The sequence below is a fragment of the Binatus sp. (SeqCode) genome (assembly GCF_035272065.1).
Classification (GTDB): Bacteria; Desulfobacterota; Binatia; order Binatales; family Binataceae; genus Binatus.
In genome coordinates this window covers 1-43057 of record NZ_DATEQZ010000078.1, presented here as the reverse complement: position 1 = coordinate 43057, position 43057 = coordinate 1, and the positions used below count along the sequence as shown (strand labels likewise).

Annotated in this window: 45 protein-coding genes; 18 read left to right on the top strand and 27 right to left on the bottom strand. The window is 61.9% G+C overall.

The window, feature by feature from the left end:
- Positions 1–139 precede the first annotated feature (139 nt).
- Positions 140–1552 (top strand): FAD-dependent oxidoreductase, encoded by a 1413-nt coding sequence (locus VJX68_RS14735; RefSeq protein WP_324096472.1) that lies wholly within the window; start codon positions 140–142, stop codon positions 1550–1552.
- A 4-nt stretch (positions 1553–1556) separates the two neighbouring features.
- Here VJX68_RS14735 and VJX68_RS14730 read toward each other — a convergent pair whose 3' ends face one another.
- From VJX68_RS14730 to VJX68_RS14705, 6 genes are all read right to left on the bottom strand, one after another.
- The gene (locus tag VJX68_RS14730) at positions 1557–2471 is read right to left on the bottom strand and encodes a transglutaminase family protein (protein WP_324096471.1); all 915 of its coding nucleotides are present in this window, start codon (positions 2469–2471) and stop codon (positions 1557–1559) included.
- Between the two features lie 9 nt (positions 2472–2480).
- The gene (locus VJX68_RS14725; RefSeq protein ID WP_324096470.1) at positions 2481–3422 is read right to left on the bottom strand and encodes an alpha-E domain-containing protein; all 942 of its coding nucleotides are present in this window, start codon (positions 3420–3422) and stop codon (positions 2481–2483) included.
- The gene (locus tag VJX68_RS14720; RefSeq protein WP_324096469.1) at positions 3422–4912 is read right to left on the bottom strand and encodes a circularly permuted type 2 ATP-grasp protein; all 1491 of its coding nucleotides are present in this window, start codon (positions 4910–4912) and stop codon (positions 3422–3424) included. The genes VJX68_RS14725 and VJX68_RS14720 overlap by 1 nt, the downstream gene beginning before the upstream one ends.
- 87 nt (positions 4913–4999) lie before the next feature.
- Positions 5000–6982, bottom strand: a complete 1983-nt coding sequence (locus VJX68_RS14715) for an ABC transporter ATP-binding protein (protein ID WP_324096468.1) — start codon at positions 6980–6982, stop codon at positions 5000–5002.
- A complete protein-coding gene (locus VJX68_RS14710; RefSeq protein ID WP_324096467.1) occupies positions 6975–8849 on the bottom strand; it encodes an ABC transporter ATP-binding protein in 1875 nt (624 codons plus the stop codon). The genes VJX68_RS14715 and VJX68_RS14710 overlap by 8 nt, the downstream gene beginning before the upstream one ends.
- Before the next feature lie 15 nt (positions 8850–8864).
- The gene (locus tag VJX68_RS14705; protein WP_324096466.1) at positions 8865–9350 is read right to left on the bottom strand and encodes a hypothetical protein; all 486 of its coding nucleotides are present in this window, start codon (positions 9348–9350) and stop codon (positions 8865–8867) included.
- Between the two features lie 130 nt (positions 9351–9480).
- Here VJX68_RS14705 and VJX68_RS14700 point away from each other — a divergent pair, with 130 nt between their 5' ends.
- Positions 9481–10287, top strand: coding sequence for an enoyl-CoA hydratase-related protein (locus VJX68_RS14700; RefSeq protein ID WP_324096465.1), 807 nt, complete (start codon positions 9481–9483; stop codon positions 10285–10287).
- Here the strand turns inward: VJX68_RS14700 and VJX68_RS14695 are convergent.
- Positions 10272–11300: an LLM class flavin-dependent oxidoreductase gene (locus VJX68_RS14695; protein WP_324096464.1), complete on the bottom strand. Its 1029-nt coding sequence runs from the start codon at positions 11298–11300 to the stop codon at positions 10272–10274. The genes VJX68_RS14700 and VJX68_RS14695 overlap by 16 nt on opposite strands.
- 96 nt (positions 11301–11396) lie before the next feature.
- Between VJX68_RS14695 and VJX68_RS14690 the strand changes: the two genes are divergently transcribed.
- Together VJX68_RS14690 and VJX68_RS14685 are read left to right on the top strand one after the other, a co-directional pair.
- Positions 11397–12155, top strand: a complete 759-nt coding sequence (locus VJX68_RS14690) for an alpha/beta fold hydrolase (protein ID WP_324096463.1) — start codon at positions 11397–11399, stop codon at positions 12153–12155.
- A 47-nt stretch (positions 12156–12202) separates the two neighbouring features.
- Positions 12203–12454, top strand: coding sequence for a hypothetical protein (locus VJX68_RS14685; protein ID WP_324096462.1), 252 nt, complete (start codon positions 12203–12205; stop codon positions 12452–12454).
- Positions 12455–12485: 31 nt separating this feature from the next.
- Here VJX68_RS14685 and gspN read toward each other — a convergent pair whose 3' ends face one another.
- The 11 genes from gspN to VJX68_RS14630 form a co-directional block, all read right to left on the bottom strand.
- Complete coding sequence (gspN, locus tag VJX68_RS14680) at positions 12486–13325, bottom strand: type II secretion system protein GspN (protein WP_324096461.1); 840 nt, start codon at positions 13323–13325, stop codon at positions 12486–12488.
- Positions 13326–13338: 13 nt separating this feature from the next.
- Positions 13339–13983, bottom strand: coding sequence for a type II secretion system protein GspM (gene gspM, locus VJX68_RS14675; protein ID WP_324096460.1), 645 nt, complete (start codon positions 13981–13983; stop codon positions 13339–13341).
- 5 nt (positions 13984–13988) lie between these two features.
- On the bottom strand, positions 13989–15488 hold the full coding sequence (gspL, locus tag VJX68_RS14670; protein ID WP_324096459.1) for a type II secretion system protein GspL: 1500 nt from the start codon (positions 15486–15488) through the stop codon (positions 13989–13991).
- Between the two features lie 15 nt (positions 15489–15503).
- Positions 15504–16448, bottom strand: coding sequence for a type II secretion system minor pseudopilin GspK (gene gspK, locus VJX68_RS14665; RefSeq protein WP_324096458.1), 945 nt, complete (start codon positions 16446–16448; stop codon positions 15504–15506).
- A complete protein-coding gene (locus VJX68_RS14660) occupies positions 16442–17110 on the bottom strand; it encodes a prepilin-type N-terminal cleavage/methylation domain-containing protein (RefSeq protein WP_324096457.1) in 669 nt (222 codons plus the stop codon). Before VJX68_RS14660 ends, gspK begins: the two co-directional genes overlap by 7 nt.
- Complete coding sequence (locus tag VJX68_RS14655) at positions 17107–17535, bottom strand: type IV pilus modification PilV family protein (RefSeq protein WP_324096456.1); 429 nt, start codon at positions 17533–17535, stop codon at positions 17107–17109. Before VJX68_RS14655 ends, VJX68_RS14660 begins: the two co-directional genes overlap by 4 nt.
- Positions 17532–18113, bottom strand: a complete 582-nt coding sequence (locus VJX68_RS14650) for a type II secretion system protein (protein WP_324096455.1) — start codon at positions 18111–18113, stop codon at positions 17532–17534. The genes VJX68_RS14655 and VJX68_RS14650 overlap by 4 nt, the downstream gene beginning before the upstream one ends.
- 7 nt (positions 18114–18120) lie before the next feature.
- Entirely contained in the window at positions 18121–18540 is a 420-nt protein-coding gene (gene gspG, locus VJX68_RS14645; RefSeq protein ID WP_324096454.1) for a type II secretion system major pseudopilin GspG, read from the bottom strand.
- Between the two features lie 23 nt (positions 18541–18563).
- On the bottom strand, positions 18564–19793 hold the full coding sequence (gspF, locus tag VJX68_RS14640) for a type II secretion system inner membrane protein GspF (protein ID WP_324096453.1): 1230 nt from the start codon (positions 19791–19793) through the stop codon (positions 18564–18566).
- Positions 19794–19820: 27 nt separating this feature from the next.
- Positions 19821–21536, bottom strand: a complete 1716-nt coding sequence (gene gspE / locus VJX68_RS14635) for a type II secretion system ATPase GspE (RefSeq protein ID WP_324096452.1) — start codon at positions 21534–21536, stop codon at positions 19821–19823.
- 189 nt (positions 21537–21725) lie between these two features.
- Entirely contained in the window at positions 21726–22136 is a 411-nt protein-coding gene (locus VJX68_RS14630; protein WP_324096451.1) for a hypothetical protein, read from the bottom strand.
- A gap of 220 nt (positions 22137–22356) precedes the next feature.
- Here VJX68_RS14630 and VJX68_RS14625 point away from each other — a divergent pair, with 220 nt between their 5' ends.
- From VJX68_RS14625 to VJX68_RS14605, 5 genes are all read left to right on the top strand, one after another.
- On the top strand, positions 22357–24129 hold the full coding sequence (locus VJX68_RS14625; protein WP_324096450.1) for a hypothetical protein: 1773 nt from the start codon (positions 22357–22359) through the stop codon (positions 24127–24129).
- Between the two features lie 102 nt (positions 24130–24231).
- A complete protein-coding gene (locus VJX68_RS14620) occupies positions 24232–24465 on the top strand; it encodes a hypothetical protein (protein ID WP_324096449.1) in 234 nt (77 codons plus the stop codon).
- Between the two features lie 28 nt (positions 24466–24493).
- Positions 24494–25279, top strand: a complete 786-nt coding sequence (locus tag VJX68_RS14615) for an enoyl-CoA hydratase-related protein (protein WP_324096448.1) — start codon at positions 24494–24496, stop codon at positions 25277–25279.
- A 48-nt stretch (positions 25280–25327) separates the two neighbouring features.
- On the top strand, positions 25328–25543 hold the full coding sequence (locus VJX68_RS14610) for a hypothetical protein (protein ID WP_324096447.1): 216 nt from the start codon (positions 25328–25330) through the stop codon (positions 25541–25543).
- A gap of 132 nt (positions 25544–25675) precedes the next feature.
- A complete protein-coding gene (locus tag VJX68_RS14605) occupies positions 25676–25924 on the top strand; it encodes a hypothetical protein (RefSeq protein ID WP_324096446.1) in 249 nt (82 codons plus the stop codon).
- 114 nt (positions 25925–26038) lie between these two features.
- On the opposite strand, the gene VJX68_RS14600 is transcribed toward VJX68_RS14605, so the two are convergent.
- From VJX68_RS14600 to hisI, 8 genes are all read right to left on the bottom strand, one after another.
- Positions 26039–26407 carry a hypothetical protein gene (locus VJX68_RS14600; RefSeq protein WP_324096445.1) on the bottom strand — a complete coding sequence of 123 codons (369 nt, stop codon included), beginning with the start codon at positions 26405–26407 and terminating at the stop codon, positions 26039–26041.
- A 104-nt stretch (positions 26408–26511) separates the two neighbouring features.
- The gene (locus VJX68_RS14595; RefSeq protein ID WP_324096444.1) at positions 26512–27690 is read right to left on the bottom strand and encodes a B12-binding domain-containing radical SAM protein; all 1179 of its coding nucleotides are present in this window, start codon (positions 27688–27690) and stop codon (positions 26512–26514) included.
- A gap of 114 nt (positions 27691–27804) precedes the next feature.
- On the bottom strand, positions 27805–28032 hold the full coding sequence (locus VJX68_RS14590) for a hypothetical protein (protein ID WP_324096443.1): 228 nt from the start codon (positions 28030–28032) through the stop codon (positions 27805–27807).
- Between the two features lie 277 nt (positions 28033–28309).
- Entirely contained in the window at positions 28310–29239 is a 930-nt protein-coding gene (locus VJX68_RS14585; RefSeq protein WP_324096442.1) for a crotonase/enoyl-CoA hydratase family protein, read from the bottom strand.
- 230 nt (positions 29240–29469) lie between these two features.
- Positions 29470–30165 (bottom strand): VOC family protein, encoded by a 696-nt coding sequence (locus tag VJX68_RS14580; RefSeq protein ID WP_324096441.1) that lies wholly within the window; start codon positions 30163–30165, stop codon positions 29470–29472.
- 120 nt (positions 30166–30285) lie between these two features.
- Positions 30286–31740, bottom strand: a complete 1455-nt coding sequence (locus tag VJX68_RS14575) for an adenylate/guanylate cyclase domain-containing protein (RefSeq protein WP_324096440.1) — start codon at positions 31738–31740, stop codon at positions 30286–30288.
- A 239-nt stretch (positions 31741–31979) separates the two neighbouring features.
- Positions 31980–32879, bottom strand: coding sequence for an ATP phosphoribosyltransferase (gene hisG, locus VJX68_RS14570; protein WP_324096439.1), 900 nt, complete (start codon positions 32877–32879; stop codon positions 31980–31982).
- A gap of 6 nt (positions 32880–32885) precedes the next feature.
- A complete protein-coding gene (gene hisI / locus VJX68_RS14565; RefSeq protein ID WP_324096438.1) occupies positions 32886–33329 on the bottom strand; it encodes a phosphoribosyl-AMP cyclohydrolase in 444 nt (147 codons plus the stop codon).
- A 232-nt stretch (positions 33330–33561) separates the two neighbouring features.
- Between hisI and VJX68_RS14560 the strand changes: the two genes are divergently transcribed.
- Positions 33562–34383: an alpha/beta hydrolase family protein gene (locus tag VJX68_RS14560; protein WP_324096437.1), complete on the top strand. Its 822-nt coding sequence runs from the start codon at positions 33562–33564 to the stop codon at positions 34381–34383.
- Positions 34384–34520: 137 nt separating this feature from the next.
- Here the strand turns inward: VJX68_RS14560 and bcp are convergent, their stop codons facing one another.
- Positions 34521–35060, bottom strand: a complete 540-nt coding sequence (gene bcp / locus VJX68_RS14555) for a thioredoxin-dependent thiol peroxidase (RefSeq protein WP_324096436.1) — start codon at positions 35058–35060, stop codon at positions 34521–34523.
- 175 nt (positions 35061–35235) lie between these two features.
- Between bcp and VJX68_RS14550 the strand changes: the two genes are divergently transcribed.
- The 8 genes from VJX68_RS14550 to VJX68_RS14515 all read left to right on the top strand — a co-directional run.
- Positions 35236–36270 (top strand): homoserine kinase, encoded by a 1035-nt coding sequence (locus tag VJX68_RS14550; protein WP_324096435.1) that lies wholly within the window; start codon positions 35236–35238, stop codon positions 36268–36270.
- 38 nt (positions 36271–36308) lie between these two features.
- Positions 36309–37211 (top strand): methylenetetrahydrofolate reductase, encoded by a 903-nt coding sequence (locus tag VJX68_RS14545; protein WP_324096434.1) that lies wholly within the window; start codon positions 36309–36311, stop codon positions 37209–37211.
- Positions 37212–37282: 71 nt separating this feature from the next.
- Entirely contained in the window at positions 37283–37837 is a 555-nt protein-coding gene (gene folE / locus VJX68_RS14540; protein ID WP_414643490.1) for a GTP cyclohydrolase I FolE, read from the top strand.
- 128 nt (positions 37838–37965) lie between these two features.
- On the top strand, positions 37966–38640 hold the full coding sequence (gene rpiA / locus VJX68_RS14535) for a ribose-5-phosphate isomerase RpiA (RefSeq protein WP_324096432.1): 675 nt from the start codon (positions 37966–37968) through the stop codon (positions 38638–38640).
- Between the two features lie 4 nt (positions 38641–38644).
- Positions 38645–40000 carry a glycerate kinase type-2 family protein gene (locus tag VJX68_RS14530; protein ID WP_324096431.1) on the top strand — a complete coding sequence of 452 codons (1356 nt, stop codon included), beginning with the start codon at positions 38645–38647 and terminating at the stop codon, positions 39998–40000.
- Positions 40001–40337: 337 nt separating this feature from the next.
- Positions 40338–41327, top strand: a complete 990-nt coding sequence (locus tag VJX68_RS14525) for an isocitrate/isopropylmalate dehydrogenase family protein (RefSeq protein WP_324096430.1) — start codon at positions 40338–40340, stop codon at positions 41325–41327.
- Between the two features lie 285 nt (positions 41328–41612).
- Positions 41613–42218, top strand: a complete 606-nt coding sequence (locus VJX68_RS14520; RefSeq protein ID WP_324096429.1) for a sulfite oxidase-like oxidoreductase — start codon at positions 41613–41615, stop codon at positions 42216–42218.
- Between the two features lie 12 nt (positions 42219–42230).
- On the top strand, positions 42231–43057 hold an 827-nt coding region (locus tag VJX68_RS14515; RefSeq protein WP_324096428.1), incomplete at its 3' end, for an FAD-dependent oxidoreductase.

Sequence of the window (43057 nt, the reverse complement as noted above, 5' to 3'; positions counted from 1 at the left end):
CTCGGTCAAGGACTTGGCCCGCAAGCTCATGCGCTACATCCGTCACTACAATCGCGCACCCAAGCCTATCAAGTGGACTTACCGCGACCCCTCACAGCGCATCAGCCTTGATACCATTTCATCTGTTACAGGCCACTAGATGGCAAACACTCATGCGATTGTGATTGGCGGGAGCATGGCGGGGCTTTGCGCTGCGCGCGTCCTCAGCAAATTCTATGACAAGGTGACCGCGATCGACCGCGACGCTTATCCTGCCGGGGCGCATGAACGGCCCGGGGTTCCGCAAAGCCGGCATGTCCATGCGCTGCTGATGCGCGGTCGGCTCGAACTCGATCGGCTGTTTCCGGGTTTCGAGAAAACGATGCTCGAGCGCGGCGCGCTCGAGATAAACTTCGGCCGCGATTTCGCCGCGCTGCGACCGGACGGATGGGCAGAGCGGCGTCCGAACTCGATTACGACGCTCTTCGCGAGCCGCGTGCTGATCGAGGCGACCGTGCGCGAGCTTATCCGAAGAATACCGAACGTCGAGCTGATCGAACGGGCCGAAGCGGTCGGCTTCGAGACGGTGCGCGGCGCTTCGATTCGGGTCAGCGGAGTAAAGGTTAATCCGCGCGACGGCGGCGCGTCGTTCACGCTCAATGGCGACCTTATAATCGATGCGAGCGGGCGCACGACCAAAATTCCGTCATGGATCGAGGCGATGGGCCTGCCTGCCCCGCCGGAGACGGTCGTCGACTCGCATACCGGGTACGCGTCGCGATGGTACAAAGTCAATCCCGAGCGTCGCCCGAAGGACTGGTGGTGGAAGGGAGTCTGGATCGATCCGGTGGCGGAAGATGTCTCCACTGCCGGCGTGTTGTTTCCGGTCGAGAACAATCGAATGATCGTCACGATGGCGGGAATTGGCGGCCATTACCCGCCGAGCGACGAGGACGGCTTTACCGCCCAACTCGCGCATCTGCGTTCGCCGATAATCGCGGAGGAAGTCGCGCTGGCGGAGCCTATGTCACAGGTCTATTCGTACCGGCAGATGGCGAATCGCTGGCGGCATTACGAGAAATGGGGCGCGCAGCTCGACGGCTTCGTCGCTCTCGGCGACTCATCGTGCGCGTTCAATCCGGTCTATGGCCAGGGCATGACTTCGGGCGCGTTGTCGGCGCTGATGCTCGGCGAGTGCCTCAAAAAGAACGGCATTAGTGACATCGAGCTTCCGCGAAAATTCTTCGCGGCGCAGGCGCGCTTTCAGGCCGAACCGTGGGGACTCGCGACCGCCTCCGATTTCAGAATCCCCGGCACCGAGGGCAAGCGTCCTATGATCAATCGGGTGATCGATCCGCTGCTGGGAAAAATGTTCCAGGTCGCGAACGACGATCCCGCGATCGGTGAGCGTATCGGCGAAGTCATCAACATGATGAAGCCGCCGTCGGCGCTATTCGAGCCGTCGTTGCTGAAGCTCATCGCGAAGGCATGGTCGCGCAGGCTCATCAGGGGTAAGACCCCGCCGAAGGAAACGGCGGCGATGCCGCCGTTGGCGCTGGGGGCAGAGGGCTAGATAGTTACTGCTGGTTTTGTTGGTTGGAGCTGCTACTAGGATCGATAGGGCGAAGGAGCTCGGGTTGGGGGTCTATCTTTAGTTCTACTGACATCAGTTGTCTCCCGCCGTGACTCCTATACACGCCTCGCATAGGAGGTACGTCGGAATAGTCGCGGCCGATAGCTACTCTTATGTGGCGCTCATCCACCATGCATCCGTTGGTTGGATCGAAACCGGTCCATCCCCAGCCTGGGAGCTGCGCTTCGAGCCACGCGTGGCTCGCTTGTGCTCCTACGGTTTCTGCCTTGGATTTGGCGGCGTGGGCGAGATAGCCGGAGACGTAGCGGGCCGGGATACCGGCGAGGCGCAGCACTCCTATAGTTAGATGCGCAAAGTCCTGGCAAACACCGCCGCCGACCGAGAGAATTTCGTCGGCGGTCGATTGCACCTTGGTCATGCCGGGCTCGTACACGAACTGGTCGCGGACGAAGGCTACTGTCCGGTTCGCGTAGGCGGCTACGTCCTCTGAGGGATCGGGCCTCGCCAGCCAGAAGAATCTGCGCATCGGCTCGCTGAACGGAACGTGGCGGCTCGCGTTAAGGAAGTCGTACTCAGTGCGATTGCGCGCGTGATCTTCGAGCAGGTATTCGCCGAACGGCATCGGAATCGCTGGCGACGGCGGGCCGGGTGTGCACTCGACAAGAGATTTCGCCGCGACGATTAGTTCAGGGTGCGGCGCGTGGATCGAAAACCCGTAAACGCGATTGCCGTAGTAGTCGTCGTACTCAACGGTGGACGCGTCGGGCGTCAGGTCCAAATCAAATTCGAGGCATCGCAGATTCGCGCCTTCCAGCGGCCGCATCCGCACCTCGTTGTGCGAATCGTAGGCCGGCATCTGGTATTCGAAGCGGGTAGTGTGACAGATCCGCAGCAGCATCGCATCAATTCAATCGACCTTGAGGTAGCGTTGGAAGACCTCGTCGCCCAGCGCCGCGCATCCATCCTGAATCTGAATCAGAAACTGATGCAAGCCGGATTTGATCACCTCGAGCGACCGCTTTGAGTTCATCAAGACCAGCAGTTCTTCGAGCTGCGTGGACGGCGGCGAGGGTTCGGGCGCCTGGCCCTTGATCCGGTTGAGCGAGGTCGCGAGCATCGCGAGCGCGAACCGCGCCGAGCGCGGGAATGTTGGATCGAAGAGCAGGATCTCGACAACGTTGTCGATTCTGATCGAGTTGCCAAAACGCTTGCGATAAGCCTCGAGCCCGGACGCGCTGCGCAAAACGGCGGCCCATTGCAGAATGTCGAGCGAACCGCCGACGTCTTCAAGCCGCGGCAGCAGGAAGTGGTACTTGACGTCGAGCATCCGCGATACATCCTCGGTCCGCTCGAGCATTATGCCGAGTTGCATGAAGTCGTAGGCGATGTCGCGCGGGATGGTGCTCTGGCGGATCCCGGACAGGCGATAGAAGCTGTCCTTTAGATCGGCGAAAAACGCGAACACGCCCGGCGAAATGAAAAGTTCGGGCGTCCATTCCTGCGCGTTGAGGTAGAGCGTGTTCAGATCGAGCCATAGCTCGGACGAGATGTAGTGGCGCAGCGAGATCGCGTTGTTGCGCGCGGTGTTGATGCAACTGCGAATCGAGTTGGGATTGTCGGTGTCGAGCGCGAAGAAGTTGAGAATGGAGGCGTCGTCGGCGGTCGTGTAGGACTCGGCGAAAAGGTCGCGCTCGCCGAAAATCGCGAGCAGCGGCGCCCACGGCTGCGCGTCGCGCGGCGGACTCTCGATCAGCAGATGGTAGTTGACGTCGAGCAGACGCGCGCGCCATTCGGCACGTTCCAGGTTGCGGGCGGTCCAGAAAAGATGACTCGCGATTCGCCGGAGCATCAGGCCTCGAGCACCCAGGTGTCCTTGCTGCCGCCGCCTTGCGAAGAGTTCACGATCAACGAGCCCTCGCGCAGCGCGACGCGCGTCAGGCCGCCGACGAGCACGCGCGGCTTGGCGCCGAGCAGCACGAAGGGGCGAAAGTCGATGTGCCGCGGCGATAGCTTCATCCCGCTCTCGGAGCCATTGTGAATGATCGTGGGATGGACCGAGAGCGCGATGACCGGCTGCGCGATGAAGGCCGACGGATCGTTGATGATCCGTTCGCGCGTCTCCGCGAGTTCCTTTTCGCCGGCCTTTGGTCCGATGACGACGCCGTAGCCGCCGGACGCGCCGGTGGGTTTGACGACGTAGCGCTCGAGATTTTTGAGCACCTGCTCGCGCACTTCGGGATCGCGCAGCAGATAGGTCTCGACGATCGGAAGAATCGGCTCCTCGGCCAGATAGTAACGAATCATCGCGGGCGTGTAGGCGTAGACGGCCTTGTCGTCGGCAACTCCCGTGCCGACGCCGTTGGCGATAGCCGCGTTACCGGCGCGCAGCACCGCGGTCAGACCGGCCACGCCGAGCAGGGAATCGGGGCGGAAGACGAGCGGGTCGAGGAAGTCGTCGTCGATGCGGCGGTAGAGGACGTCGATTTGGCGAAGCCCGTGAACGTCCTTCATGTAGAGCTTGCGATCGACGCAGACCAGGTCCACGCCTTCGACCAGCTCGATGCCCATCTGCTGCGAGAGGAAGACGTGCTCGAAGAACGCGGAGTTGAAGGGCCCGGGCGTGAGCAGCGCGATGGTGGGATTGGATTTGCCGGAGGGCGACATCTCCTTCAGGCATTGCAGCAGGTCGGCGGGATAGCGCTCGACGCTGCGCACGCGCGATGCGCGCATCAGAGTTGGGACGAGACGCATCATCACGACGCGATTTTCGATCACATAGGAAACGCCGCTGGGCGTGCGGACATTGTCTTCGAGGACATAGAAGCGGCCGTCGGCGCCGCGCACGAGATCGATGCCGGCGACGGTGACGAAGTTGCCCAGCGGAGGCTTGATGCCCACGGCGGCGCGGCGGAACTGTGGACATCCGAGAAGGAGATCGCGCGGGACGACGCCGTCGGACAGGATGCAGCCGTCGCCGTAAACGTCGGCGACGAAGGCGTTGAGCGCGCGCACACGCTGAATCAGGCCGGCCTCGAGCGTGCCCCAGGTTGCGGCATCGATCACGCGCGGAATTGGATCGAACGGGAAGATCCGCTCGGAGCCGTCGGCGGCGCCGTAGACGTTGAAGGTCACGCCCATGCGGCGGAACATGCGGTCGGCGCTCGCACAAATTTCGGCGAACTGAGCCGGCGGCATCGAGAACAAAGTGTCGATGACGGCCTCGCAGCCGGTTCGCGGCTGGCTCGATAGATCGAGCATCTCGTCGAAAACGCCGGCGTCGGTTTTATACGCCGCCCAAACGGGCACCGCCCTGCCTGTTTCGGAAACAGTCGAATCCATCGCACATCACCCCATCGCCCTAACTGGCGCGGAATTCAGCATCGCCGGCACACCGGCGTCATTGGAAGAGCAATCGACGGGCCAGACTCAGGCGGGAATTTCAGCGCCGCTTTGCGCGAGGTAGGCTTGGTAGTCGCGGTTGGTCGCGAGCAGGTGCCCATGCGTACCGGAGGCGGCAATCGTTCCGTCGTGGATGAAAAAGACGCGATCGCATGCGGCCAATGTGCCGGCTCGATGCGCGACGATGATGACGATTCGATCGCACGCTAGCGCGGTCAGCGTTTCTATGAGCGCGGATTCCGAGGCGGGATCGAGCGGTGCGGCGGGCTCGTCGAGGACAATGATCTCGGGCCGTCGAAGCAGGGCGCGCGCGATGGCGATTCGCTGTTTCTGCCCGACCGACAGGCGCGCGCCGCGCCGCCCGAGCATAGTCGAGTAGCCGTCGGGCAGGCGCTCGATAAATTCCGCCGCACCCGCCATCGCGGCCGCTTCGCGAACGTCGGCCTTCGACGCGCCCGCGCTGCCGTAGCGGATGTTGTCCTCGATCGAAGTCGAAAACAGCGCCTCATTCTGAAATACGAAACCGACGCGCGCGCGAATCGAGTCGGGTGCGACGGCGCGCGAATCGACGCCGTCGAAGGCTATCGTTCCCGCTGACGGTTCGACGAAACGCGGAATCGAGTTGATGAGCGTGGTCTTGCCGCATCCGCTCGCTCCCGCCAGCGCGACCATTTCGCCGGCGCGCATCGACATCGTGACGCCGCTCAGCACGGCGGTGGCGCCGTAGCCGATCGCGACGCCGCTGAACTCAAGGTTCCGGATGCGAGCACCAAGTCCGTTGCTGCGTCCGTCGGCGACCGGCTCAGCCAGGTTGTCGAGCACGCTGTGCACGCGGCGCAGCCCCGCGACCGACGCCTGCACCGACGCCCACGTGCCGCCGATGATTGCCATCGGATTCGCCAGCATCGATCCGTAACTCGCGAGCAGGACGATGTCGCCGAGCGTGATGCGTCCCACAATCACCTGCATCATCAGATAGTAGAGCGCGTATCCGATCAGCGCGCAGCATACGGGCGCGAGCACGATTACCAGCACGAAGATGATCGCGAGCATGCGGAACGTCGAGCGGTAGGAGGCCCAGCTCGCGGCGTCAACGGCGGCGGTCTCGCGCGACTCCTGTCCGTATGCCTTGATCAGCTGTACTTGCGCGACGCGCTCCTCGAATGCGGCCATCACGTTGCTGCCGCTTTCGCGCATCGACTGGCTTTGAGCGCGCAGGGCGCGTCCGAACAGGCTGCTGCCGATAGCGATCAAGGGCAGAAAGAGAATCGCGCCGACGACGATCACCGGCTCGTTGCTGAATTGCGCGGAGAGCACGATCATCGCCATCACGAACATGAACACCGACATGATTGGGGCGAGCACGCCGCGATAAAATACCGGGCCGATCGACGCACTGTCGTACATTACGCGGAAGACGGCGTCGCCGATTTTCTGGTCGGCGTAAAGCGCCAGCGGCGAGCGCAAAAATCGCTCGTAGATCGCGGTGCGCAGCGACTGGTTCATACGCTGCGTGAGATTGATCGTGACGCGCGATTCGAGATAGCCGAAGAGACCGTTCCACAGGCTGCTGCCGTCGTTGGCGTCATTGGCAGTGATGCCGGCTTGATCCAGTCCGTCGCTGTTCACGTTGGTGCCGAGCGCTTGCGCCTCGCCATGCACCATCCCGATCAGAATAACGGTCAGCACGAGAAACAACGTGACGGCGAGGAGCAGGCCGCTCCGGCTCGTACCGGCGAGCGGAGTCAAGATAGCGGCCGGCACCCCTGTGAGCGGGTGACCGTCGATGACGTTGTCGATGACGATTTTCAGCGGCCACGGCGTCATCAGAAAAAAAGTCAGCGAGATGAAAACCAGCGCGCACTTGATCGCGACGAGCCGCCGATAGCGGCTTACGAACGGCCAGCTCTTGACGAGTAGGCGCCAGGCCTCGCGCCACGTGAGGGGCGCCTGCTCATCGGCGTAGAGAAGATTCGCGCGCGAGTCGCGCTGCGCGATGGCGTCAGGCATTGCTCACCTCGCGAATCGGGACGTCGTCGAGGACGGATCCGTCGGCGGCAACGAGCCGGCCGGCGGCAAGCTGGTACATTCGGTCGGCGCGCGATGCGGTGGTGCGGCGATGCGTCGCGAGAATCACCATCCGGCGCGTGGGTTCTTCGTTCACCCACTCGCGCAGGCCGAGCATGACGGCGTCTTCGCTCGCCACATCGAGCGACGAGGTCGGTTCGTCGAGCAGAAGAATCGGCGCGTCGCGCAAAATCGCGCGCGCGAGGCCGAGCCGCTGCGCTTGCCCGGCGGAAAGCTTCGAGCCTTTTTCGCCGAGCATCGTGTCCAGGCCAGCCGGCAGAGAACGAACGAAGTCGCCCAAGCCTGCGCGATGAATCGCAGAGAGAACTTCCGCCGCCGACGCGTTCGGGCGGCCGTACGCGACGTTGTCGCGAAGCGTCGCGGTGAAAAGCGGATTTTCCTGCAGCGCGACGGAAAGCATGCCGCGCCACGCCGGAAGATCGAATCCTTCGATCGGTTCGGCGTTGAGCATGATGCGGCCTGCCGTCGGATCGAAGAATCTCACGATGAGCGAAATGATCGTGCTCTTTCCAGAGCCGCTGGGTCCGGCAATCGCGGTGATTTCACCGACGCGGGCCTCGAGATTCACGTCGGAGAGGACGGGCCTGCGCGGGTCGTAGCCGAAGGTCACGTTGTCGAAGGCGAGAGTGGTCGCGGTTTTTGGCGGGATTCCACGGCCAATCCTGACGCTTTGCTCGGGCGTTTGACCGAGCATCTCGAGCACGCGCGAGATCGCGACGGCCACGTCCTGCATGCTCCCCCAGAGGTCGGTGATACTTCGCGTGCGCGCGCTGACTCTGGCCACCAGCGCGAGCGAACCCTGGAACAGTCCCAGCGATACGGCAACGTGCGCGAGGCCCGCGGTTCCGCCCGCCATCAGTTCCGTCGCCCCGACGTACAGTGCCGCAACGTACGCCAGCCCGCGAACCGTGTTGGTCATGACGCGGTAGCGCGCGAGCATCAGGCGGGCGCGACGGCCGGCGAGGAATGCGTCCCAGTTGTCGCGCGCGTAATTTTCAGCTTCGAAAGCTTCCGTGCCGAACGCTTTGACGGTTTTGATCGACGCCAGCGTTTCTTCGATGCGCGTGGTCGCCAGCGCCGTGGCTTCGCGTTCACCGATGAAAGCGGCGCGCAACGAATCCGCGCAGATCCAAGCCAGGATGAAGTTCGCGGGCATCAGCAGCGCAGCGATCAGCGCCATCCGGGTGTCGTACCAGAGCAGGTAAAGCAGCGAGCCGATGGCGGCTGGAACGAAAATCAGCGGCTGAACGATCAGACCGTTGATCACGCCGGGAATCGCTGCGGAGTCTTGGAACATCCGGTAGATCGCGTCGCCGATCTTTTCCTCGGAATGAAAGCGCACGCTCAGTTCCTGCATCCGGGTGTAGAGATTGACGCGGAACAGATTGCTGATGCGCTGTAAAATCCAGATCGCGTAGCCGAAGAGAAATCCGAAAATGATCAAGCCGGCCACCGCCGCGCCGCCGCTAACGACGCCTGCGTGAATCAGAACGGTCCGCCGATCGGCATGCTGCGGCAGGTGAAGCATCCACGCCTGCGCGGGCGTCAGCGCGTCGCCATGACCGACGACGTCGAAGAAAACGCGCGTGAGGTTGAGCGCAAGGAGTCCGCTTAGGAGAGCCGGCGTCGTGAGCAGGAGCAGGTACACGAGATGGTGGCGGTAGGGGCGGATGAATGGCCACGCGCGCACGACGAGGCGGAACACGTCGCGCGAACGCAAGCGGCGAGCGTCGGGGAACGCCAGCTCGCTCGCGGCAGGAGGCGAAACGATTGTCGGTTCAGCGTTCAATCGAATCGCGCCGACTCACTTGCCGGGAGCGGTGCCAGCCGCGGCCAGTATGCTGTCTTCGAGCACGAACTTCGAGGTGCAAGCTACCTGGTTTTGATTGCCGCCCAGCACGTAACGTCCCTGGAAATCCGCCGACACCGAGGCAAGCGTCGAGTGTGCGGTCGTTTTCTCGAGCTTGACGGTCACGGTGACGGTGCCGTCCTGAAACTTGTAGATCATCTGAACCGGGCCCGTCTCGCAGAATGCCCAGTTGCGCCATGACAGGTCGTCGACGGCGGTCTGCTTGGCGACGAGCGTATGAGTTCGCTTATCGGAGCTGACGAGCTGGAAATTGCTGAGTGACGAGTCGGTGAAATATTTTTTGACCGTGGCGAAGACTTCATCAACCGGCTTTTGTATTTCCTGCATCCGAGGAACGATGCGCGGCGTTTCGATTGCGAAGGCTGGCGTGAAGATGAAAAACAATAGAGGCGTTATGATCGATGCGATGCGTAGTTTCATGACTCCTCCTTGATGGGTGTGGGGTTGCGAGTCCTACAAGATCATAACGGCGCGCGGAGCGGCGGGTAAAGGTACCAGCGCATGACTGTTTGATGATAACTTCGCGGCAGGAACGGAAAAGGAGCACATCATGCCCGCGTTGATTTTCGAAAAACGGAACCACGTCGCCTATCTCACAATGAACCGGCCCGAGGTTCACAATTCGCTGAATCCGGAAATGCTCGTCAGCCTCGCGGCGGCGTGGAAGGAGATCGACCGCGACGACGCGGTTCGCGCGACGATTGTGACGGGAGCGGGAAAGGTCGCGTTCTCGGCCGGTGCAGACTTGGGGCGCTTGATTCCGTTGTTCACCGGCGCGCGAAAGCCGGAGGACGAATGGGATAGCAAGCTGCTCGCGGACCGCAAGCTCGGCGACATCGCGCTGCTGCGCGGCTACGACATGGACAAGCCCGTGATTTCCGCGGTCAACGGATTCTGCATCGCGGGCGGAATGGAATTCATCCAGGGCACGGATCTTCGAGTCGCGTCGGAGAACGCGAGCTTCGGCCTGCAGGAAGTGAAGTGGGCGATTATACCGGCGGCCGGCTCGCTGGCGCGATTGCAACGGCAGATTCCGTACTGCAAGGCGATGGAGATTCTGCTCACTGGCAACAGGATCGATGCGCAGGAGGCGTGGCGCCTGGGACTCGTGAACTACGTCGTGCCGCAGGACGAACTGATCGCGAAGGCGGAGGAACTGGCGGCGACGATCGCGCAGAACGGGCCGCTGGCGGTGCGGAAGATCAAAGAGGCGGTGCGGCGAACGTCGGGGCGTCCCTACGAAGAGGCGTTCAAGATCGAAAACGAAATTGCGCGCGAAGTGATGAAGTCCGAGGACGCGAAGGAAGGGCCGCGCTCTTTCATGGAGAAGAGAAAGCCCAATTACAAGGGCAGGTAGCGCTCAAGCTCCGGCCAGCGCGCGCATTGTGTTGGGATAATCGCGCGACGCGGTGGCAGCCGGTCCGATCGGAAAGACCACTGGATGCGTAACACCGGCGGCGCGGAATCGCGCGACGAAATCGCGGCCGGATTTGGCGTTCCCGAATACCGCGATCTTGCGGCATGACGTTTCCGAGATGGCTCTGGGAGCCTCGTCGCGCTTGCCTTCCTTCCACAGCCGGCGTACCTCGTCGAACTCGGCCGCGAGTCCGTAGCGCGCGAACATCTTGTTGTAGTGTCCACGAATGCGTAACCGGCCAGCTCGCGCCGGAACGAATCGACCGCCTTGTCTTCTTCTTCCGTGATGCACATGCGGATGTAGATGCCCACATCGATGGCGGACGGATCGCGCCCCGCGGCTTTGGCGCCTTCACCAATATGCTGCACCATCGGTGCGATTGCCCCGGGCGGCGAGTAGTTCATCAGGACACCGTCGGCAACTTCGCCCGCGAGCCGGAGCATCGGTGCGTTGAGGCCAGCTAGGTAAATCTTCGGCGGACGTGGCGCGGTGATACGCATGCTCAGCTTGAAGTCGGACTTGTACACTTCGCCCTGGAACTTCGAGCGGCCCTCGGTCAACAACTGGCGCATGATCGTGACGCATTCGCGCATTGCGGTGACCGGCTTGCGATACGACGCGCCGTGCCATCGCTCGACGATGATCGGACTCGACACGCCGAGGCCGGCGATCGCGCGGCCGCCAGACAGTTCGTTGATCGTGAGGAAGCCCATCGCCATCGCACCCGGCGTGCGAATTTGAATCGGTATGACGCCCGTGGCCAGTTCGGCTTTGCGGGTGTTGACTGCGAGCGCGGCGAGACTGACGAACGCGTCGGGTCCGCTGACCTCCGCAATCCACAATGATGTGTAGCCGAGGTCCTCGGCCTCGCGGATGAGTGCGAGGCGTGCGGGGAGCGCGTCGGCGCCGACGCCGACGTTGGTCTGAAGTCCGAGCTTTTGATTCGATGGCATCGATAAGTCCGTGCGAGTTTGAGTTGCGCAGATTGTGCGGCTATTCGATTATGGCTGCAAGATATAATGATAGACTCTACGCAGGAGCGTTGAACCATGGCTTACTTCGATTCCGATGGCGTGCAGATTTATTTCGAGGAACATGGCAAGGGCGAGCCGGTCGTGCTGGTGCACGGCTTCGCGTCGCGCGCGGATCATAACTGGGGCGCGGATTGGTTCAACGCGCTTGGGGCGCATTACCGCGTGATCGCGCTGGATTGCCGCGGGCACGGCAAGAGCGGCAAGCCGCACGATCCGGCGGCGTACGGCGGCGAGACGATGGGCGATGACGTGATCCGGCTGATGGATCATTTGGGAATCAAGCGCACGTTGATCATGGGCTATTCGATGGGCGGGCGAATCGTGACGGGGCTTCTGATGTTGCATCCGGAGCGTTTGCGCGCGGCGGTGCTTGGCGGAATCGGCGCTGCGACCGCGGCCGCGCCAAGCTTCGACCGCAAACCGATCGTCGATGCGCTGCTCGCCAAAAATATTTCAGGAGTGAAGGAGCAGCGCGCGCGGGAGTTTCGCCAATTCGCGGAAGCTACCGGCAACGACTTGAAGGCGTTGGCGGCATGCATGGCCTCGAATCGCGAAGATTTCACTGCCGAGCGCATCGCGGCGCAGAAAATTCGCGTGCCGGTCATGATCGTAATCGGAACGAAGGACCTGCTCGTCGGCAATCCAAAGCTGCTGCAGGATGCAATTCCGGCCAGCAAACTCGTGATGCTCGAAGGACGCGATCATTTGAGCGCCCCGAGTGACAAGCACTACAAGGAAGCGGTGCTGGAGTTTTTCAAGACTGCGCCGGCGTAAGCGCCTGAGTCTATGCATCAGCTGATTCGCTAATACAGCTCGGCTATATGCGCGACGATCAACGTGAGCAATGGGAGAGCGACCCAGATCGTACGATAGTTCAATCGGATGCCTGGAATCGCGCAGCCCTCATTTGGTCAATAGCCTCGCCTCTTATCCTCGCGCTGTTAGTGCTCGGATTTGTGCCAGACTGGAACTGGAAGGAACTCACAGGGGCGATGATGTTTGCCTTTGCATCTGGCAGCGTAGTGCTGATTTTGGGCTGGGTATACGAACGCATCAAGTATCGTGAACGCTGAGTTTTAAGCTGACCTAGTGCCTCGCTCGGCGTCAGCTGATTCGCGGGGCGTTGAGGGTGCCCGTCAGGTGATAGGGCAGAGGGCCCGAGGGATGCGGCAATATCGCGAGCAAGACCGCCAGATTCGAAGCTGCGGCGGGAGCGGTCGACAGAGTGAATTGGATCGCGAGTTGGCTTTGGCCGGGGTCGGGTGCGAGCTGGATCGTTCCCTCGGCGGTCAGAGTCAGATCGCCGCCGCTGGTGGTGAATTCCTCGATCGTCACCGTGCCTTGATCCAAATTGAATTTTGAGTGCCCGTCGCCGAGATGGATCGGCGACGTCGCCAGCGCCGAGATGACGGTCAATCCGGCGGCGCTCAGTTCGCCGTCGCCGCTCTCCGCGATGTCACCGGAAGAGAGCAGCAGTTTGCCGCTTCCGGAGAGCCTGCCTGAAGTGTCAGCTCCTGGAATCGCGAACAAGTGCTGACGCGCGATATCCACCGAGTCGAGGTCGTAGCTGATTGCGGTGCCGCCGCCGCTGGGGCGGATTGTGAAGTTCACGACGCCGTCGTAGAGCGCGGCTTTCACGCGGACGCCGGGATGCAACGTGAGCATCGAGAGAAACGCGGGCGCAATCGTGAGGGCCGGGCTCTCGAGGAGCAGGCCGGCCGACGCGGGACGGGTCGAGCGCAGACGGACGTTCGACAACCGCGCGCCGAAGGGGAAGCTCGCTTTCTGACTCTCGCTTGAAACCTCGAGGCCCATCGGCGCGAGCATTTTCGAGAGAGTGGTGGAGTAGGGGAAGGTGGAAATCAGGTACGCGGCGAAGAGCGTCAGTCCGACAACCACGTAGCCGATGCGAACGAGAGCCGGCCGCCGAATTGGCGCGGACACATCGCGGGGCGCATCAGGTGTTCTTGGCGAGCGCGACACAGGTGAGGTCAACGTCGTACGAATGCGTGTCCTGGGTGCGGCGCTGGATGCGAATGTTCGACACGCCGATCGGCATCGCGAGCGAATTGATGCCGTAGAGCGCGTCGACCAACTGAGCGAGATTCACGTTGTCGAGCTTCAACTGCACGCTGTATTCGGTGAAACCGTCGCTGAGCTTGCGATCGGAGCCGGGCGTGATCGAGCCAATCTTCTGGCGGCCGACGCTCTTGGTCATCGACGCTTCGACGACCGAGAACAGCGAGAAATCCTTGCCCAGCGGGACCGTGTGCTTCTCGGCGTTGGCAAGGTCGGCCTTGAGCTGAGCGTAAGTGCCGGCGAGACGGCGAACCTCGGCGAGATCATGTTGCCGCTGCGCAATCTTGTGCTCGAGCCCCGAGCCAAGATCGACGATCGGCATGTAGACAAGATTGTAGATGAGAAAAACTCCGAGCAGGCCGCCGGCGATTTGCACCAGGATGCGTTCGCGCGGTTCGAGTTTCTGGTAACGGCCGCGAGCCTGAGCGATGTACGGATCGACGCGGGTGGCGGCCTGCTTGAGCAACGGGCGGAGCAAGTCCATCACTCGCGCGCGCAAATTGTCGATCCACTCTCTAAGCATGGCAGCTATTCGTCGCGCTCATTCCCGGGTTCGTCGCGCTCAGTCGCCGGCGTCGCGTCCTTGAAGTTCGCGTCCATGCGAAAATCCACTTTGCTCGGATCCGAGCCGGCCTTGGCATGCGCGACTTCGATCGAACCGAAGAAGCCGCTCTGGTCGAGCGCTCGTTTGGCCTGATCGACAGTCGCGAACGAATCCGCCTGGCCGGTCACGCGCAGGCCCTGCGAATCGATCTGCACGTCGGCCATCTGCACCGGAAACCGCGGCGGCAACGCTCGCGACACCGCGACCAGCGTGTCGAGCGGCGAATGAGTCAGGTTGCCGCCGATCAGATTGAGCCGCTTGTTCATCTTCGCAATCCCGAGCTGCAACTGCGCCCTGGCGTTGGCGGGATCGGTTTCGCCCAGCACCGGTCCGGCGACGGCGGCGATTTCCGCGTTGACCTGGTTGAGGCGATGAAGATTGGCGGACACGCCCAGCGCGAAATGGAAAATGATCACGGCCAGCAGCGCGGCGGCGAGGATCCCCGAAGTGTAGAAGGGGCTGAGGTCGCCACGGACGCGCCCGCGGAACATGAATTCGCCCTGGCGGAAATTGATCAGATCGAGTGGCTTACTGGGCAACTCGCCGAGCAGCATCGCGACGCACGATGAATACTTGCCGGTGTTCGGCACCGAGCCTTCGAAGATCCCAGTATAGTCGAATGCGCCGCCGTCGCGCACCGACATGGCGAGCGAATCAGACAGCAGTCCGCGGACTTTCGGATACGCAGCAGCCGCGCCCGCGACGATCACCTCGGTCTGATCGGACTCCTCGCCATTCGCAAGCAGGGTCTGACGCACCGAGTTGAGAATCGGCGCGGCTGCGTCCTGCGAGACCGCCGACCCGTCCGACATCATCAGGCCGCCCTGCATCGAACGGATCGCGCGGGGCGTTCCGCCGAGATCGACTAGCACGACCGAAGTGGAGTCCTCGTCGCCTTCGACGACCAGGTGCGCCATCGGCTTGGCGCCGTTTCCGTTTTTCGCGCGCGTGAGCATCGCGGCCAGCGCGAGCGGTGCGAGCGTGACAGTTTTGGGATCGAGTCCGGCCTTCAGCAGCAAATCGAGATGATGCTGGAGATCGCTCTTGCGCACCATCGCGGCCATCACCAGCGTGTGCTCGCCTTCGCGCCCGACGCGGGTGAACGCGACCGCGCCATCGTCGACCGGGAAGGGCAGATGCTCTTCCAATGCGAACGGAACCACCTGATGCAGCCGGCGCGCGTCCTTGAACGGCAGTTCGAGCAGGCGCTTGACGACGAGATCGGCGGGCAGCGCTGAGATCACAATGTCAGGTTGCCCGGCCTCTACCACCAGGCGGGAGAGCGCGCCCGCGAGGTCGCCCTCGTCGTCGGCGCGAATCTTGTCATACACGCCGGCGAGGGTGAACGAATTCCACGAGCGCTCCGCGACCGCCGCGCGCACGCGGTCGCCGGCGAACTCCAGCGCAAGTATTCGTTGAGCCATTAGGCGTCCTGCACCCTAATCCTCATGCCACGCGGCGAGCGTGCCGATGCCGTTGGTCTCGCGATGGAACGTCGCGGTGATGATTTTGCGCGCGCCCGCGTACGTACCCATCCCGTTAATCGTAAAAAACTGGCTGCGCATGTCGACGTCCTTCGAAAGAAGCTGCGCGACGTCGCCAAGATCGGGAAGGTTCATAATGTCGGTGGGTTGGGAGAACGGCCGAATCGCGCGGGCCTCGATAATCTCCTGCACGATTTTCTGATCCTCTATCAATTGCGGCTCCAGCGCGGCGATCACTTGCGGCGACGCGGTGTTGGCATTCACCGCCGGCTCGGGCATCACGGTCAGGAATGGGCTCACGCGATTGAAAACCGCCTCGTTGAAACCCTGGACCATCTGCAGGTCGCCGATCGTCGGCATCGCGCCGTAGCGCGGCTGATACGGCGGTTTCAAAGCCAGGTAGTAGTCACCGATGTTGCTATTTTGCGCATTGCCGTTCGGCGTGATCCAGTCGACGATACCTTGCACCAGGTCAACCTTCACGTTGAGGATCGTGAACAGGCGCTGGATCTTCAGAATCGCAGGCTGGTTGGGAATGCCGTTCTGGACCATCGCGTTGATAGGCAGCTTACGGGCTTCGTCCACGATCGACAACGAGACGTTGCCGCCCTCCAGCGGCATCGGCGGAAACGGCACCGCCCACACCTCGCTCAAGCTGTCGGTCGGGGTTTGCGATGTTGCGTCTGCGCGCGCATCCGCCGCCAGCAATCCGAGACCGATACTGACCGCCGACCGCGCCAGGTAGCTGGCGCGCAGCTCGTTGGCCTGGTTCGCCGCCGACACGCATCCGAGTCCGGACGTCATCGCGAAATCCACGACGATCAGCGTCATCAGCGCGATTCCCAGCAGGACCGCGAGCAGCGCCACGCCGCGCTCGCTCTTGCGCAGCCGCGTTACCATTCCTGTATCGCCATCGGCACGGTGACTTGCGTCGCAAAGTCCATCACGTGTCCGCCCGGCGCCGCCATCTGAATCTGGAGCGCCGCCGCCACCGGCAACTGGCGTCCCGTCGGCAGACTCGACGAATCCCAGCTCTCGCCCCACTTCTGGCCGTCGAAATAACGGATATGCAGCGACAGCACGTTGTCTGCGAGCACCGTCGTTTGCAGCGCGGCCGAACTCGTCAGCAATCCACTTTGCTGCGAGCGCTGCAGCAAGTACCAGCCCGGCTGGTCGGGATTCGGCGTCAAATTGTAAGTGACTATCGTCTCGGGCGTCATCCCGGTGAACGCGCGGCGATGCCCTCCGCTGAAGGTGGACAGCGTGATTGTATCGATCGGCGCGCCATTGCCCATGCGTCCGTTGCCGAACAGCGCGACCTTGCTGGCCGCATACGGAGTCTGGACGGCATTGCGTAATTCCTTGGTCATCTGCCACAGCAACGAGCGGCCTTCGCGATCGACCATCAGCCGTCCTTCGGCGTGCACCTTGCTGTGCGCAATTGTGCTGAACGAGCTGGCCAGCATCGTCAAGATCAGCGCCAGCACTCCAATCGCGAGCATCATCTCGATGAGCGTGAAGCCGTGTGGCGCACGATACGTCGGGATACGACGGTTCGTCATGGCGTCGCCCCCTGCCGCAGCCCATTTGTATCGGGCGGGATCGGCGAATGAACGAACTCGACTAGGGAGAAGCTCTGCGAGAGGGTGGGACCGTAACGAATCAGAACCTTGACCTTGCGCACGTCGGGAAACATGCCCGACGCCTCGACCGCCCGTTCCCAGCGGAAGTCCTTGAACTCGCCGGGGAATGACGCTTCGAAATTGCCGCTGGTGCGGCCGAGCTCGGGAAATCGCTCGAGCTCCGCCTCCGTCATGACGGCCTGCGCGAGCATCGAGGCGCGCGTCGTCTGCTGGGCGCGGATTACCGATTGAATGCTCTGATGATGGAGACCGAGCAGGCCGAGCAGCGCGATACCGAGGATCGCCATTGCGACCATCACCTCGAGCAGCGTAAACGCGCGCGCGCGCCGGCGAAGAATATTCACCGCGTCATCCCCTGCGGCATTACGTCGCCGCTGATGATCGCGACCTGTCCGGTCAGTGGAGAAAATTCAAGCGTCATCACGTCGCCCGATGCGTCTTCGAGGTGCACCACGGTCGCATCGACGTAGCCCTCTGGATAAAAGTTGGTCGCGACCACTCCGCGATTGACGGTGCCAATGCCTTCGATGGTCACGTCGCGAATCCGAATCGCCGCCGGCAGCATCACCGGCTTGCCCGACATGCTGTTATCCGGCGCGAACACCGGCTGTACGGCATAAGGATCGAGCTGCGCGGCCGCGTAGCCGTTGTTGTCCAAATCGAAGATGAGCCGCAGGACCAGCTTGTGGCCGGTGGCTTCATCGAACATAAAAGTCGCGCGGCCCGCCAGCCGGCGCGCCTGGCTTTTCAGCGCGGCCTCGCGAAAGCCGCCGAGATACGGCAACGCGAGGGTCAGCATCAATCCCATGATGAAGATCACGACCGCCAGTTCGAGCAGCGTGAAGCCCGGCGAGGCGGACGACACGCTGAGCCGCACAAGCGTTCTGGCGCGGCGAGCAGATGGTCCGGGCCCCGATTTCATGGCGCCGTCACGACGATTGGCTGGCGTCTATATCGTCCGAGCTTTCGACGCCGTCGGGGCCGAACGACTTCAGCACGTACGAGTTCCCATCGCTCTGGTAGAAGTAGGGCGTCCCCCAGGGATCTTGCGGCAGGCGCTCGATATAGCCGCCGCTTTCGTAATTCGCGGGCACGCGGCCGTTGGTCGGCGGCGACACCAGCGCGTTCAGACCCTGGTCGGTGGTCGGGTAGTAGCCGTTGTCGAGGTAGTAGCGATCGAGCGCGGTCTTGATCTCGGCGAGATCAGCCTGCGCCTTGGTCTTCTTGGCCTTGTCGGCGGCGCCGCGCAGACTCTGGACGACGATCGTCGCGAGCAGGCCGAGGATCAGAATAACCACCATGATTTCAATCAGGGTGAAACCGTCCTGATTGTATCGGCGTGACTTCATCGCGGTTACCTCCGGCGCGTTCTTCACTGCATCAGCTGGTTGAGCTGGAAGATCGGCATCAGCACCGCCAGCATCATGAACACGATAACAGCCGCCATCGCCAGCGTCATCACCGGCTCCAGCACGGTGGTCATCTGGCTCAGCGAGTGCGAGACCTCGCGCTCGTAGTTGTCGGCCACGCGCTCGAGCATCCGCTCCAGTTCGCCGGAGCGTTCGCCGACGCGGATCATCTCGATCAGCAACGGCGGAAAGAGCCCGCTGCGCGCCAGCGTCTGCCCCATGCCGTGGCCCTCGCGAATACTTTCGCGGCTCTGCTCGATGGCGTCCTTGAGCAGACCGTTGGTCACCACGCCTTTGACCGCGTCGAGCGCCGGCAGCAACTGCACGCCGCTGGCGAGCAGGGTGGCCAGGGTCCGCGCAAAGCGCGCGCAAATGATTCGAATCATCGTCGGCCCGATGTAGTACGCCTTCAGGATAGCGGTGTCGTACATGCGCCGCCCGCGCGGCGTGGCCATCGCAGCGGTAAATCCAGCCACGGCGCCGACCACCAACAGCGCCAGCGGGATCCAGTAGCCGGTGACGATCCCCGAAATCGTAATCAAGACTCGCGTCGCCAGCGGCAGCGCCGCATGCTGCTGCTCGAAAATCGTCGCGACTTGCGGCACCACGTATGCCACCAGGAACGCCATGATTCCCGTGCCGACGCACATCATGATGATCGGATAGGTCAGCGCGCCGCGCACCTTGGTGACGAATTCGTTTTGGCGCTCGCTGTACTCGGCCAGCCGGTCCAGCACGGCCTCGAGCGCCGCAGCCTGCTCACCCGCGCGCACCATCCCGATATAGAGGTCGGAGAATGTATCGCGATGATTGCTCAGCGCGTCGGCCAGCGACGAGCCCTCGCGCACGCGCTCGCGCACCTGCGAGAGCATCCGCTTGGTCGCGGCGCGGGTCGATTGATCGCTGAGCGCGCTGAGCGCATCGACCAACTGCACGCCGGCGCCGAGCAGTGCGCTCAACTGGCGCGTCAGCAGGGCCAGGTCCGCGGCCGGCATCTTACGCCGCCACAGCGACGGCAGCCACTCGCGCCTGGCTTCCTGGCGTTCAGCGGCGTTGGACTCCTCGTTGAGGTCGGTCGGGAAAATTCCCGACGCGCGCAGCTTGCCGCGCGCGGTCCGGGCGCTGTCGGCGTCAACCACGCCGTTGACCGAGCGGCCGTCGGCGCCAAGACCTCGATAAGCAAATACTGGCATCGGTGAAAAAAAACTTATGCGGGCGCGCTAGTCGATGTCTTCCTGCGTGACCCTCAGCAGCTCCTCGATCGAGGTCTCGCCGCGCAGCACGCGCGCCGCGCCGTCCTGGCGCAGCAGAGTCATCCCCTGCTCGGTACATTTGCGGCGCAGCATGGCGGCATCGGCTTTCTGCATGACCAGCGAGCGGATTTCGTCGTCCATGATCATCAGTTCCTGTATCGCCATTCGGCCGCGATAGCCGGTGCTGCGGCAATGGCGGCATCCCTTGGGACGGCAGATCTTGGCCGTCATGTCCCCGGGCTTGAGTCCGATTCGCGAAAGCTCGGACTCGCTGGGACGGTATGGCTCGCGGCAATCGGGGCAGAGCTTGCGGATGAGGCGTTGGGCCAGCACGGCGAGAATCGACGACGAGACCAGGAACGGCTCGATCCCCATTTCCACCAGCCGCGTCACCGCGCCGAACGAATCGTTGGTGTGCAGCGTCGAGAACACGAGATGGCCGGTCAAGGCGGACTGGATCGCGATTTCGGCGGTCTCGGCGTCGCGGATTTCGCCTACCATGATCACGTCAGGGTCTTGGCGCAGAATCGAGCGCAGGCCGCTGGCAAACGTCAGCTCGATTTTCGGGTTCACCTGCATCTGGCCGACGCCGCGGAGCTGGTACTCGATCGGATCCTCGATCGTAATGATGTTTTTTTCAGGAGAGTTAATTCTGGACAGGCACGCGTACAGCGTCGTCGATTTGCCCGAGCCGGTCGGCCCGGTCGCCAGGATGATCCCGTGGCTCTGCCGAATCAGCCGGTCAAGCCGCTGCAGGTTCTCGCCGGAAAACCCGAGATGGTCGAGATTTACGTCGACCGCCGCCTGCGCGCGATCGAGCAATCGCAGCACGATCCGCTCGCCGAACGCGGTCGGTATCGACGAGACCCGCAAATCGATGTCGCGGCCCGCGATGCGCAGCCGGATGCGGCCGTCCTGCGGCAGGCGCTTTTCCGCGATATTGAGGCCCGCCATGACCTTGACGCGCGACGTGATCGCCGGCTGAAAGCGCTTGGGCGGCGACAGCACGTCGTAGAGCATCCCGTCCACGCGAAAGCGAATGACCAGTTCCTTTTCGAAGACTTCAATATGAATGTCGCTCGCGCGGTCCTTGACCGCCTGCGACAGCACGCCGTTGACGAGCTTGATGATCGGCGCCGAATCGTCGGACTCGAGCAAGTCCAGCGGCTCAGCCGCGAGTTCATTGGCAACCACGTCAAGCCGCTCTTCCTGGAGATCGATCATCAGATCTTCGGCCGAAGTGGCCGAAGCCTGGTCGTACGCGCGGTTGATTGCTTCGACGATTACCTCGGCCGGCGCGACCAGCGGATGTATCCGCGCGCCGTACAGGATTCGCAAGTCGTCGAGCGGCTCGAAGTTGGCCGGGTCGGCGATCGCTACGGTCACCGTCCCGTCCACGCTCGACAGCGGGATCAGGCGGTTCTTCTTCGCGTAGTTTATCGGAATCTTCGAGACAAGGGCCGGGTCCAGCGAATTCTCGTCGATATGCGCCTGGAACGGCAGCCGGTACTCCTGCGCGAGCGCGCGCGCGAGGCGCTGCGGCTCCAGCGCACCCATCTCGACCAGCACGTCGGCCAGCTCCTGCCCGGGCTTCTTGCGCTGGCGCGCCTTGTCCAAGTCCTGCGCCGAGACCCACGAGCGGTCAAGCAGGATTGCCTCGAAACTTTTGCGTGCGGTCGCCATCAGGCGAGCCCGACCGCCGGCGCCACGGCGCGTCGATTCAAGTCATATCGAGTCATCTTCAACGACAGTGCCACCACACCGAACTTACCACCATTCCCCCCGTTCGGGCTCAATTAGACACGATGGTTCTGGCTAGTTGCAAGTATGCGTTCCCCATAGCACCGACCAGTTTACCGCCGCTGGCTGCGACTAGTAATGCACTGCGCCGGGCGTCGTTTGGGTCCCGTTCCCAATCGGCCCCTGGTTGATCCCCAGGCCGATGCCCGTATGTCCCTTGAGCGGCAGCGTATGCTCCGCTTCCTGCCATGAGACGAGTTTACCCCCCACAAACTTCAAATCTAGGAAGGTCCCCTTGTCGCCGTCCTTGGACGAGGTGTACAGCAGCGCCGCCGTAATGTCGTTGCTGTTGGGCTTGTATGGGTAGCTCCAGACCTCGGTATCGCCCGGCAGATAGGTCCGGATATCCGGCTCGCCCCATGAATGATGCACCTCGGGCGAGGTCTGGCCGACTTGCAGCGAATCCGACATCCGCGTCGCCTTGATTCGAGTGCCGGCCTGGTAGGCCAGCCCGCATCCACCTGAAATGAGCGCCGCCGACATTATCGCGAGGAGGGCGAAGCGGGGAAATCGGGTTTTTTTCGAGGACCGGGTTCTTATCGACATTCCATCCATCGGCGCGATTCTGTGGGGGCCATCCCTGATTGTCAACGTAGCACCGATCCGCGTTGCGGCAAGGATGGCAAGTTCATAGGCTGGCGCGCGGGAGGAGACTTCGATTTGCGCGCTTCGTCAGAGGACCTGCGGCAGCGTTTTCGCGCTCGTGTGCATCGCGCTTTTGTCGAGCGCGGCGCGCGGCTTCGCGTCGGATCGCAAACAGAGCGTGCCGCCGGCCCTAAGCGAACTCTCCCGGCTGGCCGCCGCCAAATTTCCCAGCCTCACGCACGCAGAGTTGGCGTTGCTCGAATTCGCGGAAATCGGCAACCTGAATCACGGCGAGCTTGCCGTCGCTGGTCTGAGCAAGGACCCACTGGACCCGAGCAACGATCCGAAAGACGCTGCCGCCTGGACGAGGGATCGCGACATTCGCGCCACGCTCATCGAGTGGCTTGCCGTCGATCACGCGGCAATCGCGCGCATCCATCCAAGCGGCATCCGCGTGCTTGGTGCGCGGGTGGTTGGCCCGCTCGATCTCTCCTACGTGCACGTGCCATTCGCGATCATGATGATCCAATGCTCGATCCCGAAGCAGATTCGGCTCGCGGCGACCGAGATTCCTCGGCTCGATCTCGACGGGAGCTACACCGGCGAAATTTTCGCTCCTGACATGCGGGTCGCTGGCAGCTTGTTCTTCGGGGACGATGGCCACGACTACGGCTCCTTTCAAGCCGACGGCGAGATCGATATTTCGGGAGGCAAGGTGGACGGAGATCTGGTCTTTGACCACGGACATTTCCGGCATTCCAAGGCAGCGTTTAATCCTTTTTTGACCCCACTGAAGGTTGCTATCGATGCTGACGGCATCGAGGTGAAGCATTCGATAGGAATGTGCTGCGGCGCCGAATCAGATGGAGCCGTGGTCCTCAACCAATCGGCGATAGGAGGCGATTTGACCTTCCCCGGCGGACGGTTTGTAAATCCGAACAACACCTCAATCGCGGCCTCGCTTGTCCGGATCGGAGGGAGCGTTATTCTGGGGGTCGAGCCGTTCGGAGACTTTCAATCGGACGGGGCCGTGGAATTCCTGGGGACTCACATCGCGGGAGTGTTTCTTATTTCAAGTGGCAAGTTCGCTGGAAAAACCACCGAGCGCCATGGCCTGTTCGCCGGCGGCCTTGAGGTCAATGGCTCCTTCGGGACGCAAAACACGGACCTGCAAAATGGGGCAACTCTCGACTTAAGTGGGGCAAGCGTCCTTGGGATGAATGACGACGAACGGAGTTGGCCGCAGGCGGGCAAGCTCCTGATCGACGGCCTCACTTATACGGGATTCGGAGTGGTCAAGAACGCGCGAAGCCGCTTGCGATGGGTGTCTCTGCAGCCGGAGTTCCATCCGCAGCCATATCGCGAGCTCGCGAAGGTTCTGCGCGCCAATGGCGACGACGCGGGTGCAGTCAGCGTGTTGATCGCGGAGCAGGATGCGCGCTACCAGAATTCGTATTTGCTGCGCCGAATCTGGGCGGGCTTTCTCAAGACTACCGTCGGCTACGGCCACGAGCCGCTACTCACGATTATATGGGCGTCGATGGTGGTGCTGCTCGGATGGCTGATGGTTACGGTCGGCGCGCGAGCAGGTGTGATGCGCCGCACCTGGCCGGAATCGATTCCGAATTCCGAAAGCGGGTCCGATTACGAGCGGCTTCATCCGCTGCTCTACTCGCTCGACGTATTCCTGCCGTTCGTTAATCTTCATCAGGAACACTATTGGTGGCCGGACGCAGGCGCCGCCGGAGAGATAGCCCTATTCAACCGGAAAGTGAGATTCAGCGGGCGTATGCTGCGCTACTACCTGTGGCTGCAAATCATTGCGGGATGGTTGCTCAGCGCGATCTTCATCGCGGGCGTGACCGGCCTGATTCGAACCTTCGAAGATTGAAAAATCCATCGCGCACGAAAGAGCCGCTTCGATCCGCGGCGGTGCGTCACAGCTGTTCTTCGTTATGCTATAGAGCTACGGATATGAACGAGGGAGAACCCGATGGCGCGTAAGCTGACTCTGGTGAAAGGAGCGTCGCAGCGCGGCTCGCTGGTTTACGGGTTGCGTATTTTCGACCAGGGCAGTGTCGCCGGTGTCGAGGACGCGCGCATCAGCTTGGCCGACGGCACCAGCGGGCGCGTCACGATGCATCTGATCGAAGGCACGCGAGTACAAATCCGGCGGCAACTGATGCAAAGCATCGACGCATTTTTCGAATTGTTAGACGAGCAGTAATATAGATTCGGGAATGGAAGGTGAAAAAATGGATCTGAAATTCATCAAGTACGAGAAGCGCAACCATATCGCCTACATCACGTTCAACCGGCCCGAGCGGATGAATGCGTTGCATCCGCCGTGTCATATCGAGATGGACAGCGTGTGGGACGACTTCGTCGCGGACAAGTCGGCGTGGGTCGCGATCGTAACGGGCGCCGGCGACAAGGGTTTCTCGGCCGGCAATGATTTGCGCTGGACCGCGGAGAATCGCGGGCAACTGGCCGAATCGATTCGCGGCAAGGGCGGCTTCGCCGGAATCACCGCGCGCTACGACATCTATAAGCCGATCATTGCGGCCGTGAATGGATTCGCGCTCGGCGGTGGATTCGAGATCGCGCTTTCCTGCGATATCATCATCGCGGCCGAGCATGCGCGCTTCGGATTGCCGGAACCGCGCGTCGGCCTGATGGCGGCGGCCGGCGGCGTCCATCGTCTGCCGCGCCACATCCCGCTCAAGCTCGCGATGGGCATGATGCTGACGGGCAAGCACATCACGGCGGCCGACGCGCTAAGATTCGGAATCGCCAATGAGGTCGTGCCGCTGAAGGATCTGATTCCAACGGCCGAGAAGTGGGCGGGCGAGATCATGGAGTGCTCGCCGTTGTCAGTGCAGGCAACGAAGGAAGCGGCGATGAACGGACTCGGGATGACGGTCGAAGCGGCGCTCGCGAAGCACTACGAATTGCAGTCGAAGCTGTTCAGATCGAAGGACGCGGTCGAGGGACCGCTGGCATTCTCGCAGAAACGAAAGCCGAACTGGACCGGAGAGTAGGGTGGCGCGCCCCGACGGCGGGCGCACGGAGGGCCAGGAGTCGCGAAGATGCAGGAACTCTGGCTATTGCACGACGCAATCGCAACGCTGCTCGTCGGCGCGACGACGGCAGCGTTCCCGCCAATAGGCACCGGCGCGTTCTGGACGATAGTCGCATTCTACGGAGTGGTGTCTGTGCTATTCGACGACGAAACCCCGCGCGGCGTCCCCGGCATGGATTTCTTCTACGCAACCCGGCCTCATCTGAAAGACCCGCAGAGTTAGCGCCTCGTCTTCTGAATGAAATTGTCGCGCAGGGAACAAAACCTTTGACCAATTGTGGACGCTTTCGTTTGACATATGGCATGCACGAGGTTTGCTCCGTTTATGCTATGATTAGCGGCATAGGTGACATGCATGCCCATCAATTCTGCGATTCCCTCCCCGATCTTCGAGACGCTCAGGGACTCCGAAGATACCCTGCGGACCACGCTCGCCGAGCTGGCTGAAGACAAACGCAAACAGAAGCCGAATATCTCCGAGCGCAAGCTCGCGGAATATCTGGCCGATCAGATGGGCTATCGCGGCGCCAAGAACGTCGAAGCGCTGGTAGCCTCACGCGAGCGAATCGCGAAATCCCGTCAGGCGGTGGGTTTGGGCAAGTAACCTTCCTAGTGCCCGAGATGGTGTTGCAGGCCGCCATCGCGACCGCGGATTAGACGGGTCGCCAACCATGCCTTGAACGCGGCTTTCGCCTTTGCTTCAAAGATCGGCGACAGGTCAGGCGTACGACGATTGCGCCGCAGATGACTCCGCGTCCAGCGCCTTGATCAGAATTTCCTGGTTGTGGCTGACGAACGAATTGCGCTCTTCGAGCAGCGTCTCCTGGAACTGAACGCACTCCTCGCGAACCTTTCGCGGCGTCCATCGATGCGGTTCGCCGTTGCGATATTGGCGGAGCACGTCGTCGACCACCCGGAACAGCACCGCGTTGGCGGACGCCGTGATTTCACGAACCGCTTCGCGGTATTCCGCAAAACCGTCAAGCGGCGGGAAAAGCGCTTGCATCGCCGCGACCTCGCCCTTGACGTACTGGAGTTGCACGGTCAGCGCGCCGATACCGTGAATCCAGCCCGAAACATGCACCATTCGATTGAGCGCCTGGAAGAACACATCGACGCGCGGATCGAGGAAGTCATAGTCGGGATGGCAGATGTCGCCCTTCAGGCGCCCCTCACGCGCGAGTTGATCCTTTATGGGGTGCCGTCGTAAGGAATCATCCGGCAGAAAGTGGCAGGCGCCGCGCCGTCGCCAACGATGGTGCGCAGGAAGTCGAGGCTGTCGTTCACGGATTCGAAGGTGGTCGAGGGATCGAAGAGCATGAAGCCGAATTCGAACATGATGCCGAGTTCCTTCAGCGTCGCAACGGCTCGCAGGTTCTGCTCGACGGTGATCTGCTTGTGCAGCGTCGTCAGTCCCTCCTCGCTGCCGGATTCGAGCCCCATGTACACCATGAACAGGCCGGCGTCGCGCATCTCAGCGAACAGAACGGGATCGACCGCGTCGGCACGGCAGTTGATTTTCCAGATGACGCGCCCAGGTAATCCGCTGCGATGCAGCTCGGCGACGAACTCGCGCGCCCATCGCTGCCAGACCACCCCGTAGACCGGAAAGTCGTCATCCTGAAAGAGGAATATCGTGATGCCGTCGCGCTCGTGCAGCACGCGCATCTCCTCGACCACCTTGGCCGGCTTGCGGGTCCGCACCACCTTGCCCGGCGCCACCCGGTAGAACACGTGAATCGAGCAGAACGAGCAGGTGCGGATACAGCCGCGGCTCGCGAGCATCGGAATGGCGCGGCGACCGAGAATTGTCGTGCCGCGGCACGCGTCGCGCTCGGGATACGGCAACGAATCGAGATCCGGCACCAGCGGGCGCGGCTCGGTCGCGATGACTTGGTCGCCGCTGCAATAGGCGATGCCGGCAATGTCGCGCCAGTCGCGGCCCCTGCTCAGCCGATCGACCATTTCGAGTAGAGTCGTTTCGCCTTCGAAGCGCACGACGCTGTCGAGCTCGGGCAGCAGTTCGAGCGTGTGCTGGTAGCTGAGGCTAGGGAAATGGCCACCGATCGTGAAATGACAGCCGACGCCGTTGTCGCGCAGATAGCGGATCAGCGCGCCGAAGCGATCAACATAAAATTGGAAGATCAGAGAAAAGCCGATCAGGATCGGGTCGAGTGACTTAGCCGCCGCGAGAATCCGTTCGCGCTCCTGCTCGAAATCAAACACCTGGACCCGGTAACCCACGCGCCGCAGCGTGGCCGCCAGGTAACCCAATCCAAGATTCGCCTGCTCTTGGAATCCGATGAGCATCACCGGTCGCGAGATGTCGCGTGGCGCCGCGAGAGTGTCCTGACTAGTTGTTTCGGTCATGGGAGTTCTCCATTGCGTTGAACCGAAACCTTCACGGGAATGGGATACCGGCGCTTGCGGCGCCGTCGCGGCAGCTCCGCAAGCGAAAGTAAAATCTCTCCCCCTCTTCGCCTACTACTTCTTGCCAGCGGCGGCGTTGAGAATCGCGATGTTGCGATCGATCGCCTTGGCTTGCGCCGCCACCACTTCCTTTTCGTACTGGAGCTGGCTGACCACCAATTGGACTTGCGCCTCGGCGCTAATCTCCTGGAAGATCCAAGGCCAGTCCGGACCCGGATCGCCTTTGCGCCACCACGGGATATAGCTCAGGATTTCCGGTAGCTCTTCTTTGCCTTTTGGCATAGCAGCCTCCTCCCTGACGATTTCAGCGAGTTTGTCTTTCAGATGCTAATTTCGACTATTAGTATCGAAGGCTACTACCATCGAAACACACTTATTGGAAATGTTGTCAAAGAGTAGGGTCGAGAGGAGTTTGAGGCGACGGCTGCGGGCGCGCAAAAACAGACGGAAGATCGCTCTGCGTCTTTCGACTTCCGGGCTAGCGCCCGAGGCGTCGCCGCGAGGTGATGTCAGTGGTGGTCATGGAGTGGCCTCGCGTCTTTATCACTGGGTGCAGGGGTCACCCCTGCCCAAGGAGGTGCGGAACCCACGGAGGGTTCCGCATCAGATTAAGTTCTTCGCTTCCCGCCTTTCTTTGCCGCGCGATTCTTTGAGCGCGGCCCCGAGCCATAATCCCCGAATGGATCGTCACGCTCGCGAACTGCCTGCCGAAAGCCTGCGCTTGCGCGCGTGCGACGAAATCGAGGCCTTCCTGCGTATGCCTCGCGATTCCATCAAACAAAGAGCCCACCAGCCGCGACGTTGCCAGGCCCATGTTCTCGGCGGTGTGATTGCATAGCAGCTTGAGCATCTGGAGTTGATTCGTGGGCACTTGCGCCATCCGCTCGGCCAGCGAAGTCGCGCGCGCGTCGAGCTCGGCGTCGGGCACTGCTTCGAGTATGAGGCCGATGCGTGCGGCCTCGGGCGCGGGAATTTCATCGCCGGTCAGCAGGTAGCGCTTGGCGCGTTCGAGGCCCATCCGATAGACCCACATAGCGGTGGTCGGCGTGCCCCACACGCGCGACGGCGGATAGCCGAACGACGCGGACTCGCCGGCGATAATCAGGTCGGCGCATAGCACCATGTCGGTGCCGCCCCCGATGCACCATCCGCGAACGGCAGCGATAGAGGGGTTCTTCGCGTACCACAGCTTCATGTACACGTTGACGTATTGCGAGATCATGCCGTAGTCGGCCACCGAGTCCCACACGCGCTTGCGCGAACCTTCACCGGCTTGCGCGCGCGTGGACCCTTCGAGTGCGTAGCCGGCGCAAAACGCCGGACCCTCGGCGCGCAGCAGTATCACATGGACGTCGCGGTCGGCGTCGGCACGATCGATCGCAGCGGCAAGCTCGTCGCGCAGTTCGGGCGTGATCGTGTTGTACTCGGCGGCACGAGTGAGCGTGATGATGCCGACGCCGTTGCGGGTCTCGGTGCGGAGAGTCTTCATGGGAATCGCATATAGCACAATCTGGTTACCTCCTACGTTCGTCGGGGGAGGGTTAAAGTGGGGTGGGGGACAATTGTGCGGCAATTGCCTGTTTCGCCGCACATTCAGATGCGAGGTGAGCAGCAACCAGAATTCAGAAAACCCAAGGTCCCCCGCCCGCCGCGCGCGGACGCGCGTCGGTCTCCCCCGACGAACGCGGGAGGCTTTGATCGTCGTCCTTGCTAAACCGGCTACGCGGCTTTGACTTTCTTCTGTACCGGCGGCGTGGTCTCGCTCATGCGGCGGGTCACTTCCTCGTCGCTCATCGTCCAGATGCGATCGTCGGCCGGAAAGTCCATCAGCGGCTTCGCCGGGTCGGGCTTCGGCTGCGCGACCTTGCCGCCCTTCGATTCGAACTGCGCGGGATGCTTGTACTTCTCGACTTCGTCGGCGCCGATTCCGGCCAGCGCCTGCACTTCGGGATCGATCCACGCTTCCGCATCGATCGAGCCGCCTTCGGAGGTCGAGAACTCGAGCATGATTCCCTCCGGCGCGGCCAGGTAGATCGATTTGCAGAAACCGTGGTCGAGCGGGCCCATCACCCAATGCCCGTGCGAGCGGACGCGATCGCGAATCGCCATGAGGTCGTCGTAGCTGTCGACGTTGAGCGCCAGATGTTGCATCGCTCCGGCCGCGACGTTTTGCGTGGTGTGCCCGGCGTGCGAGACGCCCTTGATCGGCTGGATGTTGGCGACGTCGGGATGCTGCACGAATGCGATCGACGAGCTATCGCTCAGCTTCATGAAGCCGTGGAAGGTGTTGTCGACGCCATGCATCCAGTAAAGCGCGACCAGTTCCATCCCGACGACTTGGGAGAAATACTCGATCTGTTTTTTGATGTCCTTGGTGCAGATGGCGAGGTGATGCACTCCATTGGGCAGACCCATGATGCCGACCTCCGTGTGGGGTATCTGTGTTGTGCCACAATGAAGCGAGGAAGGGAACTCTCTGATGATGGATCGGACAACTCGGAATCAACTTGGCAGAGGGCAGTGTAGCGGCGGGCCCTAGGGTCGGGCGCGCAATGCGTGAACGACGATCTCGCGCTCGATGCCTTTGACGTGGACGGTCTGCGCGTCGCACTGCATCGCTGCCAACAAGACCGCGGCGCCGGGTAAGCAGTACATCTCGTCGCTCAGATAAATCTCGTTCTCCGCGGCCAGCCCCTGCACGCGCGCCGCCAGGTTGACCGTCTGCCCGAAATAATCGAGCCGCTCGTTCAACGTCACCGCCAGGCATCGACCGACATGCGCGCCAATTTTCAGCATGATCAGTTCCTCGCCCGCGCTATCATTGAAGCGCCTGATCTGTGCAAGCATGTCCAGCGCGGCGCCAATGGCGTTCAGCGGATCGTGAAAGCTTGCCATCACCGCATCGCCAATCGTCTTGACCAGCGCGCCACGGTTCGCCGCAATGACATCGCGCAACACGCCGAAATGCTGGCGCACCAGGTTGAACGCCTTCATGTCCCCGATGCGATCGTAGAGCGCCGTCGAGCCCTTAATGTCAGTAAACAGCACCGCCACTCGCTTGACCGCCAGGCCGCCGGCGCTCATCACCGTTTCCGACGGGAAGAGATCTAGGAACGTCTGCATCGACAAAAGGCGCGAACCCGACAGGAAGTCTCCTAGCTTGAAGCCCGGTGTTGTCCCACTCAAGGCTGCGCGTTCGGCCTCAGTGACGCTGATCGCAGACGCGACGATGCGATCCGGGCTGGCGTTCGTCAGAGTGTACGTCAACGATCCCGGCGCCACTGTCTGCATCTTCTCGGCCGGCCTGCCATCGCGATGTGTGATATCGATCCGTTCAACGCGATTGTCCGATGACGGATCTACAATAAGCTCCGGACCGTACCGCAAAGCGAAAAATCCAGGCTCCAGGTTGACTTGGAACGTCCCGGTTTCGCCGGGTTCGACATAGCTGACGAACACGTTGTGGCGCCAATAAAAGTCGCGCGCTTTCGTGCCGTCCCGCGCCATCGCACTTGCAGCTGTGTTGTAGTCGATAACAACTTCCTTCGCGCTCAACCTCTCGGGATCATGGAACCGCGACGTGCGCACGGCTTTCGAGACTGTAAATCCGATTTCGACGAAATCACTCAGATCCGCATCGCGGTTGACCAGGCAGGTTTTGCAGAAGGAGTGTTCACCCGCCGCATTCAGCGTGTGAAAGCTTTCGATGATCATCCCGCAGCCGCGGCACACATAATGCCACTCCATGGTGAGCAAGCCCGCTTTGCGCGCATGCAGAAACAGGTCAATGACCTCGGCCTCATCGCGCCCATGATTGGCCGCATATTGGATCGGATTGATGCGCACGATCTGATCGTCTGGCGCCTTCCGCACAAAGCTCTCCAGCTCTCGAACCAAATCGTCATGGTTCGCATAACTCGCGCGGAGTCTGTCGAGTCTCTCTTGAAAACTCGGTTCATGGACCGCGGGCCCGAAGTTACTCAGGGTCATACTCTCGATCGCCCGCGATCGTCGCGCTTGTCATAGGACTTCATCTTCGTACCCGCGCTTACGCTTCAGGTCGAACCTTTTCTTTGATCGCTGCGAACGCTTCTCGATTTTATTTCTCGCTCTTGGGGATTGTTGAGGTCGACGCCCCGCCAATTCCATTGCTGCATGTTCATTTGCCGGGCTTCATCCTAATGATGATAACCGCTGATCCCCTGATAGAGACAGGCCAGGAACGAGAGCTAGCCGATGATTTTATTCAGCGGGAACTCGACGATGCCGACAGCGCCGGCCTCGATCAGTTTGGGGAACAGCTCGCGCACCGTTTGCTCGGTGATTACCGTCTCGACCGCCAACCATTCGACGCCTTTCAGCGCTTGGGATGGGTAGAGATGCGAGATGGTTGGCGCGGTGATCGACGGCAGCAAGGCGATCACTTTTTCGAGATTTTCCTTCGCGACGTTCATCTTGATGCCGACGCGGTTTTCGGCATCGAGTGCACCGCGAAGCAGGATGCCGATCTGCCGAATCTTCGCCTGCTTCCACGCATCGGCCCAAGCCGCCGGATTGGCGACCAGCACCGGATTCGAGGTCATCAGCTCCTCGACGATGCGCAGGCCGTTGGCGCGGATCGACGAGCCGGTCTCGGTGACGTCGATTGCGGCGTCGGTGATGCCTTCGGCGACCTTGGCCTCGGTCGCGCCCCACGAAAATTCAACGTCGGCTGCAACTTTGCGCTCGGATAGTATTCGCTTAACAAACTGCACCAGCTCGGTCGCGATTCGCTTGCCCTGAAGGTCTTCAAGCCGCTTGACCGGCGAATCGTTGCGCACGTACAGCACCCATCGCGAGGGTGTCAGCGTGGCCTTGGCGTAGATGAAGCTCTCGACCTGCTGGAGAGTCACGTTGTTCTCGACGATCCAGTCGCTGCCGGTGATGCCCGCGTCGAGCGAGCCGTCCGCGATGTAGCGTGGCATCTCCTGCGGGCGCAGGATGCGGCAGCTCAGCGTCGCGTCGTCGGTGGCAGGGATGTAGGAGCGAGGGTCGGCCGTGATGCGCCATCCGGACTTGCGCATCAGCTCGAGCGTCTGATTCTCGAGGCTGCCCTTGGGGATGCCGAATTTCAGAACCTTGTCAGCCATATTCGATCAACCGGCCGACTTCTTCGGCTGATGCCCGTAGTTGGGGCCGTACTTGGCGGGATCGACTTTGCGCTGCTCGACGATTTTCCATGCGCCCGCATCGAGCTTGCGGAAGAAGCACGACTCGTAGCCCTCGTGGCATGCGGCCCCGTCGCCGCGCTGCTCGACAGTTACGACGACCGCGTCGGCGTCGCAGTCGAGGCGAATCTCGTGCACTATTTGAAAATTTCCCGACTCTTCGCCCTTGCGCCACAGCTTGTTGCGCGAGCGCGAGAAGTAGCACGCGCGGCCGGTGGCGACCGTCTCGTCGAAAGCCTCGCGATTCATATAGGCGACGGTCAGCACGCGATGGCTCAGGTGATCGACGGCAATCGCGGCGACGACGCCGCCGTTCTTGTCGAAATCAATTGCCGCCGATGCTGAAGTCGCGTTTTCTGCCTGCGTTGCCATTGTTGCCACCGAGTTGACTACCGCGAAAATTGCGCTTGCGAATCAAGAAGTATCGGTCAAACTTCGGCGCGATTCAATGCGTTGTGTTGCCGCGGGGGCGCCAACCTGTTTTCAATTAATGACAATGCGAGTACATTACGGGCCGATGTCAGACGACTTGCCGAGCCCCTCGGCTCGTTCGCGATCGAAGATGTCCCCTCTTTCAAAGCGACGATTGGAGAAACTTCCTGTTGTGGCGATTGTTCTCGCCCTGTCGGCCGTCGCCTGCCACATCCCCGGCAAATCGATCGAGTCGAATTACAAAAACGTCGATCAATTTAACTTCGACGTTGCGATGGGTCCCAAGAATTACCATATCGAGGGCTACCTGACGCGCAGCGCCGAGCAGGGCCGGCGGCCCGGGCTGCTGGTGCTCAACGGCGGCGAGGGCAACGTTGACCAATGCGTCAAGATGAGCCAGGGAATCGCGGCGATGGGAATCCAGGTCGCGTGCGTGAGTATCCCGGGCTACGGCAATTCGTCGGGGCCCAGCCGCTTTGTGGGGCAACCGTCGGTGCTGGCGTCGCGCAAGGCGCTCGACATGCTGGCGGGACGCAATGACGTAGATGCGTCGCGGCTCGCGGTTTGGGGACTTGGGCATGGCGCAGTCGCGGCGGGCCTGCTGATGGATTATGACTCGCGCCCGCGGGCGCTGATTCTTGAATCGGGATGCTACGATCCGCTGTCGCTATGGCCGGAAGCACCGCTGCGCACCAAGCTGTCTATTCTGCGGGAAGTATGGCCCAGCAAGCGGATTCTGAAAGAGCGCAGCGTGATAGCGCATCTGCCGCCGAAGCTCGAATGCAGCGTGCTGATCATGCACGGTCAGCAGGACAATCGAATGCCGGTGGGACAGGCGGTGAAGCTCGCCGACGAGTTGCGTGCGCGTGGCGCGAAAGTCGAGACGCTCTATTTCCCACAGGCGTCGCACGATCTCGGCAAGCGCGTCGAGCCCGAACTGCGCGCCTTCCTGCGGGATAATCTGCTAGATTCAAATCGCGCCGCCGCTTCGTAAGCCGCACACACAGTTCACTTAATTGAATGTGAAACCCGCCGTGGGTTTCACGCTCCCTTGGGCAGGGGTGACCCCTGCACCAAATTTTAAAAATAAGGTGCGGGACTTCGTCCTTGTTGGAACGGGTTGGGCGAGACCTACGCGATCTCCTTCAGCGCCTCGATCACTTCCGCCGTGTGCCCGTTCACCTTCACCTTCGGGAACACCTTCCGCACGACGCCTGCTTTGTCGATGATGAACGTAGTCCGCTCGATGCCCATGAACTCGCGGCCGTAGAGCGACTTCATCTTGTACACACCGTACAGCTTGCAGACCTTGTTGCCGGGATCGGCGAGCAGCGGGAAGTTGAGCTCGTGCTTGGCGATGAACTTGCCGTGCGAGTCGGTCGAGTCGGCGCTGATGCCGACGACCTTGGCGCCGAGCCTTTTGATCGGCGCGATATTGTCGCGGAAGCTGCACGCCTCGATGGTGCATCCGGGGGTCATGTCCTTGGGATAGAAATAGAGCACGAGGTTGTTCGCGCCGATCAGATCTTTCAGCGCGACGGCTTTTCCGCCGGCGTCGAACAGCTCGAAGGCGGGCGCCTTCTTTCTCTCGAGCGCGGCGCTGGCGCTTTTCGCGGTCGCGGTTGCGGATTTCTTCGGAGCTTTGGCGGCGGTTTTTTTGGATGTCGGCATGGAATTGATTTAGTCGCGCGTGATGCGTGACGCAACTTCAGGCGTCCCGTGCCGATTTCAAGAATTCACGAAACCCATATTTTGCAAGGGTTTCGTGGCCCCTAGTTGACGAGGCGCCAGTCACACCTTAGACTTGGCCGTCTGACAGTTCTCAATTGATCGCGCACGCGTTCCTATGGCCGTTTACACCGAGCTAAGCAAACCGTTCCTGAAAGAGTTGGCTGACGACTATGGTCTGGGCCGCGTCACCAGCGCGACCGGAATACCCGAAGGATCGGTCAACACCAACTACGTGCTCGAGGCGGCCAAGGGCAAGTTCCTGCTGCGGATCGACGAGGTCAAAAGCGAGAACGAGCTCAAGCGCGAGATCGATCTGCTGTCGTTTTTGCGCAAGCATGCGTTCCCGTGCCCGCATCCGATGCAGGATCGGATGGGCCGCTTCTACCGCAACTACAACAATCGCTGCGTGTCGTTGTTCAAGTACCAGGAGGGCAAGGTGCTGGCGCCCGCGCGCCTGAAGCCGAGCCAGCTAGAGACGATCGGCCACGCGCTCGGCGACCTGCACGTGATCGGCAAGGCGTACAAGAAGGGAATTGACAACCGCTTCAGCTTCGAGCGAATCGCCGACCTGTACCTGACCGTGCGCAACCGGCTGCCGAACTACTTCCGCAAGATTTGCCGCACGCTCGACGACGAGGTCGAGTACCTGACGCGGTATCTCGAAGGCAAGCTGCCCAAGGGCGTAATCCACGGCGATATCTTCGCCGACAACCTGCTGTTTCGCGGCGAGAAGCTGACCGCGATGCTCGACTTTGACGCGGCGTGCCGCGGCAAGTTCATTTTCGATATCGCGACCGCGGTCAACGCGCTGTGCTTCGTCGATGGCAGCTACTCGCTCGACCGGTTTCGCTACCTGCTGTCGGGCTATGAGTCGGTGCGGACGCTGTCGCTGGCGGAATGGGACGCGTTTCCCAACGAGCTGCGATTTTCGTCGCTGCGCTTCACCGTGACGCGGCTACACGATTTCTTTCTGTCGCCGGTGGACGGGAAGCATCGCGTCGACAAGGACTTCCGCGAGTTCTTCGATCGCCTGCGCGTGCTGCGCCGCGAGCGCGAAGGCGGGATGGAGCCGCTGCTGATGGCAATGGCGACCGGCTACGACTACCGCAAGTACCAGAAGGTCAAAGCGACCGAGCGCCGCCAGGCGTGAAAATCGCGACCTGACTCGCGCATCCGCGCAGAAATCCGTTGCCTTCAATTCTCGACAGCCTGAACGCCGCCGCGCCCGCGCTGTGGCTCGAAGTCTCACCGCCGCGCGGAATCAATCCGGCGCCGCTGCTACGACGACTTGGTGAGCTGGCCGGGCACGCCGATGCGATCAACCTGACCGACAACGCGCTGGGCAAGGTGAAGATGTCGGGGCTGGTATTCGGCGCGGCAATCAAGGAGCGCCTGAAGATTCCGGTCGTGCTGAACGTGTCGTGCCGCGATCGCAACCGCTTCGCGCTGAAGTCGGATCTGCTGGGCGCGGCAGCTATCGGAATCGAGGCGATCGTCGCGCTCAACGGCGATAAGATTCCGCCCGGTCCCGACGGCAAGGTCATCGCCTCGCACGATATCGACGCTTACGCGCTGCTCGCGATGGTCGGTGCGCTGAATCGCGGCGACACCGGCGAGGGTAAGCCGCTACTGAAGGCGCTGCCCTCAATCGTTGCCGGGGCGGTCGCGAATCCAAATCGAAAAAATATCGAGCGTGAGTTCGAGCTGCTCGAACGCAAGGCCGCGGCGGGTGCGCGTTTCGTGATAACGCAGCCGGTGTTCGATGCCGAGACCGGGCGGCGATTCATCGCAAAGGCCAACACGCTGGGAATAAAGACGATGCTCGGAATCATCCCGGTCAAGCGCGAGGCGATGGCAACTTACCTGATCGACCGGGTGAAGGACCTTAGCGGCGCGCGCAGCCATCTGGACAGATTCGCCGGGATGAGCGAAGAAGAGGTGCGCGCGGTCTCGATCCGCGAGAACCTGGCGCTGATGAAGTCGTTGGCTCGCGATGCGGCGGGGTTCATCATCATGAGCGGCGGCGGCCCGTCACTCGCAATCGAGCTGACTCTTCAGTTCAGCCGGTGGCGCAAGGAGATCGGTAAATGAACCGTACCCAGGCAAATGGTTCCCGGGCCAAGGTTCCCGCGGAGAAAAATTGCGCCGACGGGCGCGGCAAGATTGAAGACGCGGTTCGGGTAATCCTGCGGCATATGGGGGAAGACCCGGAGCGCGAAGGGCTCGAGCGCACGCCTATGCGTGTCGCGAAGGCGTACGAGTTTCTGACGAGCGGTTACGCCAAGGATCCCAAGGAAGCGATCAATGGCGCGCTGTTCTCCGAGCAGGACTACCAGGAAATGATCCTGTGCAAGGATTTGGATTTTTACTCCCTGTGCGAGCATCACCTGCTGCCGTTCATGGGCAAGGCGCACGTAGCATACCTGCCGAATCGGAAGATCGTCGGAATCTCGAAGCTGGCGCGGATGGTCGAGATCTACGCGCGGCGCCTGCAGGTGCAGGAGCGGCTGACGACGCAGATCGCGCAGACGTTGATGTCGGAGATCGATCCGCTGGGGGTCGCGGTGGTGCTCGAAGCCGAGCATCTGTGCATGCGGATGCGCGGGGTCGAGAAGCAGAATTCCTACGTCACGACGTCGGCGATGCTGGGGGTGTTCCGCACCAACACCGAGACGCGCCAGGAGTTCATGCAATTGCTAAGGAACGGCAAGCCGTAACGTCGCGAGTTTCGCTTTTTTCTCTAGAAATGGAGCTTGTTTGCTGGGCTTTCCTAGCGAAAGTGTTTCACGTGAAACGGTACTTTAGTTCAGGAGAACGAAACACGAATCGGTCCAAGGAATAGTTGATGGCTGCTGATGACGCGTCGCTGGAGGGGCTTGGGCGGTATGCGCTTCGCTTCGTTAAGCGGGGGCATACGGTAGGGCTTGGGACAGGGCGGGCGGCTAGTGCGTTCATTCGGGCGCTGGGAGCCAGCGGGATCGAGGTGCGTGGCGTGCCTACTTCCAAGGCTAGCGAACAACTCGGACGCTCGGTGGGAATTCCGATCGTCTCGCTGACTGAGGCGGGGAAAATCGATACCGACTTCGACGGGGCTGACGAGGTCGATCCGCGGCTCAATCTGAACAAAGGATACGGCGGTGCGCTGGTACGGGAAAAGATCGTGGCGGCGTCATCGCGGCGGTTCGTCGTGCTGGTCGGCGAGGAAAAGCTGGTGAAGAGACTGGGGGATCGCGGCCGTATCCCGGTCGAAGTGGTGCCATTCGGAGTGCCGCTCGCGATGACGAGAATCAAAGCGCTTGGAATGACGGCGCGAGTTCGGGAAAACAGTGGCCAACGATTCATCAGTGACAATGGCAACTTCGTTCTCGACTGCACGGTAAAGAGGATCGCGAATCCGGCGCGGCTGGATCGCGAACTGATCGCGATTCCGGGGGTGGTCGATACAGGATTGTTCATCGCGATGGCGGATGTCGTGCTGGTGGCGGAAGGATCGGGAAAGATTCGCGTGCTGAAGCGCTAGCAAGGTGAGTTCAGCGACCACGGATTCCGATACCGACCAGGCGGCGCGCGCCGACCTGGAAACGATTTATCGCGCGGCGGTGGCGGCGGTCGAGCCGGGGCGGCTCGTCGGAGTCGCGATGGACGGCGGTGGCGCCGGCGCGGAGCGGGTTCCCGAATTGATCGCGGGTGCGTCGCGAATCTTCATGCTGGCGGTGGGTAAGGCGTCGCTCGGGATGGCGCTCGAGATCGAGCGCCGCATCGGTGACAAGCTAGCCGATGCGATCGCCGTAGTTCCGAGAGTTTCCGCCGCGACCACGGAGCGGGCCCTAATACTTAAAAGAGTGCGGGTCGTCGCGTCGAGCCATCCGGTGCCTGACGAATCGTCGGAGGAAGCCGCGCATCTCGCCTGCGAGATGCTGCATGGGGCGACGGCGGACGACCTGGTGATCGTCGCGATCAGCGGAGGGGCGTCGGCGATGTTCACACGGCCGGCCGAGGGCCTGACGCTAGCGGACAAGATCGCCGTCAACCAGGCGCTGCTCAAAGCCGGTGCGTCGATTCGCGAGCTCAATGTCGTGCGCAGGCATCTGTCGGCGGTGAAGGGCGGGCGCCTCTTGCACCATTGCGGGGGCGCGCGCGTGATCGGGCTGATTCTTTCCGACGTGCCAGGCAACGATTTGGCGACGATCGGATCGGGGCTGACTGCCGGTGATTGGAGCAGCTTCGGCGACGCGGCCGCGGTGATGAAGCGGCGCGGCGTGTGGGGGCGCGCGCCCGAGGCGATCCGCGCGTACCTGGAAAAAGGGGTAGCGGGCGAAGCCGGCGCGATGCTGAAGACCGGCGATCCGATCCTCGAGCGCGTCACCAACGTGATTATCGGAGACAACGAGCTGGCCCTGGAAGGGGCTGAGCGCGCTGCGGCGGCGCTCGGGTATCATCCCCGGCGATGGAAGGCGCTGAATGGCGAAGCCAACGATGCCGGCCGTGCGATCGCGGAGTACCTGTGCGAGATCACGGATGAGCGGGTGTGCGTCGTGGCGGGCGGTGAGCCGGTGGTGACGGTGCGCGGAGGCGGGAAGGGCGGACGCGCACAGCAATGCGCGCTCGCGATGGGAATCGAGCTGTCGCAGAAAGGGCGCGGGCGCCGAATCGCAGCGCTGGTTGCGGGCACCGACGGTATCGACGGGCCGACCGACGCGGCGGGGGCATTTGCGTCGCCGGACACGGTCGCGGACGGCCAGCGCGCGGGAGTCAGCGCCGCAGCCGCTTTGACACGCAACGACTCGTACAACTTTTTCAAAGCGTCGGGCGGGCTGTTCGTCACCGGGCCGACGGGAACCAACGTCAGCGACGTTTTTGTGGGTCTGGTGAATTATTAATTGAAGTACAAGGAACTCGGGCGCGCTATGCTCCGAGTTCAGTGCCCTCTCCTTGTCCGAGGAGAGCTTTGCGTAACCTATGCGCAGACGTACAGACAGCGGCAGAATCCTGAGTCGCGCGCGAAAGATGCGCGCTGGACAAGGACCCTCACCTTCATCCTCTCCCTAACAGGGAGAGGGGAAGAAAGGCGCAGCGGGTTATACAAAGGTCTCTCGGACAAGGAGAGGTTAGGATGGAGGAGCGTTGGGCACAGTTAAAATTTTGAAAACAAAAGAACAATCGACTGCTTCGCGGAAAACGACTCGTACGAAAACTTCCGGTAATCGCGCGGTCACATTGATCCCCGGCGACGGGGTCGGGCCGGAAGTCGTGAACGCGGCGCTGTCGGTGATCGAGGCGACTGGAGTCGAAGTCGAATGGGATCGGCAGGCGGCGGGGATGAACGCGTTTCGGCGTTTCGGGACTCCGGTGCCGGACGCGCTTATCGAATCGCTCAAGCGGACGCGGGTCGCGCTCAAGGGGCCGCTCGAGACGCGCGTGGCGGAAGGATGGCGCTCGATCAACGTGCATCTGCGGCGCACGTTCGACCTGTACGCCAACGTGCGCCCGACGATGAACTTTGCCGGAGTGCATACGCCGTTCAACAAGGTCGATCTGATCGTGGTGCGCGAGAATACGGAGGATTTGTACTCGGGAATCGAGCACGAGATCGCGCCGGGCGTGGTCGAGAGTATCAAGGTGATCACGGCGCGCGCGTCGCGGCGAATCGCGAAGTTCGCATTCGAGTATGCGCGGGCGCATCGGCGCAAATCGATCACGGCGATTCACAAGGCGAATATAATGAAGCTGTCGGACGGGCTGTTCCTGAAGTGCGCGCGCGCGGTGTCGGCGGACTACAAGGAGATTCGGTACCAGGAGCAAATCGTCGACGCGGCGTGTATGCGGCTGGTGACGCATCCGGAATCGTTCGACGTGCTGCTGCTGGAAAATCTCTACGGCGATATCGTTTCGGATTTGTGCGCCGGGTTGGTAGGCGGATTGGGCCTGGTGCCGGGCGCCAACTATGGCGACAAGGGCGCGATTTTCGAAGCGGTGCATGGCACGGCGCCGGATATCGCGGGCAAAGGGGTCGCCAATCCAATCGCGATGATCCTGTCGAGTGCGATGATGCTCGATTACATTGGGCATCGCGCGGCCGGCGCGAAGATTCGCGCGGCGACAGCGTCGGTACTGCGTGCGGGCAAAGTGCTGACGCGTGACGTGGGCGGAAAAGCGTCGACGAGCGAGGTGACGGCGGCGATCGTCAAGGCGATGTCGCGAGGATAGGGAAGGGTAAATCACTTAATTAAATGTGAAACCCTCCGTGGGTTTCACGCTTCCTTGGGCAGGGTGACCCCTGCACCCAGTGATAAGAAAGGATGCGGGACTTCGTCCCTGTTAGAAGGGTTGGGGCGGAGGCGTCCGAATCTTTACCTCGCCGTTTCTTTTACGGAGGGGCGACCGGCCGCATCGCGGCCGGTAGGTGAGGGTTCTGCGAACACACCACAAGAGTCTGCCTGGTCCGCTCTCGACCCTTTCGTCAGATCTAACCGTCAGATAATAGTCAGCGCTATGGCCAAGCCGCTCATCGCACAGGACGTCGCCGCGCGGGTTCCGCCCGGACAGATCCTGACCGACAAATTTCCCGTGCTCAGTTACGGAGCGACGCCACGGTTCGATCCGAAGACCTGGGATTTCAAAGTTGTGGGACTGGTCGAGAAGCCGCTTCGATTTTCGTACCAGGAATTCCGTGCGCTGCCGCAATCGCGCGAGGTTGCCGACTTTCATTGCGTGACGACCTGGTCGCGGCTCGACAACGTGTGGGAAGGCGTGCGGGTTGCTGATCTCATCAAGCTGGTGAAGCTCAGTCCCGAGGCGCGTTACGTGATCGTCCATTGCGACGGCGATTACACGACGAACCTGCCGCTGAATGAGTTTCTGGACGACGACGCGATGCTGGCGCATCGGCATGACGGGCGCGATCTCGAACCGGATCATGGATTTCCGCTGCGGCTCGTCGTGCCGAAGCTCTACGGATGGAAGAGCGCCAAGTGGGTGCGCGCGCTCGAGTTCGCCGATATCGACAGGCGCGGATTCTGGGAAGTGCGCGGTTACCACAACCATGCCGACCCCTGGACCGAGGAGCGCTACTCGTTCCAGGAAGATCCCGAAGACTGACGGTCGGATGCGTTGGCCTCCACGCTGAACCGTCAAAAGAGTCTGGCGCGATTTCGCGACGAGGAATTCGATCTCGCGGTAATCGGCGCGGGTATCAACGGCGGGGCCGTCGCGCGTGACGCCTCGATGCGCGGATTGCGGGTCGCGCTGCTAGACCGCGGCGATTTCGCGGGCGCAACGTCGTCGCGATCCTCGAAGCTGATTCACGGCGGTTTCCGCTACCTTCCGCAGGGGCAGTTCAAGCTCGTGTACGAAGCGCTGCGCGAGCGCGAGCGCCTGCGCCATCGCACGGCGCCGCATCTGGTGCATCCGATTCAGTTTTTGTTTCCCGTCTATCGGCGGCGCGGCTTCAATCGTTTCACGATGGCAATGGGGCTGACGTTCTACGACCTGTTTGCGGGGATGCCGTTCAAGGAGTGGCACTCGAGCCTCAATGCCGCCGAGGTGCGCGAGACGGAGCCTGCACTCAGCCGCGACGGGTTGACCGGCGGCGCGATGTACTTCGACGCGTGGGCCGACGATGCGCGCGTCACGTTCGAGAACGTGCTCGACGCGGACTTGCACGGCGCGGCGGTCGCGAATTATGCGGCGGTCGAGACTTTCAGAATCGCGGACGGGAAGATCGCCTCGGTCAGCGTGCGCGATTTGCTTGGCGGCATCACCTGCGAAGTTCGCGCGAAGAAATTTCTGAATGCGGCTGGGCCATGGGTTGACGAGATTCGGCGGATGGACGATCCGGCGGCGAAAGCGTGCGTGCGCTTGACCAAGGGCGTGCATCTGGTGTTTGCACGAACGGTACTGCCGGTGCGCGAATCTCTCGTGCTCGCCGACGAGCGCGG

Excerpts from the sequence above, each read along its gene's own strand:
- VJX68_RS14735 (WP_324096472.1), top strand. The coding sequence starts at position 140 with ATGGCAAACACTCATGCGATTGTGATTGGCGGGAGCATGGCGGGGCTT.
- VJX68_RS14730 (WP_324096471.1), bottom strand. The coding sequence starts at position 2,471 with ATGCTGCTGCGGATCTGTCACACTACCCGCTTCGAATACCAGATGCCG.
- VJX68_RS14725 (WP_324096470.1), bottom strand. The coding sequence starts at position 3,422 with ATGCTCCGGCGAATCGCGAGTCATCTTTTCTGGACCGCCCGCAACCTG.
- VJX68_RS14720 (WP_324096469.1), bottom strand. The coding sequence starts at position 4,912 with ATGGATTCGACTGTTTCCGAAACAGGCAGGGCGGTGCCCGTTTGGGCG.
- VJX68_RS14715 (WP_324096468.1), bottom strand. The coding sequence starts at position 6,982 with ATGCCTGACGCCATCGCGCAGCGCGACTCGCGCGCGAATCTTCTCTAC.
- VJX68_RS14705 (WP_324096466.1), bottom strand. The coding sequence starts at position 9,350 with ATGAAACTACGCATCGCATCGATCATAACGCCTCTATTGTTTTTCATC.
- VJX68_RS14700 (WP_324096465.1), top strand. The coding sequence starts at position 9,481 with ATGCCCGCGTTGATTTTCGAAAAACGGAACCACGTCGCCTATCTCACA.
- VJX68_RS14695 (WP_324096464.1), bottom strand. The coding sequence starts at position 11,300 with ATGCCATCGAATCAAAAGCTCGGACTTCAGACCAACGTCGGCGTCGGC.
- VJX68_RS14690 (WP_324096463.1), top strand. The coding sequence starts at position 11,397 with ATGGCTTACTTCGATTCCGATGGCGTGCAGATTTATTTCGAGGAACAT.
- VJX68_RS14685 (WP_324096462.1), top strand. The coding sequence starts at position 12,203 with ATGCGCGACGATCAACGTGAGCAATGGGAGAGCGACCCAGATCGTACG.
- gspM (WP_324096460.1), bottom strand. The coding sequence starts at position 13,983 with ATGCTTAGAGAGTGGATCGACAATTTGCGCGCGCGAGTGATGGACTTG.
- gspL (WP_324096459.1), bottom strand. The coding sequence starts at position 15,488 with ATGGCTCAACGAATACTTGCGCTGGAGTTCGCCGGCGACCGCGTGCGC.
- gspK (WP_324096458.1), bottom strand. The coding sequence starts at position 16,448 with ATGGTAACGCGGCTGCGCAAGAGCGAGCGCGGCGTGGCGCTGCTCGCG.
- VJX68_RS14660 (WP_324096457.1), bottom strand. The coding sequence starts at position 17,110 with ATGACGAACCGTCGTATCCCGACGTATCGTGCGCCACACGGCTTCACG.
- VJX68_RS14650 (WP_324096455.1), bottom strand. The coding sequence starts at position 18,113 with ATGAAATCGGGGCCCGGACCATCTGCTCGCCGCGCCAGAACGCTTGTG.
- gspG (WP_324096454.1), bottom strand. The coding sequence starts at position 18,540 with ATGAAGTCACGCCGATACAATCAGGACGGTTTCACCCTGATTGAAATC.
- gspF (WP_324096453.1), bottom strand. The coding sequence starts at position 19,793 with ATGCCAGTATTTGCTTATCGAGGTCTTGGCGCCGACGGCCGCTCGGTC.
- gspE (WP_324096452.1), bottom strand. The coding sequence starts at position 21,536 with ATGGCGACCGCACGCAAAAGTTTCGAGGCAATCCTGCTTGACCGCTCG.
- VJX68_RS14630 (WP_324096451.1), bottom strand. The coding sequence starts at position 22,136 with ATGTCGGCGGCGCTCATTTCAGGTGGATGCGGGCTGGCCTACCAGGCC.
- VJX68_RS14620 (WP_324096449.1), top strand. The coding sequence starts at position 24,232 with ATGGCGCGTAAGCTGACTCTGGTGAAAGGAGCGTCGCAGCGCGGCTCG.
- VJX68_RS14615 (WP_324096448.1), top strand. The coding sequence starts at position 24,494 with ATGGATCTGAAATTCATCAAGTACGAGAAGCGCAACCATATCGCCTAC.
- VJX68_RS14610 (WP_324096447.1), top strand. The coding sequence starts at position 25,328 with ATGCAGGAACTCTGGCTATTGCACGACGCAATCGCAACGCTGCTCGTC.
- VJX68_RS14605 (WP_324096446.1), top strand. The coding sequence starts at position 25,676 with ATGCCCATCAATTCTGCGATTCCCTCCCCGATCTTCGAGACGCTCAGG.
- VJX68_RS14600 (WP_324096445.1), bottom strand. The coding sequence starts at position 26,407 with ATGGTGCATGTTTCGGGCTGGATTCACGGTATCGGCGCGCTGACCGTG.
- VJX68_RS14595 (WP_324096444.1), bottom strand. The coding sequence starts at position 27,690 with ATGACCGAAACAACTAGTCAGGACACTCTCGCGGCGCCACGCGACATC.
- VJX68_RS14590 (WP_324096443.1), bottom strand. The coding sequence starts at position 28,032 with ATGCCAAAAGGCAAAGAAGAGCTACCGGAAATCCTGAGCTATATCCCG.
- VJX68_RS14585 (WP_324096442.1), bottom strand. The coding sequence starts at position 29,239 with ATGAAGACTCTCCGCACCGAGACCCGCAACGGCGTCGGCATCATCACG.
- VJX68_RS14580 (WP_324096441.1), bottom strand. The coding sequence starts at position 30,165 with ATGGGTCTGCCCAATGGAGTGCATCACCTCGCCATCTGCACCAAGGAC.
- VJX68_RS14575 (WP_324096440.1), bottom strand. The coding sequence starts at position 31,740 with ATGACCCTGAGTAACTTCGGGCCCGCGGTCCATGAACCGAGTTTTCAA.
- hisG (WP_324096439.1), bottom strand. The coding sequence starts at position 32,879 with ATGGCTGACAAGGTTCTGAAATTCGGCATCCCCAAGGGCAGCCTCGAG.
- hisI (WP_324096438.1), bottom strand. The coding sequence starts at position 33,329 with ATGGCAACGCAGGCAGAAAACGCGACTTCAGCATCGGCGGCAATTGAT.
- bcp (WP_324096436.1), bottom strand. The coding sequence starts at position 35,060 with ATGCCGACATCCAAAAAAACCGCCGCCAAAGCTCCGAAGAAATCCGCA.
- VJX68_RS14550 (WP_324096435.1), top strand. The coding sequence starts at position 35,236 with ATGGCCGTTTACACCGAGCTAAGCAAACCGTTCCTGAAAGAGTTGGCT.
- rpiA (WP_324096432.1), top strand. The coding sequence starts at position 37,966 with ATGGCTGCTGATGACGCGTCGCTGGAGGGGCTTGGGCGGTATGCGCTT.
- VJX68_RS14520 (WP_324096429.1), top strand. The coding sequence starts at position 41,613 with ATGGCCAAGCCGCTCATCGCACAGGACGTCGCCGCGCGGGTTCCGCCC.